This is a genomic window from Enterococcus rotai, from assembly GCF_001465345.1.
GTDB lineage: Bacteria > Bacillota > Bacilli > Lactobacillales > Enterococcaceae > Enterococcus_L > Enterococcus_L rotai.
This window is the reverse complement of record NZ_CP013655.1, coordinates 3004421-3062091: the sequence shown is the minus strand read 5'-3', so window position 1 is coordinate 3062091 and position 57671 is coordinate 3004421. Positions and strand designations below refer to the sequence as shown.

General features: G+C 37.0%; 53 protein-coding genes and 1 other annotated feature (1 of these 54 cut by a window edge). Of the genes, 47 read left to right on the top strand and 6 right to left on the bottom strand.

Annotation, left to right across the window (positions count from 1 at the left end):
* The 5 genes from nagE to ATZ35_RS13600 all read left to right on the top strand — a co-directional run.
* On the top strand, positions 1-1742 hold the 3' portion of the coding sequence (gene nagE, locus ATZ35_RS13620; protein ID WP_208927714.1) for an N-acetylglucosamine-specific PTS transporter subunit IIBC. Its footprint begins 253 nt before the window's first position; the window shows 1742 of its 1995 coding nt (coding positions 254-1995); its start codon lies beyond the left edge, outside the window; its stop codon occupies positions 1740-1742.
* A 331-nt stretch (positions 1743-2073) separates the two neighbouring features.
* Positions 2074-2430, top strand: coding sequence for a hypothetical protein (locus ATZ35_RS13615; protein WP_208927713.1), 357 nt, complete (start codon positions 2074-2076; stop codon positions 2428-2430).
* A 13-nt stretch (positions 2431-2443) separates the two neighbouring features.
* Positions 2444-2605 (top strand): hypothetical protein, encoded by a 162-nt coding sequence (locus ATZ35_RS13610; protein ID WP_208927712.1) that lies wholly within the window; start codon positions 2444-2446, stop codon positions 2603-2605.
* A gap of 209 nt (positions 2606-2814) precedes the next feature.
* Positions 2815-4002, top strand: coding sequence for an elongation factor Tu (tuf, locus tag ATZ35_RS13605; protein ID WP_208927711.1), 1188 nt, complete (start codon positions 2815-2817; stop codon positions 4000-4002).
* 82 nt (positions 4003-4084) lie between these two features.
* A complete protein-coding gene (locus ATZ35_RS13600; protein WP_208927710.1) occupies positions 4085-4960 on the top strand; it encodes a PhzF family phenazine biosynthesis protein in 876 nt (291 codons plus the stop codon).
* Positions 4961-5002: 42 nt separating this feature from the next.
* On the opposite strand, the gene mprF is transcribed toward ATZ35_RS13600, so the two are convergent.
* Positions 5003-7591 carry a bifunctional lysylphosphatidylglycerol flippase/synthetase MprF gene (mprF, locus tag ATZ35_RS13595; RefSeq protein ID WP_208927709.1) on the bottom strand — a complete coding sequence of 863 codons (2589 nt, stop codon included), beginning with the start codon at positions 7589-7591 and terminating at the stop codon, positions 5003-5005.
* A gap of 9 nt (positions 7592-7600) precedes the next feature.
* Positions 7601-8320 carry an alpha/beta fold hydrolase gene (locus ATZ35_RS13590; RefSeq protein ID WP_208927708.1) on the bottom strand — a complete coding sequence of 240 codons (720 nt, stop codon included), beginning with the start codon at positions 8318-8320 and terminating at the stop codon, positions 7601-7603.
* A gap of 176 nt (positions 8321-8496) precedes the next feature.
* Between ATZ35_RS13590 and ATZ35_RS13585 the strand changes: the two genes are divergently transcribed.
* The 12 genes from ATZ35_RS13585 to ATZ35_RS13530 all read left to right on the top strand — a co-directional run bounded on the left by ATZ35_RS13585 (position 8497) and on the right by ATZ35_RS13530 (position 22532).
* Positions 8497-9114 (top strand): lysozyme family protein, encoded by a 618-nt coding sequence (locus ATZ35_RS13585; RefSeq protein ID WP_208927707.1) that lies wholly within the window; start codon positions 8497-8499, stop codon positions 9112-9114.
* A 144-nt stretch (positions 9115-9258) separates the two neighbouring features.
* The gene (locus ATZ35_RS13580) at positions 9259-11595 is read left to right on the top strand and encodes a cation-translocating P-type ATPase (RefSeq protein ID WP_208927706.1); all 2337 of its coding nucleotides are present in this window, start codon (positions 9259-9261) and stop codon (positions 11593-11595) included.
* 39 nt (positions 11596-11634) lie between these two features.
* Positions 11635-11868 carry a hypothetical protein gene (locus ATZ35_RS13575; RefSeq protein ID WP_208927705.1) on the top strand — a complete coding sequence of 78 codons (234 nt, stop codon included), beginning with the start codon at positions 11635-11637 and terminating at the stop codon, positions 11866-11868.
* 52 nt (positions 11869-11920) lie between these two features.
* Positions 11921-12835, top strand: a complete 915-nt coding sequence (locus tag ATZ35_RS13570) for an SPFH domain-containing protein (RefSeq protein WP_425250079.1) — start codon at positions 11921-11923, stop codon at positions 12833-12835.
* Between the two features lie 258 nt (positions 12836-13093).
* Positions 13094-15007 (top strand): DNA primase, encoded by a 1914-nt coding sequence (gene dnaG / locus ATZ35_RS13565; RefSeq protein ID WP_208927703.1) that lies wholly within the window; start codon positions 13094-13096, stop codon positions 15005-15007.
* Between the two features lie 72 nt (positions 15008-15079).
* Positions 15080-16186, top strand: a complete 1107-nt coding sequence (rpoD, locus tag ATZ35_RS13560; protein WP_010764887.1) for an RNA polymerase sigma factor RpoD — start codon at positions 15080-15082, stop codon at positions 16184-16186.
* A gap of 158 nt (positions 16187-16344) precedes the next feature.
* Positions 16345-18336, top strand: a complete 1992-nt coding sequence (locus tag ATZ35_RS13555; protein WP_208927702.1) for a cell division site-positioning protein MapZ family protein — start codon at positions 16345-16347, stop codon at positions 18334-18336.
* 198 nt (positions 18337-18534) lie between these two features.
* The gene (locus ATZ35_RS13550) at positions 18535-19239 is read left to right on the top strand and encodes an AzlC family ABC transporter permease (RefSeq protein WP_208927701.1); all 705 of its coding nucleotides are present in this window, start codon (positions 18535-18537) and stop codon (positions 19237-19239) included.
* Positions 19232-19558: an AzlD domain-containing protein gene (locus ATZ35_RS13545; RefSeq protein WP_086444431.1), complete on the top strand. Its 327-nt coding sequence runs from the start codon at positions 19232-19234 to the stop codon at positions 19556-19558. The genes ATZ35_RS13550 and ATZ35_RS13545 overlap by 8 nt, the downstream gene beginning before the upstream one ends.
* Positions 19559-19577: 19 nt before the next feature.
* Positions 19578-20447, top strand: coding sequence for a CvfB family protein (locus ATZ35_RS13540; RefSeq protein ID WP_208927700.1), 870 nt, complete (start codon positions 19578-19580; stop codon positions 20445-20447).
* 123 nt (positions 20448-20570) lie between these two features.
* On the top strand, positions 20571-21056 hold the full coding sequence (gene fur, locus ATZ35_RS13535; RefSeq protein WP_086279408.1) for a ferric iron uptake transcriptional regulator: 486 nt from the start codon (positions 20571-20573) through the stop codon (positions 21054-21056).
* A gap of 118 nt (positions 21057-21174) precedes the next feature.
* Positions 21175-21418: a binding site (T-box leader), on the top strand.
* 85 nt (positions 21419-21503) lie between these two features.
* Positions 21504-22532 (top strand): 3-deoxy-7-phosphoheptulonate synthase, encoded by a 1029-nt coding sequence (locus tag ATZ35_RS13530; RefSeq protein ID WP_208927699.1) that lies wholly within the window; start codon positions 21504-21506, stop codon positions 22530-22532.
* 62 nt (positions 22533-22594) lie between these two features.
* On the opposite strand, the gene gap is transcribed toward ATZ35_RS13530, so the two are convergent.
* Complete coding sequence (gap, locus tag ATZ35_RS13525; RefSeq protein WP_086279410.1) at positions 22595-23605, bottom strand: type I glyceraldehyde-3-phosphate dehydrogenase; 1011 nt, start codon at positions 23603-23605, stop codon at positions 22595-22597.
* A 226-nt stretch (positions 23606-23831) separates the two neighbouring features.
* On the opposite strand from gap, the gene ATZ35_RS13520 reads away from it, so the two are divergent.
* Positions 23832-24800, top strand: a complete 969-nt coding sequence (locus tag ATZ35_RS13520) for a DUF4003 family protein (RefSeq protein WP_208927698.1) — start codon at positions 23832-23834, stop codon at positions 24798-24800.
* Positions 24801-24998: 198 nt separating this feature from the next.
* Positions 24999-26312: a GTPase ObgE gene (gene obgE / locus ATZ35_RS13515; RefSeq protein WP_279614909.1), complete on the top strand. Its 1314-nt coding sequence runs from the start codon at positions 24999-25001 to the stop codon at positions 26310-26312.
* Positions 26313-26429: 117 nt separating this feature from the next.
* On the opposite strand, the gene ATZ35_RS13510 is transcribed toward obgE, so the two are convergent.
* Positions 26430-26873 (bottom strand): Lrp/AsnC family transcriptional regulator, encoded by a 444-nt coding sequence (locus ATZ35_RS13510; RefSeq protein WP_208927697.1) that lies wholly within the window; start codon positions 26871-26873, stop codon positions 26430-26432.
* Between the two features lie 318 nt (positions 26874-27191).
* On the opposite strand from ATZ35_RS13510, the gene ATZ35_RS13505 reads away from it, so the two are divergent.
* The 13 genes from ATZ35_RS13505 (at position 27192) to ATZ35_RS13445 (ending at position 41132) form a co-directional block, all read left to right on the top strand.
* Positions 27192-28379: an MFS transporter gene (locus ATZ35_RS13505; protein ID WP_208927696.1), complete on the top strand. Its 1188-nt coding sequence runs from the start codon at positions 27192-27194 to the stop codon at positions 28377-28379.
* Positions 28380-28446: 67 nt separating this feature from the next.
* Positions 28447-29718 (top strand): kynureninase, encoded by a 1272-nt coding sequence (gene kynU / locus ATZ35_RS13500; protein WP_208927695.1) that lies wholly within the window; start codon positions 28447-28449, stop codon positions 29716-29718.
* 156 nt (positions 29719-29874) lie between these two features.
* The gene (locus ATZ35_RS13495) at positions 29875-30627 is read left to right on the top strand and encodes a polyphosphate polymerase domain-containing protein (protein ID WP_208927694.1); all 753 of its coding nucleotides are present in this window, start codon (positions 29875-29877) and stop codon (positions 30625-30627) included.
* Complete coding sequence (locus tag ATZ35_RS13490) at positions 30617-31294, top strand: DUF4956 domain-containing protein (RefSeq protein ID WP_208927693.1); 678 nt, start codon at positions 30617-30619, stop codon at positions 31292-31294. Before ATZ35_RS13495 ends, ATZ35_RS13490 begins: the two co-directional genes overlap by 11 nt.
* A gap of 9 nt (positions 31295-31303) precedes the next feature.
* Positions 31304-33181, top strand: coding sequence for a carbohydrate-binding domain-containing protein (locus ATZ35_RS13485; protein ID WP_208927692.1), 1878 nt, complete (start codon positions 31304-31306; stop codon positions 33179-33181).
* A gap of 69 nt (positions 33182-33250) precedes the next feature.
* Positions 33251-33823, top strand: coding sequence for a DUF1269 domain-containing protein (locus ATZ35_RS13480; protein ID WP_208927691.1), 573 nt, complete (start codon positions 33251-33253; stop codon positions 33821-33823).
* A gap of 98 nt (positions 33824-33921) precedes the next feature.
* On the top strand, positions 33922-34614 hold the full coding sequence (locus ATZ35_RS13475; protein WP_208930495.1) for a response regulator transcription factor: 693 nt from the start codon (positions 33922-33924) through the stop codon (positions 34612-34614).
* Positions 34607-35902, top strand: coding sequence for a sensor histidine kinase (locus ATZ35_RS13470; protein ID WP_208927690.1), 1296 nt, complete (start codon positions 34607-34609; stop codon positions 35900-35902). Before ATZ35_RS13475 ends, ATZ35_RS13470 begins: the two co-directional genes overlap by 8 nt.
* 68 nt (positions 35903-35970) lie before the next feature.
* Entirely contained in the window at positions 35971-36903 is a 933-nt protein-coding gene (gene rnz / locus ATZ35_RS13465; RefSeq protein ID WP_208927689.1) for a ribonuclease Z, read from the top strand.
* A gap of 12 nt (positions 36904-36915) precedes the next feature.
* A complete protein-coding gene (locus ATZ35_RS13460) occupies positions 36916-37716 on the top strand; it encodes an SDR family NAD(P)-dependent oxidoreductase (protein WP_208927688.1) in 801 nt (266 codons plus the stop codon).
* 25 nt (positions 37717-37741) lie between these two features.
* Positions 37742-38182, top strand: coding sequence for a LapA family protein (locus tag ATZ35_RS13455; RefSeq protein ID WP_208927687.1), 441 nt, complete (start codon positions 37742-37744; stop codon positions 38180-38182).
* A 124-nt stretch (positions 38183-38306) separates the two neighbouring features.
* Entirely contained in the window at positions 38307-40616 is a 2310-nt protein-coding gene (recJ, locus tag ATZ35_RS13450) for a single-stranded-DNA-specific exonuclease RecJ (RefSeq protein WP_208927686.1), read from the top strand.
* Between the two features lie 3 nt (positions 40617-40619).
* Entirely contained in the window at positions 40620-41132 is a 513-nt protein-coding gene (locus ATZ35_RS13445; RefSeq protein ID WP_208927685.1) for an adenine phosphoribosyltransferase, read from the top strand.
* Positions 41133-41268: 136 nt separating this feature from the next.
* Here the strand turns inward: ATZ35_RS13445 and ATZ35_RS13440 are convergent, their stop codons facing one another.
* Together ATZ35_RS13440 and trhA are read right to left on the bottom strand one after the other, a co-directional pair.
* Positions 41269-41469, bottom strand: a complete 201-nt coding sequence (locus ATZ35_RS13440; RefSeq protein ID WP_086279426.1) for a hypothetical protein — start codon at positions 41467-41469, stop codon at positions 41269-41271.
* A gap of 161 nt (positions 41470-41630) precedes the next feature.
* Positions 41631-42284, bottom strand: a complete 654-nt coding sequence (trhA, locus tag ATZ35_RS13435; protein ID WP_208927684.1) for a PAQR family membrane homeostasis protein TrhA — start codon at positions 42282-42284, stop codon at positions 41631-41633.
* A 130-nt stretch (positions 42285-42414) separates the two neighbouring features.
* On the opposite strand from trhA, the gene ATZ35_RS13430 reads away from it, so the two are divergent.
* From ATZ35_RS13430 to hslU, 15 genes are all read left to right on the top strand, one after another.
* Positions 42415-43257, top strand: coding sequence for a DegV family protein (locus ATZ35_RS13430; protein ID WP_208927683.1), 843 nt, complete (start codon positions 42415-42417; stop codon positions 43255-43257).
* A 172-nt stretch (positions 43258-43429) separates the two neighbouring features.
* Entirely contained in the window at positions 43430-44317 is an 888-nt protein-coding gene (locus ATZ35_RS13425) for an SGNH/GDSL hydrolase family protein (protein WP_208927682.1), read from the top strand.
* A gap of 5 nt (positions 44318-44322) precedes the next feature.
* A complete protein-coding gene (locus ATZ35_RS13420) occupies positions 44323-44994 on the top strand; it encodes a YpmS family protein (RefSeq protein WP_425250078.1) in 672 nt (223 codons plus the stop codon).
* Between the two features lie 21 nt (positions 44995-45015).
* Entirely contained in the window at positions 45016-45525 is a 510-nt protein-coding gene (gene msrA, locus ATZ35_RS13415; RefSeq protein ID WP_208927680.1) for a peptide-methionine (S)-S-oxide reductase MsrA, read from the top strand.
* A gap of 4 nt (positions 45526-45529) precedes the next feature.
* Positions 45530-45748 carry a YozE family protein gene (locus tag ATZ35_RS13410; RefSeq protein WP_208927679.1) on the top strand — a complete coding sequence of 73 codons (219 nt, stop codon included), beginning with the start codon at positions 45530-45532 and terminating at the stop codon, positions 45746-45748.
* Between the two features lie 97 nt (positions 45749-45845).
* A complete protein-coding gene (locus ATZ35_RS13405) occupies positions 45846-47279 on the top strand; it encodes a S41 family peptidase (RefSeq protein ID WP_208927678.1) in 1434 nt (477 codons plus the stop codon).
* A 162-nt stretch (positions 47280-47441) separates the two neighbouring features.
* Positions 47442-47996, top strand: a complete 555-nt coding sequence (gene lepB / locus ATZ35_RS13400) for a signal peptidase I (RefSeq protein WP_425250077.1) — start codon at positions 47442-47444, stop codon at positions 47994-47996.
* 8 nt (positions 47997-48004) lie between these two features.
* A complete protein-coding gene (gene ylqF, locus ATZ35_RS13395; protein ID WP_208927677.1) occupies positions 48005-48868 on the top strand; it encodes a ribosome biogenesis GTPase YlqF in 864 nt (287 codons plus the stop codon).
* Positions 48858-49625, top strand: coding sequence for a ribonuclease HII (rnhB, locus tag ATZ35_RS13390; protein ID WP_208927676.1), 768 nt, complete (start codon positions 48858-48860; stop codon positions 49623-49625). The genes ylqF and rnhB overlap by 11 nt, the downstream gene beginning before the upstream one ends.
* A gap of 67 nt (positions 49626-49692) precedes the next feature.
* Complete coding sequence (gene dprA, locus ATZ35_RS13385) at positions 49693-50574, top strand: DNA-processing protein DprA (RefSeq protein ID WP_208927675.1); 882 nt, start codon at positions 49693-49695, stop codon at positions 50572-50574.
* A 120-nt stretch (positions 50575-50694) separates the two neighbouring features.
* Positions 50695-52773, top strand: a complete 2079-nt coding sequence (gene topA / locus ATZ35_RS13380) for a type I DNA topoisomerase (protein WP_208927674.1) — start codon at positions 50695-50697, stop codon at positions 52771-52773.
* 56 nt (positions 52774-52829) lie between these two features.
* Positions 52830-54155: an FADH(2)-oxidizing methylenetetrahydrofolate--tRNA-(uracil(54)-C(5))-methyltransferase TrmFO gene (trmFO, locus tag ATZ35_RS13375; RefSeq protein ID WP_208927673.1), complete on the top strand. Its 1326-nt coding sequence runs from the start codon at positions 52830-52832 to the stop codon at positions 54153-54155.
* Positions 54156-54372: 217 nt separating this feature from the next.
* On the top strand, positions 54373-55272 hold the full coding sequence (xerC, locus tag ATZ35_RS13370; RefSeq protein ID WP_208927672.1) for a tyrosine recombinase XerC: 900 nt from the start codon (positions 54373-54375) through the stop codon (positions 55270-55272).
* Between the two features lie 388 nt (positions 55273-55660).
* Entirely contained in the window at positions 55661-56209 is a 549-nt protein-coding gene (hslV, locus tag ATZ35_RS13365; RefSeq protein ID WP_208927671.1) for an ATP-dependent protease subunit HslV, read from the top strand.
* 15 nt (positions 56210-56224) lie between these two features.
* Positions 56225-57628: an ATP-dependent protease ATPase subunit HslU gene (hslU, locus tag ATZ35_RS13360; RefSeq protein ID WP_208927670.1), complete on the top strand. Its 1404-nt coding sequence runs from the start codon at positions 56225-56227 to the stop codon at positions 57626-57628.
* Positions 57629-57671 lie beyond the last annotated feature (43 nt).

The following is a 57671-nucleotide window of genomic DNA, read 5'->3' as shown; positions in this document are numbered from 1 at the left end:
TAGTACCAAAAGCTGTTTTGAGTACAGCTTCTGTTCAATCTTTAATGGGATTGAAAGACATTGCTGATGTAAGTCCAGGATTCAACAGCATGGGAAACAACGTGTTTGTTGGGATCGTAGCTGGTTTAACAGCTGCTGCAATGTATAATAAGTTCCATAATGTGAAATTGCCAATGGCTCTTTCATTCTTTAGTGGTAAACGTCTAGTTCCAATTATGTCAGCTATTGCTATGTTAGCTATTTCATTTGTACTATTATTCATCTGGCCAGTTGTTTATGATGGATTAGTTGCATTTGGTGAAGCAATCTCTAGTTTAGGTTTTGTTGGAGCTGGTTTGTATGGATTCTTTAACCGTCTATTGATTCCAACAGGATTGCACCATGCCTTGAATTCAGTATTCTGGTTTGACGTTGCAAATATCAATGATATTGGTAACTTCTTGGCTGGACAACAAGCTTTAGATTCAGGTAAAGCAATTATTGGTCAAACTGGTATGTATCAGGCTGGTTTCTTCCCAGTAATGATGTTTGGTTTACCAGCGGGAGCGTTCGCAATCTATCAATGTGCTCGCCCAGAGAAGAAAAAAGTAACAGCTTCATTAATGTTAGCAGCAGGATTCGCTTCATTCTTTACAGGTGTAACTGAACCTTTAGAATTTTCATTTATGTTTGTTGCATGGCCTTTATATGTAGTACACGCTGTACTTACTGGCTTGTCATTAGCGTTCTCTGCATTTATGCATTGGACAGCAGGATTCGCATTTAGTGCTGGTTTTGTCGACTTCTTCTTAAGTCTAAAAAATCCAGTTGCGAATCATCCTTTAATGTTAGTTGTTCAAGGTGTAGCTGTAGCTGCAATTTATTACTTTGCTTTCCGTTTTGCAATCACTAAATTTAATTTAATGACTCCAGGACGTGAAGAAGGCGAAGGCGAAGAAACACCCGACTTAGACACTACAGGTGATAATAAATTTGCAGTCTTAGCAAATAGAATCTATCAAGGTCTTGGTGCTGATGCAAACGTTACGTCAATCGACAACTGTACAACTCGTTTACGTTTAACGGTTAAAGACACAGGAAAAGTGGATCAAGCAAAAATTAAAGCAACTGGTGTTCCAGGTGTGAAAGTAATTGATGACACAAATATTCAAGTAATCGTTGGTACTGAAGTTCAGTTCGTAGCTGATGAAATGACTAAACTTCATAACGGAGCAGCTCCAGTGACAGGTGAACCTATAAAAAAAACTGAAGTGAAAGCTAAAGCACCAAAAGCAACTGCAAAAGAAACTGAATTATACGCGGTTGCAAACGGAAAAGTTATACCAATTTCAGAAGTACAAGACGATGTTTTCTCAGCGAAAATGATGGGTGACGGTTTTGCAGTTATCCCAACTGATGGTGAAGTAACAACTCCTGTTGCAGGTAAAATCACAAGTATTTTCCCAACAAAACATGCTTTAGGAATCCAAACAGATTCAGGTATTGAAGTATTGTTACACATGGGCTTAGATACTGTTGAACTAAAAGGTGCGCCTTTTACTTTACATGTTGAAGAAGGTCAAGTCTTAAAACAAGGCGATAAAATTGCAACAATCGATCTAGCAGCGTTAGAAACTGCTGGTAAAAAATCGGATTTAATTGTTGTCTTCACTAACCAAGATGTGGTTGAAAAGTATGATCTTTATAAAGGAAATCAAACAGTCTCTGCTAATGATTCTATTGGAAAAGTGACTGTGAAATAAGAAAAAAGACTATCCGAGAATAATCTCGGATAGTCTTTTTTCTTTCTATTGATTTATTTTTTTTCTATGATATGGTTAGATTGTACTTGTTTTATGTTATCTAGCTAAACGGACGAGCTTTAGGAAAAAAATAAAAATGGGATATGACAAAAAGCGACAAAGTCAATTTTCCTATTTTTCTGCTAGAGCTAAACAAGCCCGCTATGCTTTTACACTAGGAGGAGATTATCTTGCATGAATAACGCTGGACACAAAGAAGTGCCAGTTGATGATCATACGGTTTCTTTGTGTCATATTGGTAAATATGATAAAGATGAAGGAGCAAAATCACATGATTATTATTAAAGGGAACAATCCAAGGAAAATCGACAAAATTTGGGAATTAGTAAAGAAAGATCACACAGGGAAGAAAATTGCGATTATTGGGTACCCTGGAGCAACTCCACATAATTTTATTCGTGCAAAACAAATGCCTGCATATGAAACAATGACAAAACAAAACACACTTGATAATTTAACGCGTTTTTTAAGAGAGACAAAGGATCGATTTGAAGCAATCATTTTCTATATTGATTGTGAATCTCATTTAATAGAGTCAATAAAGGAAGTAACCAAGTCTTATGAAGAACAGTTTATCTTAACTGTTTACGATGAAAAGGTGTATAAACAAGTGGTTAATGGAGAATAAAGGTGGTAATGGTATGAATGACAATACAGAACAATTAGTAGGATTGATTGAAAAATTTCAAACGGAAGATCTTTCATTGGATGAGGCAATTGAACTTCGACGACTATCAGCAGAATTTGCTAATGCTTGCGGAGAAGCAGTTGAAATCAAGATGGATCAGTTTTATAGAAAATAAACAATTTTAAGAAGTTACAGATTGAAAGGACAAGAATTTTTCTGTCTTTTCTTTTTTATTATCCACTAAAAAAAATTACTTATAAATAGTAAGCAAATAAGTTGTATATTTTTTTTGAAGGTATATAATAACACTATAAAGGTCAGAGATGGTCAATGAACAAATGATCATATACTTAACCTTTAACCAAAATAGGAGGTTTGTAAATTATGGCAAAACAACATTATGACAGAAGTAAACCACATGTAAATATCGGCACAATTGGACATGTCGATCACGGAAAGACAACATTAACCGCTGCGATCACCACAGTATTAGGGAAAAAAGGCCTAGCAAACCCGCAAGACTATGCTAGTATTGACGCAGCCCCAGAAGAACGTGAACGTGGAATTACAATTAATACCTCACACGTAGAGTATGAAACGGAAGCGCGCCACTATGCTCATATTGATGCACCAGGACACGCAGATTATGTGAAAAATATGATTACAGGTGCAGCTCAAATGGATGGTGCGATTTTAGTCGTATCTGCAACAGATGGTCCAATGCCGCAAACGAGAGAACATATCTTGTTATCTCGCCAAGTTGGGGTGAAATATTTGATCGTCTTTTTGAATAAAACGGATTTAGTGGATGATGATGAACTGATCGACTTAGTTGAGATGGAAGTTCGTGAGTTGTTAAATGAATACAATTTCCCTGGTGATGACACACCGATCATCAAAGGTTCTGCTTTAAAATCATTACAAGGTGATCTAACTGCAGAAGCGGCAATCATGGAATTGATGGACACTGTAGATGACTATATTCCAACACCAGAAAGAGATACAGACAAACCTCTATTGTTACCAGTAGAAGATGTCTTTTCAATCACAGGTAGAGGAACTGTAGCATCTGGTCGAATCGATCGTGGAAAAGTAAGTGTTGGGGATGAAATCGAAATCGTTGGGATCAAACCCGATACGCAAAAAGCAGTTGTTACAGGAATCGAAATGTTCCGTAAAACATTAGACTACGGAGAAGCAGGAGACAATGTCGGCGTGCTTTTGAGAGGAATCACTCGTGATGAAATTGAACGTGGTCAAGTAATTGCGAAACCAGGATCCATTACGCCTCATACAAAATTTATTGCCGAAGTTTATGTATTAACAAAAGAAGAAGGCGGACGGCACACACCATTCTTCACAAATTACCGTCCACAATTTTATTTCCGTACAACGGATGTAACGGGAGTCGTTGAGTTACCAGACGGCGTTGAGATGGTTATGCCAGGTGACAATATTACGATCGATGTAGAATTGATTCATCCAATCGCAGTAGAGCAAGGAACAACCTTTTCAATTCGTGAAGGTGGACGAACAGTCGGCTCAGGTATTGTGACTGAAATAGAAAAATAAATAAAAAGGAATCTTTGATGATATTTATCGAAGATTCTTTTTTTATGCTATACTATTTGACAAAAAGCAAGGAGTTAAAAAAATGAACTGTAAGGTTGTACAAGTAGATGCATTTACAACAATTGCGGGACAAGGGAATCCAGCTGGAGTCGTATTTGAAGGTGATAAATATACGACTGAAGAAATGCAGAACATCGCTAAGAAAGTTGGTTTTAACGAGACAGTATTTATTTGTAAAAGCGAAAATAAAGCAGCTACATTAAAATTAAGATATTTTACGCCAGGTCATGAAACACCACTCTGCGGACATGCGACAATAGGGGCGATTTTCGCTTTATACAGTGGAGCAGAAGACCAACAGTTACAAATCGAGACAGGAGCCGGAATTCTACCAATAGTATATGAAAAAAAGGGCCAAAGAATTACAATGAACCAAGCAAAGCCAACATTTATTGATTTTCAAGGTGATCCATTGGCACTTTGTCAAAGTCTTGGCATTAAAATGAATGATCTGCATCCAACTTTACCTATCCAATATGGAAATACTGGCTCATGGACCTTGATTCTACCAGTAGTGAATGCAAAGATTTTAGATAAAATGCACCCAAAACCGTCAATGTTTCCAGATATCTTAACAGAGATGCCTAAATCATCGATCCATCCATTTTCGATTGTTTCAGAACAGGAAGCAATGTTCACTGCCAGACATTTTTCCTCACCATTTTCTGGAACGACAGAAGATTCAGTTACAGGAACAGCCTCCGGAGTGATGGGGGCTTATGCACTGAATCATTTATACAAGCATGACCAAAAGAAAGAAATCAGCGTCTCACAAGGAAAACACGTTCAACGTGAAGGAACTGTTTTAGTACAGGTTAGTCGAGATGAAGAAGTTGGGCACCAGGTCAGTATTTCAGGTACCGCGACTCTAAATAAAGCATTTGACATAATTATATAAAACAGAGGAGAACTAGATGATTTTAGTTCTCCTCTGTTCATTTTATCGTTGATATCTATTTCTAAGAATCCGACGAACCCCATGTACTTTTCGTTGTTTTTCAATTGGAGCGTTGTCTATGATCAATAAAGCAATCATCACGTAGGCAATAAAACTGTCTCTTGAATACAGAGTATATCTAGATACCCACTCAGTAGCGTATTTTTCTTTATAATCACGTAATCCTTGGAATGAATAAAAACGTGAACCAAATTCATAAACAAGATACGCAATTCGTTCTTGGATAAAACTTTTTTTAGATGTTCCTACATTGGATAACGGTGCCATACCTAAATTAAAATAATTAAATCCTTCCTCGTTCATATAGTTGAATAAAGAAATAAATAAGTAATCCATTACCCCAGAAGGTGCTTTTTTGCTATACCGCATCAAGTCGATTGTACCTTCTTCTTTGGTGTAAGTAGGCATAATATTTGCGAAGGCAACAATGTGATCCTCTTGATTTTTGGCAACAGCGATTTTACCACGTTGTAAGTAACTCTCAGAAAAGAAGCCCAACGAGAAGCCTTTTTCCTTACGGCTACCTAGCCATTCGTCAGAAACTTGTCGTAACTCGCTCATAAGTTCCTTAGAAAAAGGCGGGGAGAGCACTTCGAAGCGATAATCTTCTTTTGTAAAACGATTCATGACAGCTCGCTCGCTTTTCATTTTCTTCCCTGATAATGTGAAATTAGGCAGGTCAACGTGTGCTTCTTCCCCCATTTTGATAAAGTCATAGCCAAATTCATGTAAAAACATCACCACTTCTTCAGAGGCCTCATAGAATACAGGAAGATAGCCCCAACGGTCTGCCTCATTGATGAACTGCTCCATGGCAATTGAGAAATCTTCCTTCTTACCAGAAGGATCGCCCATTACAACGCATTTATTATTTAAGGTTTTAAATTGTAACAACACAGTATCTTCACCATTTTGATCTGTATAGATATATATATCTTTGTCTTTAAGAAAAATTAGTTGACTATCGGTATTTCCTCCGTAAGTTGTTAACAGGCGCATTGCTCGTTCTTCATCCAATGGAAGTCCAATTTTATGACGTTTCCCTTCAAGATAACGAATGAATAAGTAACTAAATAGTGTTACTAGTAAAATACCTACAAAACCCGAGAACCAAATTTTTTCTGATGGAAACAAAAAGAACTCAATAAAATGATGTTTGCGGTGAGGGAATGTTGGTAGATTATATACGCCGATCACGATATATAAGATGGTCAACGCAAGAAAGATAATCCCATCGATAGTCACCATTTCCCATGAGTATACAAGTTGTTCTCTAAATAGTTCTCTCTTTGAAAATACAATAATCACGAGCAAAAATGTTAGAAAAATGATTACACCCCAACTAAAATCTTTGATAAAGGTGTAAATCAATGTGACTAAAATTAACCCAATCGTTGGAAGATACGCCCGTTTGACCCGAGCCGCAATTCCTCGTCCTGTGATCAATAATAAAAAACCAAGCAAAATCGCAGGAAGCTGTGTGATTAAGTGAAACGAGAGGGGATTTAACTGTTTTAACCACTTAAAGTGACTGAATGCCTCAGGAATCGTTGCGGAAAGAACGATCATGACACCAGAAAAATACATCAGGAAAACAACAAATTTATGTGCTAATTCCGTTGATAGCTCTCTTGGAATCCCGGAATAACGTGTATTCAAACTATGACTTAGATTTTTTATAAAGAAAATGGCACCGATCATAAAAGGAACAATGTAGTAGAATAAGCGATAAAGTAAAATCCAAGCAATCACAACTTCTCGATCGATTCCTAATGCTGATAGACCAATAATCATCATAATATCAAAACTACCTAATTCACCTGGAATCATTGATACGATCCCAATTACGGAAGCAGCGATGAAAAGGGGCATAACTTGCAGTGGATTCATTTTAACACCCATCAACATACCGATCAGTAAGAAGCTACCTAAAACACCTGTCCATTCTAAAAAAGACGTTAAAATAAGACCAGTACGTGTTTTAGCATCAATATCACCAATATATTCATCTTTTTTAAGCAGACTGGCAATCAAAACAACAGGGAAATACAAGCCGCCACCAATCAGCCAAATCCAATATTGTTGCAAATAATCATTGGTATGACCAAACATAACTAAAAAAAAGGCAAGCAAGCTGTAAATAGATAAGCCTGACATAAGAAAAACCAAAATTTTTGAAAGTGCTCGAACGACTGATTTTCCGTCTGTTTCTTTTCCATAAAACTCTGAGCGTAAGCCAATGCTGATCAAACCGCCAAATCCAGCAATATTATTGATCGTATTGATCATCCAACTACTTTCTAGGAGGAAAAGCTTTTTTGGTTTTTGTTTTAAAATGTTATTTAAGATCACGTCATACCCGATCATAGGAAGAACCGCAATTAGACCAATTAAAAACATGAGTAAGACTTTCCATAACGCAATGTCTTGAAAAATGGTTGTTAGTTGACTAAGCGAGATCGTTTTACTGATCGATAGTAGTTCACGAATAATGATAATCACAACTGAAAAAATAAAGATACTTTTAAAATAGCTGACATGGTCCTTCACCCAATGCAGTATTTTTTTCATGCAATACACCTACTTTTCTTTTAAAAATTTTAAGATTTCTTGATTGAATGTTTTTGGATCTTTTTTAGCAAAAGAATGACCTTGTTTTGCTACGAGAACGAAAGAGGCATTAGGGATTTCTTTCGCTAAATAGATTGAGTGGCTGCGCTTGATAATATCATATCTCCCAACGATCACTAATGTTTTTTTTGAAATTCGTTTTAAATCTGAACGAGAAACACCAATATCGTGTAGCATTAAGTTTATAATCTGGAGCCGTTGAATGGCTTTTTTATTAAATAAGGCTAAAACCTTAAAACAAACATACTCCACGACTGTCAACATTCTTATCGGAAAATGAACCGCTTGAACGACTGTATTTCCAGCATTCAATACTAAACGTCGGACGCTATCAGGATATTTTTTAGCAAAAACAAGAGCAAGGTTGGCGCCATCGCTAAAACCAACAATGTCGGCTTGTTCTATTTGTTCTTGTTTCATGATCAAATAAAGATCGTCTGCCATTAGATCAAATGTCAACGTTTCACTTTCATTCGTTGAGCGGCCGTGACCACGACTATCTATAGTATACACAGTGAAAGAACGACTGAATGTTGGTACTTGCTTTTCAAAATACCTGCCGCTACCACCATTTCCATGAAGCAAAATTAAGGGGCTACCGTGACCAGATACTTCGTAATAAATAAAGCTGTTATCGGCTGTGAGCAAAAGTTTTTTTTCTTTTTTCATAAGTTTACCACCTGTCCTATTCTAGTATATCGGTTTTTAGTTGGATTTAAAACTAAAAGGGGTAAAAGTAAAACACAATTTTTTATTAAAGAATAATAAAGAATCAGCCTTTTTTTAGATTTTTTTTGAATAATAAAGTATGATAAAAGCTACTCAGAAAAAGTTTGGATGATAAGATGGGCAAAATAATGAAAATTGTAAAAAGGTTACTACTCTTGTTTTTTTTACTGCTGATTATTGGTTTAGGTTATTTAGGTTTTAAAATTCGTCAAAATGTTCAGCAAGTAATGACGTATGAAAGTGAAGTAGAGCAAGCAGTTAAAGCAAATAATATACCCGAACATAAAGACTTGGTTTTAGCAATTATTTACACTGAATCTAAAGGGCGTACAGAAGATTTGATGCAGAGTAGCGAAAGCGCCTATGGTAAGCGGCAAATGATCGGGACGACTAAGGAAAGTATTGAGACCGGAGTCGCTTTTTTAGCCCAATCGATTGAAAAAGCCAATGAAGCGGGTTGTGATATTTGGACAGCGGTACAAGCGTATAATTTTGGACTAGATTATATTGACTTTGTAAAAGAACGAGGCGGTAAAAATTCGATTCGGATTGCAGAGGAATACTCTAAAGAAGTGTTATCACCTATATTAGGCAATACCAATCAAAAAACGTATCGTTATTATCGTCCGCAAGCAGTCATTTATAATGGGGGCTACTTATATAGTAACGGTGGGAATATGTTCTATGCAGATCTAGTCAAAATGAATCAACAATTTATTAAGTGGTTAAAATAAGTTCATTACTAAAATATCGATCCTTAAGAATACCATCTATTAAATATAGTAGGAATTCTTAAGGATTTTCTTGAAGTTCTGACTATTAACAAGTAAACTAAAGAAGATGTATTTTTAACAATGAGAAAGTAGGGAACAAAATCCATGACAAATAAGTTTGACCTGAAACAAGGATTGACTCAATCAGAGGTTGAGGAACGAAAAAAACAAGGCTTGCAAAACGATTATGAGGAAAACGTTGCAAAGTCAACGAAAGATATTATTTATGACAACGTTATGACCTTGTTTAACTTTTTAAACTTTGGGATCGCACTTTGTTTGTTATTTGTTGGCGCATACTCCAATTTAGCCTTTTTAGCAATCATACTAGTGAATATGGGGATGGGGATCTACCAAGAAATTCATGCAAGAAATTTAGTACAGAAATTATCCATCGTCGCCAAAGAGAGTGTTCATGTGATTCGTGACGGTAAAGAGCTAGAGATCGATACCAAAGAATTAGTAATAGATGATATCGTTGTGATATCTGCTGGGGAACAAGTTCCCTCTGATTTGGAAGTGTTAGATGGAAAAGCTGAAGCCAATGAAGCGTTATTGACAGGTGAATCTGACTTGATTGAGAAGACTGAAGGCGATATTGTGTTATCTGGTAGTTTTCTAGCAAGTGGACAAGTTTATGGGAAAGTGATTCACGTTGGAGCTGATAATTATGCTGTCAAAATTACAGCAGAAGCTAAAGTGCATAAACCAATTCAGTCAGAATTGGTCAATTCAATCCGTAAAGTCTCTAAATTTACGAGTTTAGTCATTATTCCTTTGGGGATCATTTTGTTTGTGGAAGGTTTTATGATTCGTGATTCAGGAATCGAAGCTTCTGTTGTTGCATCTGCCGCGGCACTACTTGGTATGCTGCCTAAAGGATTAGTTCTTTTGATCAGTATTACCTTAACGACAGGTGTTGTAAAGCTAGCGAAAAAACGCATTCTTGTTCAAGACATGTATTCAATCGAAACACTCGCACATGTTGATACACTTTGTTTAGATAAGACTGGAACAATTACTGAAGGCAAAATGAAGGTTCAAAAAGTAGAAATTTTACATGCAAACTACCATGAAAACTTCCCGCAAGTGATCGGTAGTTATCTTGCAGAAAGTACAGACAACAACATTACGATGCAAGCAATTCGAGATCACTTTGAGCTTTCTAATCGTTATGGAGCGATCAAGACCTTACCATTTTCTTCTGAACGTAAGTGGGGCGCAATCGAATTTAAAGAATTAGGCACGGTTTATCTTGGCGCACCTGAAAAATTAGTTGCGGCTGATCGTTTACCTAAAGAAGTGATTGACGCACAAGAAAATGGCTATCGTGTGTTGATGTTGGGGATTGCTGAAAATATTCCGTTAAATGAAGAGGAAATGCCTTATTTAGAACCATTAGCTGTTTTAGAAATTGATGATCCGATTCGTCAAAATGCGAATGAAACATTAGCTTATTTACGTGAAGAGGGAATTGATCTGAAAGTAATTTCAGGAGATAATCCAGTAACTGTTTCGAATATTGCTCGTCGTGCGGGATTGTTTGGCTATGAATCCTATATCGATATGTCAACGATGGAAACAGAAACCGAAGTACGCCAAGCGGTTCATAATTATACTGTTTTTGGCCGTGTAACGCCTCAACAAAAACGCACGATCGTACGTGAATTGAAAGATCATGATCATGTTGTTGCGATGACGGGGGACGGTGTTAACGACGTTTTAGCATTAAGAGAAGCGGACTGTAGTATTGCGATGGCTGAAGGTGATGGTGCAACGAGACAGATTTCTAACTTAGTTTTATTGGATTCTGATTTTACTACATTGCCAGATGTATTATTTGAAGGCCGACGAGTTGTCAACAATGTAACGAAAGTCGCAAGTGTTTTCTTTATCAAAACCATTTATTCTTTTATCTTATCAATGATTTGCGTCTTTACGACGATTGCATTTCCGTTTATCCCGATCCAGATCACACTGATCGATTTAGCGATTGAAGGCTATCCAGCATTCTTCTTATCATTTGAAAGTGATAAACGAAAAGTACAAGGGAAATTCTTGCCGACCGCATTAAGAAATGCTTCGGTGAACGCAGTGCTCGTTGTATTAAATATTGTTGCTGTTTATTTAATGGGGCAAAATCAAGGTTTTACTCAAATGGAAACAACCACATTGATGTATTATCTATTAATTGGGATTAGTTGTATGGCCGTTGTACGCGCATGTTTACCATTCAATCCATTACGAATTTTCTTAGCAGTTACAACTGTTGGTGGAATTTATGTCGCTGCGATGCTGTTCCATAGTATCTTAGAAGTAGGATTCTTGAATCAGCAAACATTACCGATTTTTGCGGTAATGATGCTTATTAATATCGTTGTTCGAATCATGATTGGTCTTTTCCAACTGAAACGAGCGGGGAAAACGATCAAAGAACTTTAAAATGAAGTGGAGAAGTATGAAAAATAGGGAGGGGCATTTATGAGTGGGGAGTATCAAATGCGCAAGGCAATCGGTAAGTGTTTTCGGTCAGCGACAGATAACTTTAACGGAGTAGTTCGGATTTATGGAAGTCCATACATGTATCGGGTAATAAATGGCATCCCTGAAGAGGGGGCGATGTTGGAAGTCGTGGATTTTTCTAGTACTGAATTATTTGTAACGGTAAACAACTATTTATTCGAAAGTGATGTGAATTATATTGATAATCCTTAATATTCTAATTTTTATCATTGTTCTTGTGTTGATTTTGGTTCTTATCTCAAAAATGGTGATTATTGTTCAACAAGGTGAAGTAAAAATTGTTGAGAGTTTTGGTAAGTATGTAAAAACGATTGATCCTGGACTACATTTTTTGATTCCTGTATTATACAAAGTAAGAGGACGAGTATCATTAAAGCAAACACCATTAGAAATCGACTCTCAAAGTGTGATTACACGTGATAATGTCATTGTAGAAGTCGATGAAGCGATAAAATATCATGTGACGGATGTTCGCGCATTTGTCTATGATAATGAAGATTCAGTTCGATCAATGATTCAAGATTGCCAATCAAATCTACGTGGAATCATTGGGAAGATGGATTTGAATGAAGTTCTTAATGGAACAGAAGAAATCAACGTTAGCTTATTTGAAAGTGTAAAAGATATTACTGCGGGTTATGGATTATCAATTGACCGCATCAATATTGGTGAAATATCTGTTTCAGATGAAATTGTCAATTCGATGAATAAATTAATCACCGCAAGTCGAGACAAAGAATCAACGATCACAATTTCAGAAGGTAGAAAGCAATCAATCATATTAGATTCTGAGGCCAACGCTTCACAAATGCAGATCGATGCTGAAGCTCGTGCTAAACAAACAAATATCGATGCAAAAGCCCGTGCAGAACGTACTAAAATTGACGCAGAGGCTGAAGCTGAAAGAATCCGCATTACAACGGAAGCTGAAAGACAACGTATTTTAGCCTTGAATAAAGCAATCAAAGAAAGTGATCTAAACGAGCAAGCTTTAGCCTATTTGGGGATAGAAGCATTTAAACAAGTTGTTAGAAGCGAAACGAACACCGTTATCCTGCCGAGCAACATGACTGAATTAGGTAATATACCAGTAGTTAAAGAGTTGTGGACTGCACAGGATACTAAAAACCAATCGAACCATAATCACATAGGAGAGTAGTCTCTGTCGTAAATGAAAAGCAGATAGTAGCTATTTGCTTTTTCATTTACTAAAAATAAAAAGGTTACTATAATTATATTATGTAAACAAAAAAGGCGACCATGAAAAGAAAGATGCAATTTACTTGAAAATTAAGTTAAATGTGATACAATGAAACATGTGTAATTGTGTCTTTTGAAAGTCGCGCTGAAGATTTCAGTGCTTTTTTACTGACTATCGCATCATTTAGCTATCGGCTATTTTTTGGAGGTGAGAACAGTGGCACAAAGAATTCCTCAAGAAGTGATCGAGGAAGTGAGACAACGTACAAATATCGTTGATGTTGTCGGACAATATGTTCAATTGAAAAAATCCGGCAAGAATTATATGGGTCTATGTCCGTTTCATGAAGAACGTTCCCCTTCATTTTCAGTAGCAGAAGACAAACAAATTTTTCATTGTTTTGGCTGCGGAAAAGGTGGAACTGTTTTTAATTTTCTGCAAGAAATAGAAGGAATCAGCTTTCCGGAATCAGTACGAAGAGTTGCTGAACTAGAACAAATTCCCGTCAATATCGACTGGGTCAATACAACGGATTCTGACACAGCGGAAAACATCCACAATCGTAAACTGATTGAACTGCATAAAAAAGCTGCGGATCTATATCATCATGTTTTGATGAACACGCAAATCGGTGAACCGGCATTGAATTATTTGTTGGAACGCGGATTGACAAAAGAGCTTATCGAAACATTTAAAATTGGATTTGCTCCTCAAAAACGTGATTTTTTAAGTCAAGTTTTTCAAAATGAAACTGTGGCTGAGCAGTTATCTAAAGAATCTGGTTTGTTTATTCAAAGAGACAACGGCGAATTTTTGGATCGTTTTTATCAACGAGTTATGTTTCCAATCAATGATGATCGCGGAAATGTGATTGCTTTTTCAGGGCGCTTGCTTAAAACAGAAGATTTTCCAGGAGATGATATGCCCAAGTATTTAAATAGTCCGGAAACGGTCTTGTTTAATAAGAGGGACACATTATTCAACTTCGATAAAGCGCGTAAAGAAATTCGCAAAGAGAATACAGTCTTTCTATTCGAAGGATTTATGGATGTGATTGCAGCTTGGCAGGCGGGTATTACTAGCGGTGTTGCTTCAATGGGAACAAGCTTGACCAATGAGCAAATCCGCAAGCTTGAACGAGTAGCGAAAGAATTAGTCGTTTGCTATGACGGTGATACAGCTGGTGTTGAAGCAACCAATAGAGCTATTTCTTTATTGAGTGAGCATAGTCGCTTTCAATTGAGTATTGTCAGCATTCCTGAAAAATTGGATCCAGATGAGTATCTAAGAAAATATGGGAATGACTCCTTCCGTGAGTTAGCGTTGCATGGGCGAGAAACGGTGTTTAGTTTCAAAATGCAATACCATCGTTTGACTAGAAACATGAACAATGAAAAAGAACAGTTGGATTATGTAAATGATTTACTACAAGAATTGATGCTGGTGCAATCTCCGTTGGAGCGGGATCGCTATTTAAATCAATTAGCGCAAGAATTTCAGCTATCGTTTCACTCTTTAGAAGAGCAGCTGAAGCAACTAGAAACAAAACAGCGCTCTACGAAAAGAAGAGAGAGACAGCAGCAAAATGTACCTCCTCCTCAAACGTATGAGATCGATGATATGTTGGAACCGCCTGAGATGCTTGAAGAAATGAGTACTCCTTCCGTTCAAAATAAACTTCCACTCACCAAGGTGGAGAAAGCCGAACGGACATTACTCTATCGGTTGATGAATGAGCAAAGTATTCGTAATCAATTGATTCAGTTGCCGGAATTTAGTTTTGCTCATGATCAATATCAGGAACTTTACTTGTTGTTAGATAGTTATATGAGTATCCATTCTGATTTTCAACTTGCTGATTTTATCGACTATCTAAAAGAAGAAACAATCAAAAAATTAGCAATCGATATTTCCTTACAAACCATTTCAGAAGAAAGCTCTGAAAGAGAAATAACCGATGTGATAAGAGTGATTGAGAATTCTAGTTTAGAAGATCAAATCGCTGAAAAACAACTGCAAAAAAAAGAAGCAGAGAGACTAGGCAATAAACAATTAGTTGATGAACTATCAATTGAAGTGATCGGCTTAGTAAGACAATTGCAAAAAAGTCGTATAGTGTCTCAAAAGTAACCTTTAGACATCGTACTTGACTATTATTTATATATATTTATCCGAATGGAAAAATGAAGGGGGCCTTCTTTCATGGAAAAAGAAACAGAAAAAAAATATGCAGCTGCATTGGCAGCCTTTATCAAAGAAAACAAGCCTAAAGGCAATGTTTTTTATGATGATCTAACAAACACATTAGCAACACCGTTTACATTGAATGCCGACGAAATGGAAAAGTTGATTCAAAAAGTCGAAGATGCTGGTATCAGTGTCGTTGATGAAAATGGTGACCCAAGTGAACATAGTCTTAAAAAAGACGCAAAAGTTGCTGAAAAAGCCCAAATGGAAGATTTATCTGCCCCGACTGGTGTTAAAATCAATGACCCTGTTCGGATGTATCTAAAAGAAATTGGACGTGTTCAATTATTAACAGCAGCAGAAGAAGTAGAATTAGCCCTGAAAATTGAAGAAGGCGATCAAGAAGCAAAACAACGTTTAGCAGAAGCAAACTTGCGTTTAGTGGTTTCCATTGCAAAACGCTATGTAGGACGTGGTATGCAATTCCTTGATTTGATCCAAGAAGGAAATATGGGTCTGATGAAAGCTGTTGAGAAATTTGATTACCGTAAAGGATTTAAATTTTCAACGTATGCTACATGGTGGATTCGTCAAGCAATCACTCGTGCGATCGCTGACCAAGCTAGAACGATTCGGATTCCAGTGCATATGGTGGAAACAATCAATAAATTGATTCGGATTCAACGTCAATTATTACAAGATTTAGGTCGGGAACCAACACCTGAAGAAATCGGTGCTGAGATGGATTTACCAACTGAAAAAGTCCGTGAAATCTTAAAAATCGCACAAGAGCCAGTATCATTGGAAACACCAATTGGTGAAGAAGATGATTCACATCTTGGAGATTTTATTGAGGACCAAGATGCAACAAGTCCTGCAGAACATGCAGCGTATGAATTATTAAAAGAACAACTGGAAGATGTATTAGATACATTAACTGACCGTGAGGAAAATGTATTACGGTTACGTTTCGGTTTAGATGATGGACGTACTCGTACATTGGAAGAAGTTGGTAAAGTTTTTGGTGTAACACGCGAACGGATTCGTCAAATCGAAGCCAAAGCATTGCGCAAACTACGCCATCCTTCTCGTTCTAAACAATTAAAAGATTTTCTAGAATAGTAAGTTTTTATTAAAAATTTGAACAGCTCTTTTCGATTTCTTTCGGAAAGGGCTGTTTTTAAACAATCGTAACAAAAAAGTTAGATAGTACATATTGGAAGAAACGCGATTTTATGGTAGATTAGATTTACGAATGTGTAGAATGTGAGGCGGAATGAATGACGAAACAATGTCCGAATTGCGGAACTGAGATAGACAAGCAAGCAGAAGTATGTCCAGAATGCGGTTATTCTTTTGAAAAAGAGCAAATCAATGAGGAAACAGCAACTAATGAAAAAACTGATTCTAATGAAAAATCAGATCATACTTCTAATTTTTTAAATAAAGAACAAAATGAAAATATCGAATGGTCCGAATTAAAGGATATGAGTATCGGCCACGTAATGACGATGTTCAATGAACAGCAACCTGAAGAAAAGATTGTAGATCCAATTGAAGAGATAAAAAAAGAAAAATCGGAAACAAAAGCGGCATCGATCGAAGAAAAAGCAGCTGAACTAGAAGAACCTGTTTCTGCAGAAGCTAAAACGGATGAACTTGTGAATACCGCTACTTTAGATCAATATATCAATGAACACAAAAACGATACACCAACTATTGAGACCCCTTCTGAAATTGAACATACAGAAGAAACTGATAACGCACCAGAAATAAATGAACAACCAAACACAGCTAGTGCCTCATCAGAATCAAAAGACAAAGGACACGATGACGTGAAATCAAACGAACCTGATCATAAGCCAAGTGAACCAACAACTAACCAAGAAACTGAGCAAACAAAAGAGGTCGTACCAAAAGAAGAAATCACGAAATTTACTAAACCAGAAGACCAGACAATAGAGTCAAAGCCCATTGGTCCAAAAGCTTTGCCTAATACGGCAGCTGAAATTCCATCAAAAAGCAAGAAACCAGAAGAGATCGAAATGGATGCGGCGCCAATTTTCTTTAAAGATGGGGAAGAAGCGAAGTCTGCGAAGGATCAATTTGAGAAACCTACAGGTGAACAGAACGCTTCAAAAGAAGTGAAAAAAGAGGAATCAAGTGCTTCAGTAAATAAAAACTACAAGAAAATGTCGATTGTTTTAGCTGCTGTTGTCGTGCTTTCTGGCGGCTCATGGTTTGCTTATAGTCAAACGCAAAAAAAATCAGCATCTGATAGTGAAGTGACTCAAAAGCAAGATAAAGTTGTTACTCAAACCGAAAAAGAACTAAATAGTTATTTTACAGATGACAAACAATTATTTCTTAAACCAGAGATGGTAAGTGTTAGTCCGAAAGCAATCAAGGAGAACTTAGACACCCTTAAAAACGAAGACAACTATAAAGAGCTTGAAACGCTCTACAAAAAAGTTACAGACAAACAAGCGGCAGTTACAAAGGTAAATGAATTATTCGCTCAACCGATTATCAATGGCAATAAGTTAAATGAGGTAGCAATCAAAGCTGACAAGAAAGTCGATCTCGCTAAACGAGAAGAAAAGGATGATTTTGATAAGCTACTGAATCAAGCAACGGAGCAAGCTACGAGTCAATACGACCAACTACAAAAAGCCAGAGCGGCAGTCGCTGTTTTTTATGAAAACAATGAGTTGACTGAAACATTGTCTAGAGAAAACTATACAGCGGCAAAAAACGAAGTAGATAAGGTCAAAAGTGAAACATTGCGTAAGCCATTGACTGAAGCACTAGCTAAAGCAGATAAATCCTTGACAGAAGCTGAGACAGCAGTTGCGGTACAACAACAAGCACAGGCGGATCAAACCGTTGCTCAGATTTCAGAAACACCTGCAGCTAACAATCAAGGAAGTACCTCACAAGCAGCAAACGGTGTTCAACCAGATTCAAATACTTTTTCAGCACCTAATGCTGATGGCGTGTATACAGATCCTGTGTACTCAGTTAACCCAACTGATATTAGCGATATGAGTAATCCTGCGTGGAGTTGGGCTCCAGGAGTTCAAGAAAAAGTAATTGCAACCTGTATTGAACGTGGCTATATAAAAGCCGGGGGATACTCATTACAGCCAGCTAGAATTATTAATGGCGAAGGCTATTACAATCTATACGGATCAGATAACCAGTATTTGGTGACCATCAATGCAAAAACTGGCTGGTTTAAAGGAAATGCATCTAGAAACGCTGGAAGATAGTCTTGTTTTTACAGAATATGAGTATAAGATTGAGACAGAAGTGTAATGTAGTAGTCGCTTCTGTTCAATTGCTTATTCAAATACTAAGGGTCTGAAACATAACTCTTTGAGTTATGTCCCAGGCTCGTTTTTTCTTCCAGTAACGCTAGATAGGCAATAAATATCAATGACGATTGATATTATCACAAGGAGAAAAGTATGGGAAAAAAAGAATATTTAACCTTTAGAGACGGGATAAATGCTTGCATACCAACAATTTTAGGCTATTTAGGCATTGGTATTGCAGCTGGCGTAGTTGGCAAAAATGTTGGGCTATCAATTGTAGAAATCGCTTTGATGTCAATTTTAGTTTATGCTGGTGGTGCACAATTTATTATTTGTGGTATGTTAGCCATTCATTCACCGATCTCGGCAATTGTTTTTACAACGTTTTTAGTGAATTTACGTCACTTTTTGATGAGTATGTCGGTGGCTTCTTATTTTAAAAACGAACCCTTGATTACTAGTATTGGAATTGGTACACTTTTAACGGACGAATCATACGGCGTTCTAATGTCAGCGTTGGCAAATGATCACCGCGTCAGTTCTGCCTGGACCCATGGCCTGAATATCACCGCCTATTTAGCTTGGATTTTGTCGACCGTTATCGGTGGTTTATTAGGAACCTGGATTCCAGATCCCTATTTATTAGGCTTAGACTTTGCATTAGTGGCCATGTTTGCAGGATTATTTGTTTTGCAAGTTGATGCGCCTATCAAAAAACATACCAAAGAAACGCTGATCGTATTAGGAACAGTTTGTTTATCTCTTTATTTTTTTATGGGCTTTTTTTCACCTGAACTTTCCGTTTTATTCGCAACGCTTTTAGGTTGTACTGTTGGGGTGGTGAATCATCATGAGTAACACCTATGTATTATTGACGATTTTAGGCTGTTCGATCGTTACGTGGATTCCGCGGATTTTTCCTTTTTTGATTTCTAAACGAGTAGATTTTCCAGACTGGTTTCTTCGGTTTTTATCTTATATCCCGATTTGTATCTTGACGGCACTCTTATTTCAGAGTATTTTAGAAGTTCAGGCAACAGGCTTTCCTAAAGTAAAAACGTTAGAAGCGTTAAGTTGTATTCCTACTTTACTTGTTGCTATTCGTACCAAAGATTTAATGAAAACCGTTGTGGTAGGAATCATTACAATTGCATTATTACGTATTTTTTTAGGCTAAGTGCCAGAAGGAGAAAATTATGAACGAACTATTAGCGCAAATTTTTACAGCATTAGTGATCGATGAAAATGAAAGTCACTACTTTTTACAAAAAAACGGAATCACATTGCGATTATCTAAAGAAGAAGGCAGTCATGAAATTGGTGAAGCGGTAGAAGGCTTTGGTTATATGAATCAAAAGCAAGAACCTGAAATGACAACGGTGATTCCAACGGCTCGAATCGGACAATACGCCTTCGGAACAGTAACCGGCACAAGACGTGATTTAGGCGCTTTTGTGGACATTGGGTTAAAAGACAAGGATGTAGTTGTTTCTTTAGATGAACTACCTGTAATGCGTGAATTATGGCCTAAAAAAGGAGATCAGCTGATGATCGCTTTAAAAGTAGATAACAAAGAGCGCATCTGGGGTGAATTAGCAGATGAGAAGATCTTCAAGGCGATGGCTAAACCAGGAACAGAAGAACTAAAAAATGAAAATATCAGTGGCATTGTGTATCGTTTGAAAATGATTGGTTCATTTGTTTTGACAGACGATTTCTACATTGCGTTTATTCATCCTTCAGAGCGTTATCAAGAACCACGTTTAGGGGAACGAGTAAATGGTCGTGTAATCGGTGTTCGACCTGACGGCACATTGAATATCTCCTTGAAGCCACGCGGTTATGAAGCAATCAGTGATGATGCAGCGATGATCTTAACATTCTTGGAGCGTTCAGCGGACCATAAAATTCCATTTACAGATAAATCCAATCCAGAAGAAATCATGCAAACGTTTGGAATTAGCAAGGCGCAATTTAAGCGCGCTATTGGTAATTTATTGAAACAAGGAAAGATTACTCAAGAAGCAGGATTTACGATTTTAAAAGAAGAAGCGCAAGAAAAATAAGCATTTTTTCATTCTAATTGAGAATCACTTGCAAATATCTTTAAGTTATTTTATACTTATTACAATGTAATACTAGGATATTCTGTTCTAGATTAAAATAATTATAAATAAGGGGCTGCATTTATGGATTCTACTGCTGCTTTAAAGAAAACAAAACAACAATTGCATGAATCTGGTTTCAAACTGACGCCTCAACGAGAAGCAACAGTATTGGTATTACTAGAAAATGAAAAAGACCATTTATCAGCAGAAGAAATTTATTTTTTAGTTAAACAAAAAAGCCCTGAGATTGGTTTAGCAACTGTTTACCGTACATTAGAAATTTTGACTGACTTAAAAGTCGTAGATAAGGTAAGTTTCAACGATGGGTTAGCTCGTTATGACTTACGCAAAGAAGGCGCCAAACATTTCCACCATCATCTTTTATGTTTAGAATGTGGTAATATTGAAGAAGTGGAAGAAGATTTATTAGGGGATGTGGAGGACGTTGTAGAACAGCGTTATCACTTTCTTGTGAAAGATCACCGCTTAACCTTCCATGGTATTTGTCAAGAGTGCCAACAAAAAAAGAAAAAACAGTCAACAGAAGAGGCTGTATCAAAAATTTAAAATTCGGATTAACCGGGTTAAGGGCTGAAGTTTATTCTTTATTCCTGATTGCTTGGTTTTTCTTTTTGAAAAAGATTGACAATTCTGACAGAATCTCTTACAATGACTTCAATAAACAATAAATGTTTTGATAAGAACTAGTAAGATAATACAGGTGGACAGAAAGTAGCCGGTTGTTGAGAGGCGCACGAACCTAATGTATCTGAATTCCTCTTTGAACTTCACACCGAATCAAGTAGGCTGTGACGGTTACGCGCACCCGTTATTGTGCCAGGGTATAATTTTGTACCTGACAAGACAATGAGTGTGAGCTGATTGTAAACAAAGGTGGTAACACGGATCAATTCGGTCTCGTCCTTTTCAGTAATGAGAAGGGTGAGGCTTTTTTTATTTTACAGATCTTTAATTTATTGTTTGATTATAAGAAATATGAAGGGGCGTTATCGTATGAGTTTTAAAGCACTAAGCCAACCAATCAATTTTGAACAAGTCAAATCATTATCTAAACTAACACCAGATCAAGAAAAATTGAAAGCTGTTCGGGATCAAGAGTTAAAGGATATCATTGAGGGAAAAAGCCAAAAAATTCTTTTAGTGATTGGTCCATGTTCTGCTCACAATGAAGAAGCAGTGATGGAGTATGTAACGCGTTTAGCAAAACTACAAGAAAAAGTTCAAGATAAAATCTTTATGGTACCGCGTGTCTATACGAATAAGCCTAGAACTAACGGCGACGGCTACAAGGGGTTACTCCATCAGCAAAATCCAGAAGGAGAAAGTAACTTAATCAAAGGAATTGCAGCTGTTCGTAGTTTGCATAATCGTGTTATTAGTGAAACGGGCTTAACCACTGCAGATGAAATGCTTTATCCTGAAAACTTAGAATTTGTTCAGGATTTAGTTAGTTATATCGCTGTGGGCGCTCGTTCTGTGGAAGATCAACAACATCGTTTTGTTGCCAGCGGGATCGATCAGCCGACAGGAATGAAAAACCCGACCAGCGGCAATTTGAACGTGTTATTCAATTCCTTATATGCGGCGCAACAAAAACAAGAATTTATTTTTAATGGACTTGAAGTAGAAACCAGTTCCAATCCATTAGCGCACGTCGTTTTACGAGGTGGATTAAATGAGTATGGCGAAAATATTCCTAACTATCATTATGAAGACTTGTTAAAAGTAGTAGCTCTTTATAAAGCTGGTAATTATAAAAATCCATTCATCGTGATCGATACAAATCATGATAATTCAGGAAAACAGTATAAAGAGCAAGTCCGAATCGTGAAAGAAACCTTGATCAATCGTTCTTGGAATGAGGATATGAAAAAATGGGTACGCGGATTTATGATAGAAAGTTTTCTTGAAAGTGGTCGCCAAGAAGCAGATGGCAAAGTGTTTGGTCAATCAATTACTGATCCTTGTTTAGGCTGGACTGAAACAGAAGAATTAGTGTATTACATTGCTGAAAATGCTTAAATAAAAACAAAAAAGAATCGCTCATATTCATTCATGAGCGATTCTTTTTTGTTTAAGCTACTTTATAAGTTAGCGAATTTTTCTAACAAGCGGATCATTTGGCAGGTAAAACCATATTCATTATCATACCAAGCAACTGTTTTAACTAGTTGGAAGTCACCTGATGTGGTTACTTCGGTTTGCGTTGGGTCAAAAATGGATCCTTCTGTTGTCCCAATCACATCACCAGAGACGATTTCACGATCGTCATAACCAAATGAAGGATTATCAATTGTATGTTTTTTGATTGTTTCATTAATTTGATCAGCAGTGACTTTTGTTTTTAAAATAGAGACAAGTTCAGTCAATGATCCGTCGACTACTGGGACACGTTGCGCATGCCCTTGTAATTTCCCATTTAATTCTGGAATAACTAAACCAATTGCTTTAGCAGCACCTGTTGAATGAGGAATCGTATTATCAGCTGCTGAACGAGCGGCACGTAAATTACCGCCTTTTACAGGTCCATCTAACAACATTTGGGTAGAGGTATAAGCATGAACAGTTGTCATGGTACCAACTTCAATCCCAAATTCATTATTTAAGAAATAAGCCATTGGCGCTAAACAATTCGTTGTACATGAGCCAGCTGAAATGATTTTGTCCTCTGGCGTTAAGGTATCATCATTAACGTTATAAACGATTGTTTTCATGTCACCTGCTGGAGCTGAGATGACAACTCGTTTCGCACCAGCGTCAATATGTGCTTGTGATTTCGCTTGTGAAGCATAAAAACCCGTACATTCCAAAACAATGTCAACACCATTTTCAGCTACCCATTTAAGTTTGCTAGCATCAGCTTCTGCATAAACCTTTGTTTCCTCACCGTCAACTACGATGGCATCCTCTGTTGCCGTCACTTTTCCAGGATAAGTTCCATGTGTCGAGTCAAATTGTAATAACTGGGCTAACATCGTTGGACTTGTCAAATCATTGATTGCTACAACTTCAATATCATCGGAAACTTCTTTGATGCGGCGGAATGCAAGACGACCAATTCGTCCAAACCCATTAATGCCTACTTTTACTGTCATACTAAATTTCCTCCTTTGATAATTTAGAGCAAATGAACAAACTTGTCTTATTAAGTAGAAACAAATGACCGTAAAACAAGTTCCCATGCTCGACAAATTTAAAATGACTAGCTTTTAATAATCACACATTTAAAAAAGTAATTATATCAGCTATACTAGTAGCATGAACGCTTTTCAGATTTTTGTCAAAAATCTTGTCTTTTAATAGGAAAAAGGAGTTGGGTGAATGAATAAAGAGCAAGTTGTTGAATTACTTCAAATGAATTATCAACTAATTAAAGAAGGAAAAGGGAAATGGTTCGATAAAAGAGCAGCCTATATTAGTGCGCGCTCATTTGTGATAAAAGACCGTCGCTTTTCAGATCATGAGTATCGTCGTATGGAAGAAGTCTTGAAAAAGGAATTAGCTATTTTTAATGTATTAGGGCAGCCTGTTAGAGGTCTTTTATTAGGAATGATGCTAGCGAATGGTAAGACAAAAGAATTGGATATTCACACACTACTTACTGATTATCAACGTTTGCGTGATGTTGGGTTTCAACTATCTTCATATTCTTATTTTTCGGCATACTTACTTCAATTTACTGAAACAGCTGAAAAAGAATTTATCGTTCGTAAAGGGCATCGCATTTTCCAAGAGTTAAAAACGCATCGTTATTTTCTTACGGGCGCTGAAGATGGCACGATAGCCATTGCTTTGGCACAACAAGAAAAATTAGAATCATTGACAGCTGAACAAATCGGTCCTTTAGTAGAAGCGTATTATCAAGCATTAAATGAGCAGGGCTTACATAAGTCAAATCAGCTTCAATTTGCAGCGGCGACAGCAGCGATGTTAACAGGGACGTTTTCTTATGAATTATTGGAAGAGCTAAAAGAGCTAGTAACTGAGTTGAAACAGATGGGGATCAAACCTAAACCAGAGCTGTATAATAGTATTGTCACGTTGGCTTTTTTAGCCACTATAAAAAAGGTTGACTTCCAAGCGTTAGGCGATTACTTAGAACTACTTGAAGAAAAAACAAGCTTGCGTTGGTATAAAGACTTCCGCCATTCTTTGGCTTTAGGGCTCTTGATCCAAGCAGAAATGACTGATTTATCTAATGATACTAATTTAAATATAACAGCATTAACACTCACCATGATGATGGTACAAGAAGCTAGTGCAGCAGCTGCGGCTAATTCTAGTTCCTAAAAACGAATTTGGCTAGACAAATCCAGGTTTAACCTTTACAATAAGAAAGGCTTTCAAACAGAATATGTTATCGAAAAGCGAAGGTAAACGAATAACTAAATTTGTAAAAAAGTAAACCCAAAGAAGTGGTGAGTTAGAGTATTTCACAGTAAAAGTGAACTATTTTATCCTAATTTCTTTAAGATAGGAGGACACAATATGTCCATGTTTTTAGATCAGGTAACAATCGATGTCAAAGCCGGTAAAGGCGGCGACGGAATGGTTGCCTTTCGTAGAGAAAAATATGTTCCAGATGGCGGACCAGCTGGAGGAGATGGCGGTCAAGGAGGAGATGTGATCCTTGTTGTTGAAGAAGGATTACGGACATTGATGGATTTCCGTTTTAATCGTCATTTTAAAGCACAACCTGGAGAAAACGGGATGAGCAAAGGTATGCACGGACGTGGTTCGGAAAACACTTTTGTTAAAGTTCCCCCTGGTACAACCGTTCGTGATGCTGAAACTGGCACCTTGATCGGAGATTTGATTGAAAATGGTCAAACATTGACGGTCGCAAAAGGTGGACGCGGCGGACGCGGAAATATCCGTTTCGCCTCAGCAAAAAATCCAGCGCCTGAAATTGCTGAAAACGGTGAACCCGGGCAAGAAAGAAAAATCGAACTAGAATTAAAAGTACTAGCTGATGTTGGTTTAGTTGGTTTCCCCTCTGTGGGAAAATCTACTTTACTATCTGTGATTTCATCGGCTAGACCTAAAATTGGCGCCTATCATTTTACAACATTAGTTCCTAATCTAGGAATGGTGTCAACGAGTGATGGACGAAGTTTTGCCGCTGCAGACTTACCTGGTTTGATCGAGGGAGCCTCACAAGGTGTTGGGCTTGGAACTCAGTTTTTACGTCATATTGAACGAACTAGAGTTATTTTACATGTGATCGATATGAGTGGGATGGAAGGCCGCGATCCTTACGAGGATTATCTAGCTATTAATAAAGAGCTAGCTTCTCACAATATGCGTTTAATGGAACGTCCGCAAATTATTGTAGCAAATAAAATGGATATGCCAGAAGCAGAAGAAAATTTGAAGAAATTCAAAGAAAAAATTGAAAAAGAACGTACCGATGAATATGCAGATCACTTGCCAATATTCCCAATTTCTGGGGTTTCACGTAAAGGGATCGAACCGTTGCTTAATGCAACAGCTGATTTGATTGATGTGACACCAGAATTCCCATTATATGAAGAAGAAATCGTAGAGGATACTGTTCGTTATGGTTTCCAACCAGAAGGACCAGAGTTCACAATCGATCGTGATTCAGATGCAACATGGATTCTGTCTGGTGAATCATTAGCAAGACTATTTGAGATGACCAACTTTGAACATGATGAAAGTGTTATGCGTTTTGCTCGTCAATTGCGTGGTATGGGCGTGGATGAAGCTTTACGCGCACGTGGAGCTAAAGATGGCGATATTGTTCGAATCGGTGAGTATGAATTTGAATTTGTAGATTAAAAAGAACGATAGAAGAAAAGAGAGCTGATGAATTTCATTGGTTCTCTTTTTTTCTATCGTTTAGTGATTTTTCTTGAAAAAATAGTAGATAATTCAAGGATGGAGCCGATAATGATCTTAACAATCATTATTGAAGAAATGCAGCTGATTAGCGACTGGGGTTTCCAAAACGACAGAGCTTTTAACGTTGGCAAACTCCATCCACTTTGCAAGTAAATCTTTCATTTCAGTTGTATTGGTTACGGTTGCTTTCACCAAATAATTCACTTCGCCACTGACAATATGTACCTCATTGACATAAGGACTCCCTTTTAAGAGCGCTAAAACTTTTCCAACAGGCAAAGTAACATTACTTAATTCAGTGAAAAACGTAATGGTTTGTTTAATATGCTCCATTGAAAGTTGTATCGTAAAATTTTTGATAATTCCTTGTTCAACTAGCTTGTTGATTCGTTCCTTCACACTCGGACGACTCAAATTAATTTTTTGAGATAACTCAACGATTGAGATTCTTGAATTTTCATGAAGAATTTGTAGAAGTTTACGATCCGTTTTATCCAATGGTCTACCTCCTTAAGATGATTCATTTAGTATGTTTATTATAGAGGATAAACACTAGCTTTTCCATATGATTTTTGACTTATAGGTGATTTTCTTCATCAAAAAGAAACAGAGGATCCCAATTTAATTTCAGATTGTAAAAATAATTGGCATACTTTTGCCAGATCTGAAAGAAAACGTTATCAATATCTTCATATCTTCATATACAAGAAACAAGCAAATTCGCTATGATTAGTTTATCTGTAAGATGACTTGATGGTATTTTCATAACTAGATTGTTTCTACATGCTAAAAGACAGACTAAAAAGGAGTTTTTTTATGTTGAGAAACAGATGGGTAAAATTTCTTTTGTTATATTTGGGTGGAGTGGTTGTTTCTTTAAGTCAATTGAAACTAGTTCCCATTCAAAATGAACTGGGGGCAGACTTAGCTATAAATCTTTCAATGGTCTCGTGGTTAATGTCGATCTTCACAGTGTCAGGTATTTTTTTAGCAATCCCGGGCGGAGCGTTCGTTACTCGCTTTGGTCCTAAAAAATTATTAGTAGGTTTAATGAGTTGCTTGGCCATTGGAAATATCTGGGGAGCCTTTTCAAAAAGTTTTTGGTCATTATTGATTTCAAGAGCCATTGAAGGAATTTCTTTTTCAATGATTATTATGGTCGGAATTGTTTTGATCAACTTTTGGTTTAAAGATAGCAGTAGTGGGATTGCAACTGGGATTTGGGGAACCTTTTCGGCATTAGGATCAATGCTAGCAATGAATTTATTTAAACCATTAGCAAAAACATACGGTTTACGTTCACTTTGGCTGATCATTGCCGTTTTATCTATGATCTTTTTATGTCTATATCTTTTTTTATTAGATGAACCACGTAGACGATCCCAAGCAGGGTCACAAGCAGATAAAGGCTCATTCAAAAAAGCCATAGAAAATAAGGGGATTTGGCTATTAGCACTTGCACAAGGCTGTATGGCTTTTATATTGTTTGCCTTTATCAATCTGTATCCGCAAATTTACACGCAACTATACGGATTGTCAGAGAACTTAGCCAATAGTTATACTGGTTATTTTGGGCTATTCGGCATTCCATTTGGTGCATTGGCAGGTTATTTGATCGATAAGACTAAAAAGGGGCAAGTGATTATTTTCTGTTCATTTTTATTGATGTTAGCGGCTACCTTTTGGATGGGCTTTTTGTCTAACAGCTTTACATTTTTCGCCCAACTCTTTGCACTTTCAGCTGGAGCCAGTTTAGCATCCTCTTGTGTAATGATTTTAGCACCCAAAATAGTGAAAGAAGAACGATTGATCGGTACCAGTATTTCATTTATCAATTTATTTTATTATATTGGTATTTTTATTGGAACGCCGATCGTGACAAAAATTAGTGACTCAAGTCAATCATGGATAATCGCTATTTATTTACTTAGTGGCGTGGGTATTATTGCTTTAATAGCTGTTTTCGGATTTGTTAAACTAACGAAACAGAACGCAGTCTTGTAATTCAGTTTGCTGACAAGAAGTATTTTTGATTGCTTCTTTAAATAAAAAACTTGGAAGGTGACAAATAATGGAAAGAGAATTTCAAACCAATCTTGCATTTGCAAAAGAATTAGATGAAAAAGATCCACTTAGAAGCATTAGAGATCGGTTTTATGTTCAACCTGGCGAAATTTATATGGATGGTAATTCTTTGGGATTGGCATCGAAAGACGCTGAAAAAGCATTACTAAATATGCTGGAGATCTGGAAAAAAGAAGGGATCAAATTATGGGATGGATTGTTTCATTATCCTGGGAAATTAGGTGAGATGACAGCACCGTTGATCAATGCTTTTCCAGAAGAAATCGTTATTACAGGGAGTACAACAATCAATATCCATCAATGTATTAGCACATTATATAAACCAACAAAAGATCGTTATAAAATTCTAGTGGATGATTTAAATTTCCCTACAGACCGTTATGCCATCGATAGTCAGGTGCAGTTAAAAGGATATGATCCAAAAGATGCTGTGAAAGTGGTAAAAAGTGCAGACGGACGATTCATTGATGAAGCCTCTGTTATTGATGCCATGACGGATGATGTTGCCATCATTTTATTACCAACTGTTCTATATCGTAGTTCACAAGTTTTGGATATGAAACAAATAACAAAAGCTGCCCATCAAAGAGGGATTCTGATTGGTTGGGATTTATGCCATGCAATTGGGGCTATCCCAATGGACTTTAAAGAGGTCGATCCAGATTTTGCAATTTGGTGTACGTACAAATATTTATCAGCAGGTCCTGGATCAATCGCAGGTCTTTATATGAATCAAAAGCATTTTAAAGAAACACCTGGTTTAGCTGGTTGGTGGGGGAATAAAGATGAAACACAATTTGAATTAAAACATGAATTTGAACATCAACGAGATGCAAGTGGATGGCAAATCGGGTCCCCAAGTTTCTTAGCAATGGCACCTTTAGAAGGAACATTAGCGATTTTTAATGAAGTAGGAATGGATAAGATTCGTGAAAAATCCTTGTCGATTACAGCGTACTTGATGTATTTGATTGATGAAAAGCTTGCAAAATACGGTTTTTCTGTAGGAAATCCTCGTGAAGATAGCAAACGAGGTGGTCATGTCTGTTTAGAGCATAAAGAAGCCTACAGGATTTGTAAGGCCTTGAAAGCAGCAAATATTATTCCGGATTTCAGAGAACCAAATGTTATTCGTTTAGCGCCTATTGCGCTATATAACACCTATGAAGAAGTCTACATCTTAGTTGAAACCTTAGAAGATATTGCTTTAAACAAAAAATATGAACAGTTTAGCAATGAACGAAGCTTAGTCGTATAAACGAAATAAGTACTATACAACGATTGATGAACAGTTTCACGAATAGTGATTAAAAAAAACGTGACGCAAAACTAATTTTTAGTTTTGCGTCACGTTTTTTAAGCTTCGTTTATGGTTGCTTTTTTATAATGAGTTTAGTCAAAGGAGGAGAAAATAATGGTCAAACTAAAAAATAGCTTTCAAAGAAAAGAAAAAAAATATGCACTGACAAAGCAACAGTATCAAAAATTAAGAGAACAGTTAGATACTTTTATGCAAGAAGATGCTTATGGTCTACATACAATTATTTCAGTTTATTTTGATACTGAAGATTATGAATTGATCCGCCATTCGGTTACCAAACCTGTTTATAAAGAAAAATTTAGAATCCGTAGTTATGGTGTTCCTAAAGCAGAGTCTGATGTCTTCTTAGAAATAAAAAAGAAAGTCAGCGGTGTGGTCTATAAAAGAAGAGTGGCATTAACCTATAGCGCAGCAAAAAGATACATTCAGCATCCACATGCATTTGAGCTAGCGGAAAGAAAAGATCAGCAAATTAAACAGGAAATCGACTGGCTTTTAGCTAGAAAGAGATTAGAACCTAAAGTGATGATTGCATACGATAGACGAGCCTTATTTGCCTGTGAAAACGAAGAATTTAGAGTGACATTTGATTTTGATATTCGCTATCGAAAAGAGAATTTATCTCATAAATTAGATGATAAAGGAGAACGAGTAGCACCGGAAATCGATGTGTTGATGGAAGTTAAAGCGTTGGGCGCCTATCCTTTATGGTTTTCAGAAATTTTGACTGAACTAGAACTCTATCCAATGTCCTTTTCAAAGTATGCGCAAACATATCAACGTTATCTCTATACATCAAACCCATTAAGTAGTAAACAAAGAGAGGAATTTAGTCATGTTATCTAGTTTATTAGTAGAAAGTTCAGTTGAGTTATCATTCAAGCAGCTTTTAGTCTGCATTATCGCATCCGTTTTATTAGGTCTTTTAGTTGCATGTGTTCATATGTATCGAAATGTCTATAGTAAAAATTTTGTGATTACGTTAGCTGTTTTGCCACTATTGGTGCAATTAGTAATCATGTTAGTTAATGGTAATTTAGGGACTGGTGTTGCGGTTTTAGGTGCATTCAGTTTGATCAGATTTCGCTCTGTAGCTGGAGGCGCTAGAGAAATCACCAGTATTTTCTGGTCAATGGGCATTGGTTTAGCAACCGGGATGGGCTATGTTCATTATATTGTTTTATTTTCTATCGTTATCGCATTGTTTTTAATCCTGTTGAATACCATTCACTTTGGGGAGAAACAAAAAGTTGCAGAAAGAGAAATAAAAATCACGATTCCTGAAGATTTAGATTATCCTGGTTTATTTGACGACCTGTTTCAACAATATACCTATGCGGCAAATTTAGACTCGGTAAAAACGACAAACATGGGTAGTTTATATGAGTTACGTTATCGCGTTACCTTAAAGGATAATCAAAAAGAAAAGGAACTTATGGATGCAATGCGTGTCAGAAATGGCAATTTAACGATTGTTTTTGGGAAAGTTTCGACAAATAGAGAAGAATTGTAGGTGCTTATAATGAAAAAAACGAAATTCAACTTAGCGATCTTAAGCCTGTTGCTTATTATTCTATTGGCAGGTTGTGCAAAAGAAGAGACTGTCAAAACAACAGCATCGACAACAAAAAATTCGGAGCAGGTTGTCTCGGTTCAAGAAGCAACAAAAACAGCTGACAACAAATATGGTGTGTATGAAGAGGAAGATTTTGATGAAGAATATGATAAAAATACCGCTACAACAATCGAGTTAAAGGATTCTGGTAGCGTCATTACCGGTTCAGGCGTCTCTGAAAAAGATAAGATCGTCTCAATTACTGCTGGTGGAACATATATTATAACGGGTAATTACCATGGCCAACTGAAAATCAACGCTAACGAGGAAACAGTTCATTTAGTTTTAAATAATGTTGAAATAACAAATGAGTCTTCCTCAGCCATTTACGTTGAGCAAGCTAAAAAAGTGATTACAACTTTAGCTCAAGGAACAAATAATACTCTTTCAGATGGTTCTGACTATACATTTACTACTACTGATCAAACCGAACCCGATGCTACATTTTATAGCAAAGATGATTTAACGATCAATGGGACTGGAAATCTAGAAGTTAGTGGCAACTATAGCAACGGGATTCGTAGTAAAGACGATTTAGTGATTACCAATGGAACAATCAAAGTCACTGCTAAAAATAATGCAATCAAAGGCAAAGATTCCGTATCAATTGCAGATGGAACATTTACGCTAGCAACTACTGAAGGAGATGGAATTCAAGCAAATAATAGCACTGACACAAGTAAAGGGTGGATCGCGATCGATGGTGGGACATTTGCGATTCAATCAGGAAATGATGGGATTCAAGCAGAAACTAACTTATCGATTGGGAAAGCTGAGATCCAAATTCAGACAGCAAAAGGTTATGACGATCAATCAATTGATACTACGGCTAGTTACAAAGGTTTAAAAGCTTCCGGTAATATTATTATAGAGGATGGAGACTTTGATTTAAACACAGCTGATGATGCCATCCATTCAAATGCGACTGTTACGATCGATAACGGAACGTTCTCATTAGCAAGTGGTGATGATGGGGTTCATGCGGATACTGATTTATTGATTAATAACGGAACAATCAATGTTAACCATTCGTATGAAGGATTAGAAGGCGCAACCGTGACCATTAATAACGGGGACATTTCTGTCAACGCATCAGACGATGGAATCAATGCTGCAGGAGGCAGTTCTGGAGAAGCGGAAGCTGGTGGTCAATTTGGAGCAGACTCATTTGGAGAACCTGGCGGTCAACCAGCTGGTGGGGGAGACAGTACTAAGTTTATCGAAATAAATGGTGGAACCACCTACGTAAATGCTGATGGCGATGGGATTGATAGCAATGGGGACGTTCGGATAACAGATGGAACGCTGATTGTAAATGGACCTACTGATAACGGTAATGCAGCCCTTGATTATGACGGAACCTTCACTATGACTGGTGGTCTATTGGCAGCAAGCGGTAGCGCAGGTATGGCGATGAGTACAAGCGACGTTTCTACTCAAGCGTCCTTAAGTGTATATTTTGACGAAACACAAAAAGCTGGAACAGTGGTTCACTTGGAAAATGCTGCGGGTGATTCGATTATTTCACTTGCGCCAGACAAAGATTTTTCTCATATTACTATTAGTTCGCCAAACCTAAAAGTCGGAGAAACCGTAACGTTATATACTGGGGGTAAAGAATCTGGCACCGTTAAAAATGGTTTGTATAGTAATAGCAACTATACAGGTGGAACAGAGCTAGCCAAAATTACCATTGATAGCATGTTAACTTCAGTTGATCAATCTGGTGCGGTAGTCACCGGCAGTCAAATGGGGGGCGGACCTGGTGGCCAAGGCCCCAGATAATTGATTTTCATTGCACTATTGACTAGTTTATTGATAGAATAAGGATATCAAATAGAACGAGGTGGTCAAATGTCGAAACGTGTCATAATTATGCATTTTGAAGTAGAGAGCCAAGCTTACCAAGCATTTTCAGAGATAAAAAAACTGTATGTTGAGAAAAAAATCAAAGGAGAGCAAATGGCTGTTGTAACCCATATAAACGATGGGGTTCATCAATTTAAAATTGATGATTTCTTAGACTTTACCGGTAATAATCATACATCAAAAAACAGTATGATCGGTATGTTGATCGGCATTTTAGGCGGTCCACTAGGAATTTTACTCGGTTGGTTTGCAGGAAGTCTCTTTGGTGCTTCTCAAGATGCTAAAGAGATCCAAGGTGCACAAACTGTTTTTGAACATGTGACCAAACAAATCGGTGTAGGCGAAACTGGACTCATTCTGATTGCTGAAGAAGATGATAATCGCCCTTTAAATCAACTGATTATGAATGAATTAGGCGGCGAAATTACCCGCTTAGATTTTGAAGATGTCGAAAAAGAGATCACAGATGCTAAAGCAGTCGAAAAAGAAACAAAAGACTCTGCTGAAAAATCTTGGCAAGATAAAAAGCAAGATACAAGTGAAAAAGACGAAAATTAAGCGATATGCACAAAATAAAAGCAATTAAATAACTCAGAAGACGTGACAAAGAAAACTCTTTTGGCACGTCTTTTTGAGCTTAAAGGATGTGAAGAACACTGTTAAAAATCTTATTAGTTGAAGATGATGAAATTTTGTCGGATAGCATTTTAGAGATTTTATCTGAAATCGGTGAAATCACGCAAATTTATGATGGAGCAGAAGCATTATACGAGGGGGAACGTGGGATCTATGATCTAATCGTTCTAGATTTAATGTTGCCGACCATGTCTGGTGAACAGGTTTTGACGGCATTGAGAAAAAAAAGCATCTATACACCGGTTCTGATATTAACCGCTAAAGATGGCCTGGAAGATAAGGTGAATGGCTTTAAAAATGGCGGCGATGACTATTTAACCAAACCATTCCATCGTGAAGAGCTATTACTGCGTGTTCAGGCACTAGCTCGTCGATCATTAGGAATGAACGGGAAAAATGAGCTAGTAATCGGACCGTTATGTTTAGAGTTAGATAATCGACAAGCCAGTTTTAAGGGGAATGAAATCACGCTGCAAGGAAAAGAATTTGATTTATTACACTACTTGATGCAAAATCAGGGACGAATCATTACGAAAGATCAATTATTTGATCGTATTTGGGGCTTTCAATCCGATACGACACTCACTGTAGTTGAAGTTTATATGAGTAATTTAAGAAAGAACTTGAAGCCATGGGAGATCGACCGTTGGATTAAAACCTTGCGTAATGTTGGTTACCTTTTTGAAGTACCTGAGGATGTGAAGCATGAATAAACAACTGAGTAAAAAGCAGAGAATCAATTATTTTCTGATCAATTTGATTTCATTTGCAAGTATCTTTTTAATCCTAGGCTTGATTGTGTTTCGATTAGTCCAAACATCAATTTATCAAACGGTTGATCATGATCTAAAGCGTCTTTCTCAAGATCAAAAATTTTTATCGCATCAATTGCTCCAAGTAGAGCGCACGCAAGGAGATCCCTCTCAGTTAGGCAAATTTGATACACCACCACCTAATAATTTTCAACAACAGGTGATCCTTTGGTCTAAAGAGGGAGATATACTTAATGAAGCTGAATTAGGTTCGCGTTTTTATGACTTTCAGAAGTTAACATTATCAACTGATGACTTAAATAAAATCACTAGCGTTCAAATAAAAGATAGTAACAATCGTTCATTACAGTTTCGCTCAATCACTTTATCAGCTACAAATTCAGAAAAGGTCGCTTACGTTCAACTTCTAGTAAATATTGATCCGATTAAAGGAACGGTTGAGCAATTCAAGCAAATCTTAATTATCTGTATGATTATTTTCGGATTATTGTCGATTGCGTTAAGTTACTTTCTTTCAAAATGGTTTATGAAACCTATTTTGATTTCTTGGAAAAAGCAGCAAGAATTTGTTGAAAATGCTTCTCATGAGTTGCGAACACCATTAACGATCATTCAAGCGAAATTAGAAAAATTATTTACTAAACCAAACCATACGATTATAGAAGAGTCAGAAACAATTGCTTTATCACTAGATGAAGTCCAACGCCTGAGCCAACTCACTAGTGACTTGCTTTTATTGGCACGATCAGATTCCAACTCGTTGACATTGGAAAAAGAACCTGTAAAAATCAACGTTTTTTTAAAGACTGTACTCATACCATATCAAGAATTGGCTACTGCAGAAGCAAAAGAGTTCATTATTGATTTAGGAGAAGAACAACAATTGCTTTTCGATAAGAAAAGAATTCATCAGTTACTGATTATCTTGTTGGATAATGCTCTAAAGTATACCGCTCCTGGTGAAAAAATAACTGTCTTTTCGACTGTCAAAAATAACGAGTGGCTACTTAAGATTAGCGACACTGGCATTGGAATTGCTGAAGAAAAAAAGAGCGCTGTTTTTGAACGGTTTTATCGAGGAGAAGAGTCTAGGAACCGTAAAACAGGTGGATACGGAATCGGGTTAGCTATTGCTAAATGGATCGTAGATGAACACCAAGGAAAAATCGACTTACTAGATACAGATCCAAAAGGTACAACAGTTAGGCTGCGTTTTCCTGTAAAATAAATATTATTTGCTAAAGCGGCAACTTTCTTCTAAAATAAAGAAGAAGTTTAAAGAAAGATAGGTAGCCAATGGAATTACAATTTTTAGGTACAGGCGCTGGGGTTCCAGCAAAACATCGTAATGTGAGTAGCATTGCGCTGAAATTATTAGACGAAAGAAATGCAGTTTGGTTGTTTGACTGTGGCGAAGGAACACAATTACAAATTTTGAAAAGTAACATTCGCCCAAGAAAAATCGAGAAAATTTTTATCACTCATTTACACGGCGATCATATTTTTGGTCTACCAGGCTTATTAAGTAGTCGCTCTTTCCAAGGCGGCAATGAAAAACTAGAGATTTACGGACCTGTTGGAATCGCCGACTATGTGCGAACAGCGCTGAGAGTTTCCCAAACGCGACTTTCATATGAATTGAAGTTTATTGAGATCACTAAAGCAGACACCGTCTTTTCTGACAAACAATTTACAGTTTCCTGTCTGCCATTAGACCACGGCATTGCTAGTTTCGGTTACCGGATTGTTGAAGCGGATCATGAAGGGGAGTTACAAGTAGAAAAATTAGCAGCTTTAAACATCCCTTCAGGACCGATATACGGAAAAATCAAACGAGGAGAATCTGTAACCTTATCTGATGGAACAGTGATTAATGGAAAAGACTTCGTTGGTGAGAAAAAACTTGGTAGAATCGTCACTATTTTAGGTGATACAAGAAAAACCCAAAATAGTGTATCACTTGCAGAAGACGCCGATGTTCTCGTTCATGAAAGCACCTTTAATAAAGAAGAAGAAAAAATGGCAAAAGCGTATTATCATTCAACAAGTCATCAGGCGGCCCAAGTTGCTCTGGAAGCAAACGCTAAAAAATTAATATTGACGCATATTAGTGCTCGATACTTAACAGGGGACATTATCCAATTAGAAAATGAAGCCAAAGAAATTTTCCGGAACACTAAGATTGTTAAAGACATGGAGATTATCGAGATCCCTTTTAGAAATGAGTGAGGAGGAACAAGTATGGTTAAAGGACAAGCGTTAGCTGACAAAGTTGTTGTCGTAACGGGTGGTTCAGCAGGGTTAGGTGAACAAATTTGTTACGAAGCAGCCAAACAAGGTGCCATCGTAGTAGTTTGTGCTAGAAGAATCAACTTGATTGGAAAAGTGAAAGAAATGTGTGAAGAGCTGAGCGGAAAAATGGCTCATTCATTCCAATTAGACATTGCCGATCCTGACAATGTTGAGACTGTTTTTGAGAAAATCCAGACGGAAGTTGGCCCTATTGACGTACTAGTCAACAATGCTGGCTTTGGACTATTTGAAAATTTCATCGATACGGATTTAGCGATTGCTAGAAACATGTTTGAGGTAAATGTCCTAGGCATGATGGTCTTTACTCAAAAAGCTGCGATCCAAATGGCTGAAAGAGGGACTGGGCATATTATTAATGTTGCATCGATGGCTGGAAAAATGGCAACAGCAAAATCAACTATTTACTCTGCTACTAAATTTGCTGTTCTAGGTTTTTCAAATGCTTTACGTTTAGAACTAAAGCCTTTAGGTATCTCAGTTACGACCGTTAATCCGGGCCCAATCGAAACTGAATTTTTTGATAAAGCGGATCCTACTGGCAATTATCTAGCTTCTGTGGATCTATTCGTTTTAGAACCTAATAAATTAGCTACAGAAATTGTGAATGCAATGGGTACCTCGAAACGTGAAATCAATCGCCCGCGCATCATGGAAGCCGCTTCCCGGCTGTATACTTTATTTCCACATTTAGGTGATTTATTAGCTGGCGGAGTACTAAACAAAAAATAATATAACTACAAGGGGGAAACAGTTCATGAAAAACCAGTGGCGTGTAGTTATCGGTCTGGTGTTAGTTCTGGTTGTTGTTGTTTTTGCTGTATTGAATAGTCAAACTGTTCCAGTCAGCTTTGGCTTTGCAAAAATCTCAGGTCCATTGATTTTGATTATTCTAGGGTCCGCAATTGTTGGTGCGTTGATTGGTCTATTGACTTCGACAACGACAATGTGGAAACAGAAGAAACAAGTAAAAGAATTAAAGAAGGACATTGAAACATATAAAAATGACGCAGATAAATTAGCTCAAGAAGAAGTAGAGAAGGTTAAACGGACCTACGAGAATCAGCTAGCAGAGTTGCAAGCTAAATACGATGCTGCAGCATCTCAAGCGCCAATATCACCAAATGTTGACGTAGAACCTGTTGGTAGTCGGGTTGATCACTTTACTAAACCAAGAACGAGCGACGAAGATTTATAAGGTGGAAAAGCCAAGATACAAAGTAGTAATATTTTGTCTTGGCTTTTTAATTTGTGTTTTTTTAGGATACTTTCTTTAGTTTTCCGATTCTATTTGATATAATTACTTGGTTAGGAGTGACGTCGTGAAAAAAGCAAAATATACATGGCAATTACGGGAAAAAACAGCGTTGCCAGAAGAATTTTCAGCTATACTAACAAAACAGCAGATCAATCCTTTATTAGGTCAAATTTTGTGGCATCGTGGTATTCAGTCTCAAGAAGTCCTGGAAACCTTTTTACGTCCCACAGTAGAAAATCTCTATGACCCTTTTTTGATGCATGATATGGAGAAAACAATAACCAGAATCCAAGATGCTGTGGCCCAAGGCGAAAGAATTTTGGTATATGGGGATTATGATGCTGATGGCATCACAAGCACAACGGTTATGAAAGAAGCTATTGAATTGATAGGTGGGGAAGTAGAGTATTTCTTGCCAAATCGATTTATTCATGGCTATGGACCTAATTTGACTGTGTTTAAAGAACAGATTGAAAATGGTGTTCAATTGATTATTACAGTCGATAATGGCGTAGCAGGTCATGAAGCCATTAATTATGCAACAGAACAGGGCGTCGATGTCATTGTGACCGATCACCACGAATTGCCACCAGAATTACCCAATGCGTTTTCAATTATTCATCCAAAACATCCACAAGGGCAGTATCCTTTTGGAGACTTAGCTGGGGTAGGGGTAGCATTTAAAGTAGCAACAGCTCTGTTAGGAGAATTGCCAGCTGAATTTCTTGATTTAGTTGCGATCGGAACAATTGCCGATTTAGTCTCTCTAACAGATGAAAATAGAGTTCTGGTTAAAATGGGACTAGAAATGATTCAAAACGGTGAAAGAATCGGTTTGGATATCTTAATTCATCTAGCAGAATTAAAAAAAGAGGCAATCAGTGAAGAAAATATTGGTTTTACGATTGCACCGCGTTTGAATGCTTTAGGCCGATTAGGCGATGCCTCTTCCGGAGTTGAATTAATGACAACCTTTGACGAAGAAGAAGCAGAGCGGATCGCGACCTATATTAATAATCAAAATGATGAACGTAAAGAAATTGTCGCTACAATCACAAAAGAAGCTTTTGAGCTGATTGAACCAACAGATCTCATTCATATCGTTGCAAAAAAAGGTTGGCATGAAGGTGTTTTAGGTATTGTTGCTGGCAGAATTATGCAGGACACCGGAAAACCGACGATCGTGTTAACGATTGATGAATCAGATGAAATTGCTAAGGGATCAGGGCGTAGTGTCTCAGCACTGAACTTATTTGATGCTTTAAGCGAAATTCGTGAAGACTTCACTCATTTTGGTGGTCATCATATGGCTGCTGGAATGACATTACCTATTCAGAATATCAACAAAGTAAAAGAACATTTAATTCGTTATCTTGAAAGAAATCAGATCGATCTTTCACAAGGACAAGAACTATTGATTGATGAGTCTTTAAAAGTCGATGAAGTGACCATTCCTTTCGTCCAACAATTAAAAATTCTCGCGCCATTTGGGACAGACAATCCAGTTCCCAATTTCTTATTTGAAGATGTTTCAATCGAACAAAGTCGGCAAATCGGGGCTGATAAAAGCCATCTTAAGTTCCAGCTAAGTCAAGGTGGAGCTAAATTAGATGCAATTGCGTTTCAAATGGGCAATCAGGCAGATGAATTTGGTCAAGGCACAACGAACGTTGCAGGACAATTATCGATTAATGAGTGGAATGGGAATAAAAAACCGCAATTAATGGTCAGTGATTTTTCAGTAGATGGTATGCAGCTTTTTGACTTTAGAGGGAAAAATAGTCGGCAAAAAGAAATACCTATTGCCAATACACTCTATATTTATTTTAATTCCGAGAGTAAAAAACTAGTTGATGAGCAAACTGATCATTGGTTGTTCACCACCGTTGATGAAGCTGTCATGATGATTGAAAAAACAAATAGCCAACAATTAGTTTTTGTCGATTGTCCCGATGATGTTGGGTTGTTAAAACAAATCACCCAAACAGGGAAAATCGAGCGTGTTTATATGTTGGGTGTTTCTCATGAGGAAGCTTATTTAAATGGGACAGGTACTAGAGAACAATATGCTCAACTTTATAAATTTGTCAGACAACAAGAACAAGTAGATGTTCGTTACAAGCTGAATGTTGTAGCACAACACTTAAAAATTCAAGAAAAGCTATTAATTTTCATGATTCAGGTGTTTTTTGACTTAGGATTTGTTACAATAGAAAACGGTGTTTTAAGAAAAGTTGAAAGCCCTGAAAATCATCCATTGACGGAAAGTAAGGTCTATCAAACTCGCTTAAAAAAAATCAAAACAGAAGAGTTTTTGCTATACAGCGATCGTGAGACATTACAACAGTGGCTGTGGAATGAGGAGGAAGTATAAAAGATGAATTTAAAAGATTATATTGCTAGTATTCCAGATTATCCAGAAAAAGGAGTTATCTTTAGAGATATCTCACCATTGATGGCTAATGGCGAAGCATACCGTGAAGCAACAAAACAAATCGTTGATTATGCGAAAGAAAAAAGAATCGATATGGTCGTAGGACCTGAAGCACGTGGTTTTATTGTCGGGTGTCCGGTAGCATATGAATTAGGTGTTGGCTTTGCTCCAGTCCGTAAAAAAGGAAAGTTACCACGTGAAACGATCGAAGTAACCTATGATTTAGAATATGGTACTGATACATTAACGCTTCATAAAGATGCCATCACACCTGGGCAACGAGTATTGATTTGCGATGACTTATTGGCAACGGGTGGTACCATCAAGGCAACGGTTGAGTTGATCGAGTCATTAGGTGGTGTCGTAGTCGGTTGTGCTTTTCTAATCGAACTGATGGACTTACATGGACGCGATAAAATCCAAGATTATGAAATTGTGACATTGATGGAATATTAAAAAAGAGGTCAGAGCAGAAGGGCGTTCTTCTGTTCCAACCGTTTAGTTGGATAAAAAGAATCCCGAAACATAACTTTTCAAGTGTATGTTTCAGGATTCTTTTTTATTTTAACTAAGTAGATAGCTTAGTTTAGCTCTATGGATATTTGCGATAGACATATTGTTGATGGTCATTTTTTTTTCTAGTATGAGAATATCGTTTTTCATCCCATAGCATAAACCATATAATAAATAGAGGGCTAACAATAAGTAATGCGGACTGTAACCCTAATGTTCCTAAGAAAATACCAATAATCAATACAACAAATAATAACCCGCCACGACGAACTGCTTTCATTCTTAATCACCTCATAATTTTTATCGAACAAACGTTTGTATAGTTATTATACGAATGTTTGTTCGGTTTGTAAAGAGATAAATACAAAAAAAGGTACTTCTTTTTTGATTTCTCAAAAAGAAGTACCAAGAACCCTTTGTTCAAAAGGATTTGATAATAGTTTAAGTATAAAGCAAAATTGAAAAGAACATGAATCCTGCTCCTAACATCACGAACAAATGCCAAACTACATGCATAAAGCGAACGCTCTTTAAACTATAAAAGGCAGCACCTAATGTATAAGAAACGCCTCCAGCCACTAATAAAGCTATTCCAGTAGGCCCTAAAGAATCATATAAAGGTTTTGCTGCTGTAATACAAAGCCAGCCCATAATAATGTAAATGACCGTTGAAATATTTTTTACTGTCTCTTGTTTATGAAGTGTTAAAGATTTGTAGACAACTCCACTGATTGCCATGACCCAAATAAGAACAAACAATAGCCAGCCTAACCAACCCTTGATGCTCAATAAGCAAAATGGCGTATAGCTACCAGCAATCAATAAGAAAATCGAACTATGGTCGAAGACTTGGAAGACTTTCTTAGCTTTAGTGAAAATCAAACTGTGAAATAAAGTTGAGGATAGGAATAACAGAATCAAAGTTGAACCATAAATAGCATAGGAAACAACATGAACAGCTGAACCAAGCCTTGCACCCTTGACTAACAAAATCACTAATCCTGCAATACTTAAACTAGCCCCAATCCCGTGAGTAACTGCATTAAGTACCTCATTTAAAATCATATATTTTCTCGAGAATTTTGCTTTTTCCAAGAAATCAACTTCCTTCATTTTAATTTGGTGAAAAATAATTCTTTGTCTGTTATAATATAAACAGACATTCAAGCCTCAGAAGTATTCTACCACGAATTGAGGTTGTTTTTAAAGAAAGAGTGATAAAATTATGACAAATGTTAAAATTGTGACTGATTCTTCTTGCACAATGCTGAAAAGTGTACGCGATGATTTAGATATTCAGATGATGCCTTTATCTGTAATGATTGATGGCGTAGTTTACACAGATGACGATCATTTAGAAGGCGAACATTTTATGGAATTAATGAGTACGGCTAAAGCTTTACCAAAAACGAGTCAACCACCAATTGGTGAGTTTGTAGAGCTGTATGACCGTTTAGGCGCTGACGGCAGTGAAGTTGTTTCGATTCATATGACAAAAGGCTTGAGCGGTACTGTAGAAGCTGCTAGACAAGCTGGGAATCTTAGCTCTGCTAACGTCACAGTGATCGACAGTGACTTCACGGATCAAGGATTATCATTCCAAGTGATTCAAGCAGCTAAACTTGCTAAAAACGGGGCTAGTGTTCCGGAAATTTTAGCGGAAATCAATCATGTCAAAGAAAACACCAAACTTTTCATCGGTATCTCTACATTGGATAATCTAGTTAAAGGTGGTCGAATCAGTCGTGCAACAGGTCTTTTATCCAGTATTTTTAATATGAAAGTTGTAATGGACTTCGACCAAACAGAATTGATTCCAGTAGCCAAAGGTAGAGGGATGAAGACCTTTAATAAATGGTTTGATGAGTTGAAAAGTGAACTGAGCAACTTATCAAATGTACGCCAAATCGGCATTTCTCATGCAGATGGGCTAGAGCTGGCAAACAGTTTTAAAGAAGGGCTACAAGCACTATTTCCTGATATGGATATTCCTGTATTGCATACAAATCCTGTAATTGCGACTCATACAGGTAAAGGTGCTTTTGCTATCATGTACTATACAGACTAAACAGACTGAGTTTTGAGCAGATCAAACTGATCTGCTTTTTTTAATAAAAATTTTTACAACTTTTACTGTACAAATGACAATAAAATAGAGATAATTTAGTTTAATAGGACTAAAAAGCCGGTGACTGTATAGTGCACTATTTTTTGTGATTTCCGGCAAAGGAAGGGATACAATGAAATTATTTTTCAAAAAAAATGGAGCAAGCTTGGCGCTCTTCTTACTCACAATAATCGGTGTATTTTTAGTATTGATCGTGGCGGTGCCTAAAGCAAAACCAATCTTAGGTACTGGAGCAAAACAAACCGTTAAAAGTGAAACGAAAGAAGTGATTCGATATACCGCAATCGGTGACTCACTGACAGAAGGGATTGGCGATTTAACAAATTCAGGTGGATTTGTACCGTTAGTTGCCAACGATTTACAAGAACAGTATCATTTAAATGGTGTCCAAACGGATAATTTTGGGAAAAACGGTGATCGCAGTGATCAAATTCTAAAACGAATCAAAAAAAATAAAGATATTCAAAAAGGTTTGGCATCAGCAGATCTCATTACCTTAACCGTTGGTGGAAACGATCTAATGAAAGTAATCAAAGGAGATGTCTTCCGTTTAACCAAAGACTCATTTAAAAAACCACTTAAAAGCTATCAGAAAGAAGTGGAAAAACTCCTTACAGAGATACGTAAATATAATGAAGAGGCCCCAATCTATGTTTTAGGGATCTACAATCCATTTTATCTTTATTTCCCTGATATTACTGAAATGCAGGAAATAGTGGATAATTGGAATGATGGGACAAAAGAGATCGTTACTGCAGAAAAAAATGCCTATTTTATTCCAATCAATGACTTACTTTATAAAGGAGTAGGAGACCAAGTAGGGATTGTTAGTAGTGAAGCAACGGCAACCTCAAGTTCAGAGCATGATATAAAAAATAATGCGCTTTACGAAGAAGACCATTTCCATCCTAATAATTTAGGTTATCAAATTATGGCTAGCGCTGTTCGTGACGAAATGGCCAAAACCCAGGATAAATGGCTCAAAAAGGGAAGTGAGTGAAAAAAATGAAAAATGAACCAGAAGAAAAAAAAGAATCAACAGAAGTAAAAAAAACAAGCCCAAGAAGAAAAAAAACACCTGAGGTCAAAAAAACAATTAATCACTGGAAAGTGGCTTTTATCGTTTTAATTGGACTTATAATCGGAAGTGTAGCCTTCGTTTTTATCAGAGTTACTCAAGTTAGAGAACCAAACTATACACCAGTACCTGAGTTAGTCGAAAAAGATGGAACACCAGTTATCGCAATCCAATCAAAGAAAAAACAAATAAATGCGTTAATTGATTTTTATCTGAGTGATTTCCAAAAAGGCTCTGATATTACGTATAAATTCTATCTAGAAAATGAAGCAATGTTGAATGGGACATTTGAAGTTTTAGGACATCCAATTCAATTTTATCTGTATTTTGATCCGTATGTAATGGACAATGGAAATGTACAATTGAAAGCAAAAAGTTTATCTATCGGAACGCTAGGTTTGCCAATGAAAGAAATTTTGAAGTTTGTTCAAAGAGATTACAAATTGCCAAACTGGGTAGAAGTAAATCCAGATGACAGTACAATTCTACTCCGTTTAGACCAATTTAGAATGCAAAATGGTCTATTTATCCGAGCTGAAAAAATAAACTTAGTCGATGACGATATCCGAATGAACATTTATTTGCCTAAAGATAAATAATCCAGTAAGGGAGGAACTCGAATGAATGAAAAAGCCATTTTTGCTGGCGGCTGCTTTTGGTGTATGATCCAACCTTTTGACACGCAGCCCGGCATCAATTCAGTAACCTCAGGCTATACAGGTGGTCATGTTGAAAACCCGACTTATGAACAAGTATTAAGTCATACAACTGGGCATACAGAAGCAGTTGAAATTGACTTTGATCCTGAGATTATGCCGTATGAAAAACTTGTAGAAATCTACTGGCAACAAACAGATCCCACAGATGCTTTAGGTCAATTTGAAGATCGTGGCGATAATTACCGCCCAGTCATTTTCTATACAAGTGAAAAACAAAAGCAAATTGCTGAAAACAGTCGACAAGCATTACAAGAAAGTGGACGTTTTAGTGAGCCAATCGTCACAACGATTGAACCTGCAACCATTTTTTATCCAGCTGAAGACTATCATCAAGACTTTTATCAAAAAGATCCTGAACGTTACAAAGACGCCCACCTTAATCGAGAAAATTTTATAAAAGAAAATTGGTGACCCTATGAGAAGAAGTTTTTATCATTATCTAATGACCTTAAGAGCGCCTAAAAAAACGGCGGAAAGCCAATTTGCAAATGACGCGTCAAGAGATATTCAGTTTCCAAAACAATCAGAAGATTATCATGAGATATCTACTTATTTAGAAATGAATGCTGATTATTTGACCAATATGCATGTTTTTGATGAGATGTGGGAAAAATACTTAGAAAACAATAAATAAAAAAAAGAAGGAAAGGGCAAAGAAAGCTTTTCCTTCTTTTTTTTTCATGTTAAACTGGAAAACATGCAATGATAATTTTACGAAAAGAGATGACTATATGAAAAATAAACAACAAGTACCCTTCCATCAATATATTATTTCGATTGTTTGTGTCGCTTTTCTTGTTGGAGGAGGCAGCTATATTTATTTTGACTATCAATATAAAAAGCAACTTGCAGACAATCCGGCTCGAAGTGCTGACTTAAAAAAAGTTGATAACTTATACAGCGAAATCATCAATAATTACGTAGGAAAAGTTGATGAAAAAAAATTAGTTGACGGTGCATTAAAAGGGATGACTGAAGCTTTAGAGGATCCTTACTCTAGTTATCTAAATGAACCTGAAGCTGACGAGTTAGATCAAAGCCTTGCCGGCAGCTTTGAGGGGATCGGTGCCACTATGACTATGACAGATGATCTGCCTACAGTAGCTCAAGCACCTATCGAAGGCTCACCAGCAGCTAAGGCTGGAATAAAAGCGAATGATACAGTGCTAAAAGTCGACGATGAAGAAACCCAAGGTAAAACACTTTCTCAAGTAGTCAGCAAAATTCGCGGAAAAAAAGGGACCGAAGTTCGTTTAACGATTGCTCGTGGTGAAGAAACATTTGAATTAAAACTGACACGAGATACAATCCCAATTGAGACAGTCAAAGGGGAACTAGATAAAACAGATCGAACGATAGGCTCAATTAAAATCACTTCTTTTGGTGAAAATACTTACCAAGAGCTTAAAAACACGATTAAAACGTTAAGAAAAGATGGCGCAAAATCTTTTGTGATCGACCTACGCCAAAATCCAGGGGGACTTCTTAATCAAGTAGAACAAATGGCTAGTATGTTTCTAGAAGATGGCAAACCGATCATCAAATTTGAAGATAAAAATGGCAATACCAGTGAAGAAGTCGCATCTAGCAAACTAGATGGAGGTTTTAAAGTTACGGAGCCGACTGTTGTTTTAGTGGATGAAGGAAGTGCGAGTGCTTCTGAAATTTTCGCAGCAGCCTTGAAAGAATCAGGAAATAAAAAGATTATTGGCACAAAAACCTTTGGTAAAGGAACCGTTCAAACGGTTAAAAACTTAAATGATAAGAGTGAAATCAAATTAACTGTTCTAAAATGGTTAACGCCAAACGGAAAATGGATTCATGAAAAAGGTTTGGAACCTACTATTAAAGCCGATTATCCTGATTATGCCTATCTATCTCCAATTTCTAGAGATAAAACATTAAAACAAGGTGATTCATCACCAGTTGTTAAAAACGTCAATGCTTTACTACAAGCACTGGACTATGAAGTTGATGCTAACAGTAGCGAATTTTCGGAGCAAACTCAAACAGCTGTCAGCAAATTGCAAGCCAGCACAGGACTTCCTGTTACGGGAGAAATTGATAACGAAACAGCTGCCCAAATTGAGTTAGAAATAGGCAAAAAAATCAAAGATAACGACCAAGCATATGAAGCTGGTCTGAAAGAACTTCAAAAAAAATAACTGAAACTCATGTGAAAAAACGATAAGTGCGTAATACTATCGCTTTTTCACATCAATTTCACACTTTACTCAAATAGGGTGAAATATTTCCTTTAAAATTGTCGCTTTTTCTAGTGTTTTTCCTTTATAATAGAAACAGTGAGAGCAAGGGAGAGAAACTACGTGGAAAAACAAAAATCTTATATCGGTTATTTTATTTTTTTCATGAAACTACTCGTTCCTTCGTTAGTGTTGTTATTTATATTGCGAGGCTTTCTTTTGATTCCTGTACCGGTCGATGGAAATTCAATGGAAAAAACACTTAGTCAAGGGGATATGATCATCATGGAAAAATTTTCTTCAATCAAACGATTTGACGTTGTAGTGTTTAAATTACCAACTGGAGCGATTTATATCAAACGAGTTATTGGATTGCCAGGAGATGCTGTGCGATATGAAAACGACCAGCTTTATATAAATGAAAAACCGATAGAAGAGCCTTTCCTAGAAAAAAATATAAAAAAAGATCATGAAACAGCACCATATACAACAAATTTTAATTTAAGTGATCTAACTACGGAGAATACGTTACCAAAAGATAGTTATTTCGTGTTAGGTGATAATCGCCGGATGTCAAAGGATAGTCGTTCTTTCGGGGCCGTTCAAAGTAAATATATTTTAGGAAAAGCCCAATTCGTGTATTACCCGATAACACATATGAAATTCATACCAAGATAGGTGATAAAATGACAATACAATGGTTTCCAGGACATATGGCAAAAGCCAGAAGAGAAGTATCCGAAAAAATTAAGTACGTTGATATCGTTTTTGAATTGATTGATGCACGCCTACCTCTTTCATCAAGAAATCCAATGATGGATCAAATTGTTCAACAAAAGCCGCGGTTGATTTTACTAAACAAAGGTGATTTAGCTGATAAAGAACAAAATCAAAAATGGCAACATTATTTTCAAGAAAAAGGCTACCATACGCTAGTAATCAATGCTCAGCAAAATAAAGGTGTTAATAAAATCGTCCCTGAAGCAAAGAAAGCCCTAAAAGAAAAAATCGATCGTGAACGGGCAAAAGGGGTGAAACCTCGTGCGATCCGTGCGATGTGTATCGGTATTCCCAATGTAGGGAAATCGACTTTAATGAATCGTTTAGTTGGAAAGAAAATTGCACAAACCGGGAACAAACCCGGAGTAACGAAGGGGCAACAATGGCTTCGTTCAGGCACAGACTTAGAGTTACTTGATACGCCAGGGATTTTGTGGCCTAAGTTTGAAGATCAAGAAATTGGTAAAAAATTAGCATTGACTGGAGCAATTAAAGATCAATTGCTTCATTTAGATGATCTGGCTATTTATGGGTTAACCTTTTTTTCACGATTTTACCCAGAGCGTTTGGTTGAACGCTATAAATTAACACAAGAGGAAACTGTTTTACCGGGTGCTAAACTTTTGATGTTGATCAGTCAAAAACGTGGATTTAAGGACGATTATGATCGAGCAAGTGAAATGATCATTCAAGAAATCCGCAGTAGCAAATTAGGACCTTATACTTTAGATCGTTGGGAAGAATTAGGAGTTACAAAAGATGAAAACTGAGTCAATCCAGCAAATTAAAGCAGCATTAACAACTGTTGATACAAGAGATGATGAACGAATCAAGTTATGGCAAGCAGATGAACGTAATGGCGTTCAACAAGCTTTAGCGCAGTGGGATAGGAAGATCCAGCGTCATGAAAAAGCCGTGGCCTTACTTGAAGAAATGCAGCAATTTGAAAATCAGGCACGTACTCAAGGTCATCGTTTGATCGTGGGGATCGACGAGGTAGGAAGAGGACCGCTAGCTGGTCCAGTTGTTGCCGCAGCAGTTATCCTTCCTGAAAAGTTCCAGCTTTTAGGTGTCAATGATTCTAAAAAATTGTCTGCCAAAAAAAGGGATGAACTTTATGACGAAATCCAAAATCAAGCCATATCAATAGGAATTGGGATGGTTGATCATAATAAAATCGATGAAATCAATATTTATCAAGCATCCAAATTAGCTATGGGGATCGCACTCGAAGATCTCTGCTTCATCCCAGATTATTTATTGATCGATGCAATGAAGCTAGATGTTAACATTCCACAAGAAAGCCTCATTAAAGGAGACGCTCGCTCCGTATCGATTGCAGCAGCTAGTATTGTTGCTAAAGTGATTCGAGATCGTCTAATGGAAGATTACGCTAAAATGTACCCTGGATATGGGTTTGAAAACAACGCAGGATACGGAACCAAGGAGCATTTAATCGGCCTGGAAACACAAGGGATTTGTACGATCCACAGAAAAACATTTGCTCCAATCAAAGACATGTGTTAAAAAAATAAAATCTTCCTTTTTTTGCGGATACTTACTATAACAAGTATTTGTGAAAGAAGGTTTTTTTATGGAAGCAAAACAACGAGAACTTTTATTTAAATTAGCAGTTTGTAATGGGATTGGTAACTTGGGTATGCTAAAAGTCTTAGATTTTTCAATGAAATATAATAATAGTACGGACTTCTCAAAAGAAGAAATTATTCAGATTGCAGGGATCACAACCTACCAAAAACTATTTACTGAATCTTGGGATCATTGGTCAAATAATCCAGAAAAACTACAGGAGTACTATGATGCCCATTCGTTTATCACAATTTTGGATCCAATCTATCCTGAGTATCTAAAACAAATTTATAACTGTCCCGTATTATTATTTTACAAAGGTAACATAGAATTATTGCAAAAAAAATGTATCTCCTTTATCGGTGCTAGAGCAGCTTCTGTTTACGGAATAAATGTCGTACGTCAGTTGATCCCAGAAATGATCCGTCATAATTTGACGATTGTTAGTGGGTTAGCCAAAGGAATCGATAGTGTTAGTCATCAAGTGACCATGCAACAGGGTGGACACACGATTGGCGTTATTGGAACGGGTCTAGATATTTGTTACCCAAAAGAAACGGCCCATATACAGCGAAAAATGATGGACGAACAGTTAGTTATCAGTGAATATCCAAATGGTACAGGACCGAGAAAATATCATTTTCCAATGAGAAACCGAATTATTGCAGGAATGAGTTTAGGAACCTGTGTGATCGAAGCGCGAAAAAAAAGCGGTACGTTGATCACTGCTCAAGCAGCTTTAGAATATGGCCGTGAAGTGTTTGCAGTCCCTGGTAATCTTTTTGATGCCCACTCTGACGGTTGTCATGGCTTGATTCAAGATGGCGCAAAATGTACAATTTGTCCACAAGATATCCTAGAAGAAATTCAACTTTTTTCGATTTAACTATATCAATCCTTGACAAACCTGTGATGAATAGATATGATGAAGTACGATTTGTGAGTTCTCTACATTTTGATATATATAATAGAAGAAACACAAAAACCGAAAGGAGCCACACGTTGAATGGCGTATAAATATCTAGTTATTGTAGAATCACCAGCTAAAGCCAAAACGATTGAAAAATATTTAGGAAAAAACTATAAGGTTGTTGCCAGTGTTGGGCATATACGAGATTTACCTAAAAGTAAAATGGGTGTTGATACTGAAAATAATTACGAACCTCACTACATATCGATCCGTGGTAAGGGCGATGTAATCAAAAGTTTGAAAGCCGCTGCCAAAAAAGCCGAAAAAGTTTACCTCGCAGCCGATCCGGATCGGGAAGGGGAGGCTATTGCCTGGCATTTGTCTTTCCTTCTTGGCTTGGATTTAAAAGATAAAAATCGAGTTGTTTTTAATGAAATCACTAAAGAAGCAGTTAAAGCTGCCTTTAAAGAACCGCGTACCATCAACTTAGATTTAGTAGATGCACAGCAAGCACGTCGTATTTTAGACCGCTTGGTTGGTTATTCACTGAGTCCGATACTATGGCGAAAAGTTAAAAAAGGATTAAGTGCAGGTCGAGTTCAATCTGTCGCACTTAAAATTATCATTGATCGTGAAAATGATATTCGGAAATTTATACCTGAAGAATACTGGAGTATCGATGGTAATTTCCAAAAAGCAAAGAAAAAATTCAAAGCCAACTTCTGGGGACTTGATGGGAAAAAGAAAAAATTACCCAATGCTGAAGCCGTAAAAGAAGTGACTACTCGTATCAAAGGAAAAGAATACGATGTCACAAAAGTTGAGAAAAAAGAACGCAAACGCAATCCAGCATTGCCATTTACAACGAGTAGCTTGCAACAAGAGGCCGCTAGAAAGCTAAACTTTAGAACAAGAAAAACGATGATGGTCGCCCAACAGCTTTATGAAGGGATTGCTCTAGGAAAACAAGGTACAGTAGGTTTGATCACCTATATGCGTACAGATTCTACTAGAATTGCTGATTCCGCCAAAGCTGAAGTGGCTGAATATATTGAAAAGACCTATGGCAGTGAGTTCTCAGCACATGGCGGACGAAAAGTTAAAAATGCTCAAGGTGCTCAAGATGCCCATGAAGCAATCCGACCTTCCAGTGTAATGCGTGCGCCAAATGAAATCAAACAATACTTGGATAAAGATCAACTAAAACTTTATACCTTGATTTGGTCACGTTTAGTTGCTAGTCAAATGACACCGGCTGTATTAGACACAATGAAAGTAACCCTAGAGCAAAATGGTGTAATTTTCATTGCCAATGGTGCCAAGGTAAAATTCAAAGGATTTATGCAGGTTTATGTTGAAGGCCGTGACGATGGGAAAGAAGATAAAGAAAATATTTTGCCTGACTTAGTCGAAGGTGATAAAGTCAATGCCTTAGATATCGAGCCAAAACAACATTTTACACAACCACCAGCAAGATTTAGTGAGGCAACTCTAATTCGAGCGTTAGAAGAAAATGGCGTAGGTCGTCCGTCAACTTATGCACCAACTCTAGAAACAATTCAAAGACGATATTACGTTAAACTAACAAATAAACGCTTTGAACCAACCGAACTGGGTGAAATCGTCAATTCACTGATCGTTGAGTTTTTCCCACAAATCGTCGATGTCCATTTTACCGCATCAATGGAGGGTGACTTGGATAAAATCGGAGTGGGAACCGAAAAATGGGTAGAAGTCGTAGATCGTTTCTACCGCCCATTTGAAAAAGAACTGACGAATGCAGAAGAAAAAATCGAAAAAATCCAAATCAAAGATGAACCCGCAGGATTTGATTGTGATCTTTGTGGACATCCAATGGTGATCAAACTAGGACGTTACGGCAAGTTTTATGCATGCAGTAATTTCCCAGAATGTCGAAACACTAAAGCGATCGTCAAAGAAATTGGCGTTACTTGTCCGGTTTGTAATGAAGGACAAGTGATTGAACGTAAATCTAAAAAGAATCGTTTATTCTACGGTTGTAGTCGCTATCCAGAATGTGATTTCACTTCTTGGGACAAGCCAATCGGACGTCCATGTCCGAAATGTGGGCAATACCTTGTTGAGAAAAAGGTCAAGGGTGGAAAACAAGTCGTTTGTATCAATGGCGACTATGAAGAAAATGTTCAAAAATAAAAAAATTGAAAACCAGCGGAAAATCCCGTTGGTTTTTTGAAGGAAAGAGGAAATATATGTCTACTTCTGTCACAGTTATTGGTGCAGGACTTGCGGGTAGTGAAGCTGCTTGGCAAGTTGCTCAAGCAGGTGTCTCTGTAACCCTTTATGAAATGCGTCCTGTAAAAAATACACCAGCTCATCAAACAGAAAACTTTGCTGAACTTGTTTGTTCAAACTCGTTAAGAGGAAATAATTTAACAAATGCGGTCGGTGTACTAAAAGAAGAAATGCGCCGTTTAGATTCCATCATCATTAATAGTGCGGATAAAACAGCTGTTCCTGCAGGCGGTGCCTTAGCTGTGGATCGAGATACTTTTTCACAAGCAATCACAGATAAAATCAAAAATCATCCATTAATTACTGTAAAAAATGAAGAAATCACTGCAATTCCAGATGGGATCGTCATTATCGCAACAGGTCCATTAACTTCTGAGTCTTTAGCTGAACAGATCAAAGAATTTAATGGTTCGGATGGTTTTTACTTTTATGATGCAGCAGCTCCGATCGTTGATAAAGCAACAATCGATATGGATAAAGTTTATTTAAAATCCCGCTATAACAAAGGGGAAGCAGCTTATTTAAATTGTCCGATGACCGAAGAAGAGTTCAAAGCCTTTTATGAAGCCTTGATTTCAGCTGAAGTTGTACCATTAAAAACCTTTGAAAAGGAAAAATTCTTTGAAGGTTGTATGCCAATTGAAGTCATGGCAAGTCGTGGTATCAAAACAATGTTATTTGGTCCATTAAAACCTGTTGGCTTGGAAGATCCTAAAACAGGTAAACGTCCCTATGCTGTTATTCAGTTACGCCAAGATAATGCCGCAGCTTCCTTGTACAATCTTGTTGGTTTCCAAACACATTTAAAATGGGGCGAACAAAAACGTGTCTTCCAAATGATTCCAGGTTTAGAAAATGCTGAATTTGTCCGCTATGGTGTTATGCATCGCAATAGCTTTATGAACTCTCCTGAACTATTGAAGCCAACCTATCAGTCTCAAAAACGAGAAAATCTATTTTTCGCAGGACAAATGACTGGTGTTGAAGGCTATGTAGAAAGCGCAGCTAGTGGTCTATTAGCTGGAATCAATGCAGCACGACTAGCAAAAGACGAAGAACTTGTCGTTTTCCCGAGAGAAACAACCTTAGGCAGTATGGCCTATTATATTACCCATGCTGAAGGGAAACATTTCCAACCTATGAACGCTAATTTCGGTCTTTTCCCAGAATTACCTGAAAGAATCCGCGATAAGAAGGAGCGTTATGAAGCAATTGCAGACAGAGCGTTAACAAAATTAGCTGAAGTAACAAAAGAACTAAATCTTCTAGAACAAACAAAATAAATGAAGACCCTGAACAAATTTCAACGTTTGTTCAGGGCTTTTTTTCATTGGCAAGCGAACGAAACATTAAATTACACTTATAATTTATGAGTATTTAAAGGCAAATATGAATAAATTGTTACCAAATTTGAAAATATTGATTAAATTCTGACAATTCGTTTGTCTTTTCAAAATGGTTATGCTAAAGTTACTTTGTAATTTAATGGAGGAAGCCTATATGCAAGAAAAAAACTGGTCAGAACTGTTTTTAAATTATTTGATCGTTGAACGTGGCTATTCGGACAAAACCAAAATTGCTTACCAAGAAGATATGCTCAACTTTTTTGATTTTTTAAAGAATTCAGGAGAGGCTGACTATTTAAGTGTGGATCATTTAGATATCCGTACTTATTTAAGTTTTTTATATGATAAAAACTATAGTCGGAACTCGATCAGCAGAAAAATTGCCAGTTTACGTTCTTTCTATCAATTTTTGCTTAAAAACGAAGTCATCAAAGAAAACCCATTTTCATACGTACATATGAAGAAAAAGCAACTACGTCTTCCACGTTTTTTTTACGAAAAAGAAATGGATGCACTTTTTGATAGTGCTAAAGGATCAAAACCTTTGGATTTAAGAAATCAGGCGTTGCTAGAAATTTTATATGGTACAGGGATTCGGGTAAGTGAATGTGCAAATTTAACCTTACAGTCAATTGATTTTTCTGCAAATGTATTATTGATTCATGGAAAAGGCAACAAAGATCGCTATGTGCCGTTTGGTTCCTTTGCCCAAGATGCGCTTAAGGAGTATTTGGAAAATGGACGAGCTGTTTTGATGACCAAATATCATCAAGAGCATGCTTTTGTTTTTATCAATCATCATGGTGAACAAATTACATCAACAGGGATTGAATACGTTTTAAATCAGCTTATCAAAAAAAGTACCTTGAATAGCGATATACACCCACATATGTTGCGGCATACATTTGCAACACATCTATTAAATAATGGTGCGGATATGCGGACTGTTCAAGAATTGCTAGGACACTCTGATTTATCGACTACACAAATTTATGCTCACGTAACCAAAGAAAGTTTACAAAAAAATTATCGAACATTTCATCCGCGTGCTTAAAGGATGAGAAGTTTTACTTTGAAACATGCCAAGAAATACATCGAAGTGATGAGTTGATATTGATTGCTCCTGCGATTACTCGTCGCACGAAAAGACTTGGTACAAGGCGACTGAAAGGAACAAAGTTACCATATCTAGCTGCACGAGCTATGCTCTCGGGAAAAAGATAAAAATGAAATGGGGCAAGGAGCGCCCCAATCAATTTTTCCTATTTTCCAGTCGAGTCTAAACGAGCTCGTTCCGCTTTTAGTATTATCTAGCTACGCAGGCTAGCTCTTCGGAAAAAAGATAAAATATGATTGTGGCAAAAAGCGCCACCCTCATATTTTCTTATTTTTCTGTCAGAGCTGGATGAGCCTGCTTCGCTTTTAAATTAGGAGGAATTAGAATGGTTGAATCACAATTTCATTCAACAACAATTTGTGCCGTTGAAAAAGACGGTAAATTTGCTATGGCTGGTGACGGTCAAGTTACAATGGGTGAGTCAGTAGTTATGAAAGGTACTGCGAAAAAAGTTCGCAGAATCTATAATGACGAAGTTGTTGTGGGATTTGCAGGAAGTGTAGCAGATGCGTTTACACTTGAAGAAAAATTTGAAGGTAAATTAAATGAATATAATGGTAATTTAACCAGAGCAGCAGTTGAATTAGCACAGGAATGGCGAACGCAACAATCTATGCAAAAATTAGAGGCCATGTTGATCGTGATGAATGCTAAAGAAATGCTATTAGTTTCTGGAACAGGTGAAGTGATCACTCCAGACGATGGTATTTTAGCTATAGGTTCAGGTGGTAATTTTGCCTTATCTGCAGCTCGAGCTATGAAACATTATGGAGATAAAGAAATGTCTGCAAAAGATATCGCCAAAAACGCATTGAATATTGCGGCAGATATCTGCGTCTTTACAAATCACAATATTATTGTAGAAGAAATATAAATGGGGGACATGACCATGAACGAGTTAAACAAAACACCAAGAGAAATCGTGAAAGAATTAGATGAATATATAATTGGGCAAGAAACTGCGAAAAAGTCAGTCGCTGTCGCTTTAAGAAACAGATATCGCCGCTTACAACTTGATGAAAAAATGCAGCAAGATGTCACGCCTAAAAATATGCTAATGATCGGACCAACTGGTGTAGGGAAAACAGAAATCGCTAGACGTTTGGCTAAAATTGTCAATGCACCCTTTATCAAAGTTGAAGCGACTAAATTTACTGAGGTCGGTTATGTCGGTCGAGATGTCGAATCAATGGTTCGTGATTTAGTTGAAAACGCCATTCAAATCGTTGAAAAACAACAATACAGCCGTGTCTATTCTCAAGCATTGAAAAAAGCGAATAACCGCTTAGTAAAAGTTTTAGTTCCAGGAATTAAAAAAGAACAAAAGCAAGCATCGAACAACCAATTTGAACAAATGATGCAAATGTTCAATAGTGCGCAACAACCTCAAGACACACAAGAGGAAGTAACTGAGGAAATCAAGGTCAATCGTAAAACAATTCTTGAACAATTAGAAAAAGGGCTATTAAACAACCGCGAAGTGACAATAGAAATAGACGAACCTAAAAAAACAATGCCCGCAATGAATACAGGGATGGAACAGATGGGTATCGACCTAAACGAAACACTTGGTGCCTTATCACCTAAGAAAAAAGTTGAACGTGTGGTAACGGTCAAGGAAGCGCAAGAACTATTAGTGAAAGAAGAATCTGCTAAAATTGTCAAAGAAGCTGATATCCACAGTGAAGCAATTCGGTTGGCTGAGAGCAGTGGGATTATTTTTATCGATGAATTTGATAAAATCACATCAAAAAGTCAACAAAATTCTGGTGAGGTTTCTCGCGAAGGGGTACAAAGAGATATTTTACCGATTGTTGAAGGCTCTCAAGTCAATACAAAATACGGTGCCATCCAAACAGACCATATTTTATTTATTGCATCAGGTGCTTTTCACTTGTCAAAACCAAGTGACTTGATTCCTGAGTTGCAAGGGCGTTTCCCGATTCGAGTAGAATTAGATGATTTGACCGCTGAAGACTTCGTACGCATTTTAACAGAACCGAACAATGCGTTGATCAAACAATACATTGCCTTGATCGAAACAGAAAATGTCAATATTATTTTCACAAAAGAAGCAATTGAGCGGATTGCCAATATCGCATTTGACGTGAATCGCGATACGGATAACATTGGAGCTCGCCGCTTGCATACAATTTTAGAACGCTTATTAGAAGATTTATTGTTTGAAGCACCAGATATGCAAATGGGGGAAATAACAATTACTGAAGCATATGTGAATGAAAAACTAAACAGTATTGTTCAAAATGAAGATTTAAGCCGTTATATACTTTGATGTTCGTTATGTTGTCTAGCTTCAAGAGCTAGCCTTTCGNNNA

What these genes read in the sequence shown, in the direction of transcription:
- ATZ35_RS13615 (WP_208927713.1), top strand. Translation starts at nt 2,074, where the DNA reads ATGATTATTATTAAAGGGAACAATCCAAGGAAAATCGACAAAATTTGG.
- ATZ35_RS13610 (WP_208927712.1), top strand. Translation starts at nt 2,444, where the DNA reads ATGAATGACAATACAGAACAATTAGTAGGATTGATTGAAAAATTTCAA.
- tuf (WP_208927711.1), top strand. Translation starts at nt 2,815, where the DNA reads ATGGCAAAACAACATTATGACAGAAGTAAACCACATGTAAATATCGGC.
- ATZ35_RS13600 (WP_208927710.1), top strand. Translation starts at nt 4,085, where the DNA reads ATGAACTGTAAGGTTGTACAAGTAGATGCATTTACAACAATTGCGGGA.
- mprF (WP_208927709.1), bottom strand. Translation starts at nt 7,591, where the DNA reads ATGAAAAAAATACTGCATTGGGTGAAGGACCATGTCAGCTATTTTAAA.
- ATZ35_RS13590 (WP_208927708.1), bottom strand. Translation starts at nt 8,320, where the DNA reads ATGAAAAAAGAAAAAAAACTTTTGCTCACAGCCGATAACAGCTTTATT.
- ATZ35_RS13585 (WP_208927707.1), top strand. Translation starts at nt 8,497, where the DNA reads ATGGGCAAAATAATGAAAATTGTAAAAAGGTTACTACTCTTGTTTTTT.
- ATZ35_RS13580 (WP_208927706.1), top strand. Translation starts at nt 9,259, where the DNA reads ATGACAAATAAGTTTGACCTGAAACAAGGATTGACTCAATCAGAGGTT.
- ATZ35_RS13575 (WP_208927705.1), top strand. Translation starts at nt 11,635, where the DNA reads ATGAGTGGGGAGTATCAAATGCGCAAGGCAATCGGTAAGTGTTTTCGG.
- ATZ35_RS13570 (WP_425250079.1), top strand. Translation starts at nt 11,921, where the DNA reads ATGGTGATTATTGTTCAACAAGGTGAAGTAAAAATTGTTGAGAGTTTT.
- rpoD (WP_010764887.1), top strand. Translation starts at nt 15,080, where the DNA reads ATGGAAAAAGAAACAGAAAAAAAATATGCAGCTGCATTGGCAGCCTTT.
- ATZ35_RS13555 (WP_208927702.1), top strand. Translation starts at nt 16,345, where the DNA reads ATGACGAAACAATGTCCGAATTGCGGAACTGAGATAGACAAGCAAGCA.
- ATZ35_RS13550 (WP_208927701.1), top strand. Translation starts at nt 18,535, where the DNA reads ATGGGAAAAAAAGAATATTTAACCTTTAGAGACGGGATAAATGCTTGC.
- ATZ35_RS13545 (WP_086444431.1), top strand. Translation starts at nt 19,232, where the DNA reads ATGAGTAACACCTATGTATTATTGACGATTTTAGGCTGTTCGATCGTT.
- ATZ35_RS13540 (WP_208927700.1), top strand. Translation starts at nt 19,578, where the DNA reads ATGAACGAACTATTAGCGCAAATTTTTACAGCATTAGTGATCGATGAA.
- fur (WP_086279408.1), top strand. Translation starts at nt 20,571, where the DNA reads ATGGATTCTACTGCTGCTTTAAAGAAAACAAAACAACAATTGCATGAA.
- ATZ35_RS13530 (WP_208927699.1), top strand. Translation starts at nt 21,504, where the DNA reads ATGAGTTTTAAAGCACTAAGCCAACCAATCAATTTTGAACAAGTCAAA.
- gap (WP_086279410.1), bottom strand. Translation starts at nt 23,605, where the DNA reads ATGACAGTAAAAGTAGGCATTAATGGGTTTGGACGAATTGGTCGTCTT.
- ATZ35_RS13520 (WP_208927698.1), top strand. Translation starts at nt 23,832, where the DNA reads ATGAATAAAGAGCAAGTTGTTGAATTACTTCAAATGAATTATCAACTA.
- obgE (WP_279614909.1), top strand. Translation starts at nt 24,999, where the DNA reads ATGTCCATGTTTTTAGATCAGGTAACAATCGATGTCAAAGCCGGTAAA.
- ATZ35_RS13505 (WP_208927696.1), top strand. Translation starts at nt 27,192, where the DNA reads ATGTTGAGAAACAGATGGGTAAAATTTCTTTTGTTATATTTGGGTGGA.
- kynU (WP_208927695.1), top strand. Translation starts at nt 28,447, where the DNA reads ATGGAAAGAGAATTTCAAACCAATCTTGCATTTGCAAAAGAATTAGAT.
- ATZ35_RS13495 (WP_208927694.1), top strand. Translation starts at nt 29,875, where the DNA reads ATGGTCAAACTAAAAAATAGCTTTCAAAGAAAAGAAAAAAAATATGCA.
- ATZ35_RS13490 (WP_208927693.1), top strand. Translation starts at nt 30,617, where the DNA reads ATGTTATCTAGTTTATTAGTAGAAAGTTCAGTTGAGTTATCATTCAAG.
- ATZ35_RS13485 (WP_208927692.1), top strand. Translation starts at nt 31,304, where the DNA reads ATGAAAAAAACGAAATTCAACTTAGCGATCTTAAGCCTGTTGCTTATT.
- ATZ35_RS13480 (WP_208927691.1), top strand. Translation starts at nt 33,251, where the DNA reads ATGTCGAAACGTGTCATAATTATGCATTTTGAAGTAGAGAGCCAAGCT.
- ATZ35_RS13470 (WP_208927690.1), top strand. Translation starts at nt 34,607, where the DNA reads ATGAATAAACAACTGAGTAAAAAGCAGAGAATCAATTATTTTCTGATC.
- rnz (WP_208927689.1), top strand. Translation starts at nt 35,971, where the DNA reads ATGGAATTACAATTTTTAGGTACAGGCGCTGGGGTTCCAGCAAAACAT.
- ATZ35_RS13460 (WP_208927688.1), top strand. Translation starts at nt 36,916, where the DNA reads ATGGTTAAAGGACAAGCGTTAGCTGACAAAGTTGTTGTCGTAACGGGT.
- ATZ35_RS13455 (WP_208927687.1), top strand. Translation starts at nt 37,742, where the DNA reads ATGAAAAACCAGTGGCGTGTAGTTATCGGTCTGGTGTTAGTTCTGGTT.
- ATZ35_RS13445 (WP_208927685.1), top strand. Translation starts at nt 40,620, where the DNA reads ATGAATTTAAAAGATTATATTGCTAGTATTCCAGATTATCCAGAAAAA.
- ATZ35_RS13440 (WP_086279426.1), bottom strand. Translation starts at nt 41,469, where the DNA reads ATGAAAGCAGTTCGTCGTGGCGGGTTATTATTTGTTGTATTGATTATT.
- ATZ35_RS13430 (WP_208927683.1), top strand. Translation starts at nt 42,415, where the DNA reads ATGACAAATGTTAAAATTGTGACTGATTCTTCTTGCACAATGCTGAAA.
- ATZ35_RS13425 (WP_208927682.1), top strand. Translation starts at nt 43,430, where the DNA reads ATGAAATTATTTTTCAAAAAAAATGGAGCAAGCTTGGCGCTCTTCTTA.
- ATZ35_RS13420 (WP_425250078.1), top strand. Translation starts at nt 44,323, where the DNA reads ATGAAAAATGAACCAGAAGAAAAAAAAGAATCAACAGAAGTAAAAAAA.
- msrA (WP_208927680.1), top strand. Translation starts at nt 45,016, where the DNA reads ATGAATGAAAAAGCCATTTTTGCTGGCGGCTGCTTTTGGTGTATGATC.
- ATZ35_RS13410 (WP_208927679.1), top strand. Translation starts at nt 45,530, where the DNA reads ATGAGAAGAAGTTTTTATCATTATCTAATGACCTTAAGAGCGCCTAAA.
- ATZ35_RS13405 (WP_208927678.1), top strand. Translation starts at nt 45,846, where the DNA reads ATGAAAAATAAACAACAAGTACCCTTCCATCAATATATTATTTCGATT.
- ylqF (WP_208927677.1), top strand. Translation starts at nt 48,005, where the DNA reads ATGACAATACAATGGTTTCCAGGACATATGGCAAAAGCCAGAAGAGAA.
- rnhB (WP_208927676.1), top strand. Translation starts at nt 48,858, where the DNA reads ATGAAAACTGAGTCAATCCAGCAAATTAAAGCAGCATTAACAACTGTT.
- dprA (WP_208927675.1), top strand. Translation starts at nt 49,693, where the DNA reads ATGGAAGCAAAACAACGAGAACTTTTATTTAAATTAGCAGTTTGTAAT.
- topA (WP_208927674.1), top strand. Translation starts at nt 50,695, where the DNA reads ATGGCGTATAAATATCTAGTTATTGTAGAATCACCAGCTAAAGCCAAA.
- trmFO (WP_208927673.1), top strand. Translation starts at nt 52,830, where the DNA reads ATGTCTACTTCTGTCACAGTTATTGGTGCAGGACTTGCGGGTAGTGAA.
- xerC (WP_208927672.1), top strand. Translation starts at nt 54,373, where the DNA reads ATGCAAGAAAAAAACTGGTCAGAACTGTTTTTAAATTATTTGATCGTT.
- hslV (WP_208927671.1), top strand. Translation starts at nt 55,661, where the DNA reads ATGGTTGAATCACAATTTCATTCAACAACAATTTGTGCCGTTGAAAAA.
- hslU (WP_208927670.1), top strand. Translation starts at nt 56,225, where the DNA reads ATGAACGAGTTAAACAAAACACCAAGAGAAATCGTGAAAGAATTAGAT.